General features: G+C 39.8%; 42 protein-coding genes. 9 read left to right on the top strand and 33 right to left on the bottom strand.

Annotated features, from left to right (window positions below):
- Positions 1–129: 129 nt before the first annotated feature.
- The 9 genes from GSM42_RS19435 to GSM42_RS19475 form a co-directional block, all read right to left on the bottom strand.
- Positions 130–291: a hypothetical protein gene (locus GSM42_RS19435; RefSeq protein WP_160803211.1), complete on the bottom strand. Its 162-nt coding sequence runs from the start codon at positions 289–291 to the stop codon at positions 130–132.
- A gap of 74 nt (positions 292–365) precedes the next feature.
- The gene (gene murB, locus GSM42_RS19440; RefSeq protein WP_160803212.1) at positions 366–1280 is read right to left on the bottom strand and encodes a UDP-N-acetylmuramate dehydrogenase; all 915 of its coding nucleotides are present in this window, start codon (positions 1278–1280) and stop codon (positions 366–368) included.
- 26 nt (positions 1281–1306) lie between these two features.
- Positions 1307–2425 (bottom strand): undecaprenyldiphospho-muramoylpentapeptide beta-N-acetylglucosaminyltransferase, encoded by a 1119-nt coding sequence (gene murG / locus GSM42_RS19445; RefSeq protein ID WP_160803213.1) that lies wholly within the window; start codon positions 2423–2425, stop codon positions 1307–1309.
- 13 nt (positions 2426–2438) lie between these two features.
- Positions 2439–3539 (bottom strand): stage V sporulation protein E, encoded by a 1101-nt coding sequence (spoVE, locus tag GSM42_RS19450; RefSeq protein WP_160803214.1) that lies wholly within the window; start codon positions 3537–3539, stop codon positions 2439–2441.
- A 31-nt stretch (positions 3540–3570) separates the two neighbouring features.
- Complete coding sequence (gene murD, locus GSM42_RS19455; RefSeq protein ID WP_160803215.1) at positions 3571–4926, bottom strand: UDP-N-acetylmuramoyl-L-alanine--D-glutamate ligase; 1356 nt, start codon at positions 4924–4926, stop codon at positions 3571–3573.
- Complete coding sequence (mraY, locus tag GSM42_RS19460; RefSeq protein WP_420821014.1) at positions 4923–5885, bottom strand: phospho-N-acetylmuramoyl-pentapeptide-transferase; 963 nt, start codon at positions 5883–5885, stop codon at positions 4923–4925. The genes murD and mraY overlap by 4 nt, the downstream gene beginning before the upstream one ends.
- Before the next feature lie 79 nt (positions 5886–5964).
- Positions 5965–7344 (bottom strand): UDP-N-acetylmuramoyl-tripeptide--D-alanyl-D-alanine ligase, encoded by a 1380-nt coding sequence (locus GSM42_RS19465; RefSeq protein WP_160803216.1) that lies wholly within the window; start codon positions 7342–7344, stop codon positions 5965–5967.
- The gene (locus GSM42_RS19470; protein WP_160803217.1) at positions 7334–8821 is read right to left on the bottom strand and encodes a UDP-N-acetylmuramoyl-L-alanyl-D-glutamate--2,6-diaminopimelate ligase; all 1488 of its coding nucleotides are present in this window, start codon (positions 8819–8821) and stop codon (positions 7334–7336) included. Before GSM42_RS19470 ends, GSM42_RS19465 begins: the two co-directional genes overlap by 11 nt.
- A 292-nt stretch (positions 8822–9113) precedes the next feature.
- Complete coding sequence (locus GSM42_RS19475) at positions 9114–11030, bottom strand: stage V sporulation protein D (protein WP_160803218.1); 1917 nt, start codon at positions 11028–11030, stop codon at positions 9114–9116.
- A 510-nt stretch (positions 11031–11540) separates the two neighbouring features.
- On the opposite strand from GSM42_RS19475, the gene GSM42_RS19480 reads away from it, so the two are divergent.
- Positions 11541–11846 carry a hypothetical protein gene (locus GSM42_RS19480; protein WP_160803219.1) on the top strand — a complete coding sequence of 102 codons (306 nt, stop codon included), beginning with the start codon at positions 11541–11543 and terminating at the stop codon, positions 11844–11846.
- Between the two features lie 672 nt (positions 11847–12518).
- On the opposite strand, the gene GSM42_RS19485 is transcribed toward GSM42_RS19480, so the two are convergent.
- The 4 genes from GSM42_RS19485 to GSM42_RS21240 form a co-directional block, all read right to left on the bottom strand.
- Positions 12519–12677, bottom strand: coding sequence for a type II toxin-antitoxin system antitoxin (locus GSM42_RS19485; protein ID WP_160803220.1), 159 nt, complete (start codon positions 12675–12677; stop codon positions 12519–12521).
- 14 nt (positions 12678–12691) lie between these two features.
- Complete coding sequence (locus GSM42_RS19490; protein WP_160803221.1) at positions 12692–13555, bottom strand: SPFH domain-containing protein; 864 nt, start codon at positions 13553–13555, stop codon at positions 12692–12694.
- A 250-nt stretch (positions 13556–13805) separates the two neighbouring features.
- Positions 13806–14738: a phosphotransferase gene (locus tag GSM42_RS19495; RefSeq protein ID WP_160803222.1), complete on the bottom strand. Its 933-nt coding sequence runs from the start codon at positions 14736–14738 to the stop codon at positions 13806–13808.
- A gap of 15 nt (positions 14739–14753) precedes the next feature.
- A complete protein-coding gene (locus GSM42_RS21240; RefSeq protein WP_160803223.1) occupies positions 14754–15665 on the bottom strand; it encodes a LysM peptidoglycan-binding domain-containing protein in 912 nt (303 codons plus the stop codon).
- A 225-nt stretch (positions 15666–15890) separates the two neighbouring features.
- Between GSM42_RS21240 and GSM42_RS19505 the strand changes: the two genes are divergently transcribed.
- The 5 genes from GSM42_RS19505 to gndA all read left to right on the top strand — a co-directional run bounded on the left by GSM42_RS19505 (position 15891) and on the right by gndA (position 20017).
- Positions 15891–16166, top strand: a complete 276-nt coding sequence (locus GSM42_RS19505) for a hypothetical protein (RefSeq protein ID WP_160803224.1) — start codon at positions 15891–15893, stop codon at positions 16164–16166.
- 257 nt (positions 16167–16423) lie between these two features.
- Positions 16424–16735, top strand: coding sequence for a hypothetical protein (locus GSM42_RS19510; RefSeq protein WP_160803225.1), 312 nt, complete (start codon positions 16424–16426; stop codon positions 16733–16735).
- Between the two features lie 239 nt (positions 16736–16974).
- Positions 16975–17475 (top strand): cysteine dioxygenase, encoded by a 501-nt coding sequence (locus GSM42_RS19515; RefSeq protein ID WP_160803226.1) that lies wholly within the window; start codon positions 16975–16977, stop codon positions 17473–17475.
- 165 nt (positions 17476–17640) lie between these two features.
- Complete coding sequence (locus GSM42_RS19520) at positions 17641–17919, top strand: hypothetical protein (protein ID WP_160803227.1); 279 nt, start codon at positions 17641–17643, stop codon at positions 17917–17919.
- A 682-nt stretch (positions 17920–18601) separates the two neighbouring features.
- Complete coding sequence (gndA, locus tag GSM42_RS19525; protein ID WP_160803228.1) at positions 18602–20017, top strand: NADP-dependent phosphogluconate dehydrogenase; 1416 nt, start codon at positions 18602–18604, stop codon at positions 20015–20017.
- Positions 20018–20128: 111 nt separating this feature from the next.
- Here the strand turns inward: gndA and zwf are convergent, their stop codons facing one another.
- The 3 genes from zwf to hemL form a co-directional block, all read right to left on the bottom strand.
- Positions 20129–21619, bottom strand: coding sequence for a glucose-6-phosphate dehydrogenase (gene zwf / locus GSM42_RS19530; protein WP_160803229.1), 1491 nt, complete (start codon positions 21617–21619; stop codon positions 20129–20131).
- A 124-nt stretch (positions 21620–21743) separates the two neighbouring features.
- Entirely contained in the window at positions 21744–23744 is a 2001-nt protein-coding gene (gene ptsG, locus GSM42_RS19535) for a glucose-specific PTS transporter subunit IIBC (RefSeq protein ID WP_420821015.1), read from the bottom strand.
- A 429-nt stretch (positions 23745–24173) separates the two neighbouring features.
- Positions 24174–25460 carry a glutamate-1-semialdehyde 2,1-aminomutase gene (hemL, locus tag GSM42_RS19540; protein ID WP_160803231.1) on the bottom strand — a complete coding sequence of 429 codons (1287 nt, stop codon included), beginning with the start codon at positions 25458–25460 and terminating at the stop codon, positions 24174–24176.
- A 208-nt stretch (positions 25461–25668) separates the two neighbouring features.
- On the opposite strand from hemL, the gene GSM42_RS19545 reads away from it, so the two are divergent.
- Complete coding sequence (locus tag GSM42_RS19545; RefSeq protein WP_160803232.1) at positions 25669–26799, top strand: NADH-dependent flavin oxidoreductase; 1131 nt, start codon at positions 25669–25671, stop codon at positions 26797–26799.
- Between the two features lie 483 nt (positions 26800–27282).
- On the opposite strand, the gene GSM42_RS19550 is transcribed toward GSM42_RS19545, so the two are convergent.
- From GSM42_RS19550 to GSM42_RS19590, 9 genes are all read right to left on the bottom strand, one after another.
- On the bottom strand, positions 27283–27450 hold the full coding sequence (locus GSM42_RS19550; RefSeq protein WP_160803233.1) for a hypothetical protein: 168 nt from the start codon (positions 27448–27450) through the stop codon (positions 27283–27285).
- Between the two features lie 204 nt (positions 27451–27654).
- Positions 27655–28695: a siroheme decarboxylase subunit alpha gene (gene ahbA, locus GSM42_RS19555; RefSeq protein ID WP_160803234.1), complete on the bottom strand. Its 1041-nt coding sequence runs from the start codon at positions 28693–28695 to the stop codon at positions 27655–27657.
- Between the two features lie 3 nt (positions 28696–28698).
- Positions 28699–29676, bottom strand: coding sequence for a porphobilinogen synthase (hemB, locus tag GSM42_RS19560; protein WP_160803235.1), 978 nt, complete (start codon positions 29674–29676; stop codon positions 28699–28701).
- 18 nt (positions 29677–29694) lie between these two features.
- Positions 29695–31212, bottom strand: coding sequence for a uroporphyrinogen-III C-methyltransferase (gene cobA, locus GSM42_RS19565; protein WP_420821016.1), 1518 nt, complete (start codon positions 31210–31212; stop codon positions 29695–29697).
- 10 nt (positions 31213–31222) lie between these two features.
- A complete protein-coding gene (gene hemC / locus GSM42_RS19570) occupies positions 31223–32131 on the bottom strand; it encodes a hydroxymethylbilane synthase (protein ID WP_160803237.1) in 909 nt (302 codons plus the stop codon).
- Positions 32119–32784 (bottom strand): precorrin-2 dehydrogenase/sirohydrochlorin ferrochelatase family protein, encoded by a 666-nt coding sequence (locus tag GSM42_RS19575; protein WP_160803238.1) that lies wholly within the window; start codon positions 32782–32784, stop codon positions 32119–32121. Before GSM42_RS19575 ends, hemC begins: the two co-directional genes overlap by 13 nt.
- A gap of 13 nt (positions 32785–32797) precedes the next feature.
- Positions 32798–33616 (bottom strand): cytochrome c biogenesis protein CcsA, encoded by an 819-nt coding sequence (gene ccsA, locus GSM42_RS19580; RefSeq protein WP_160803239.1) that lies wholly within the window; start codon positions 33614–33616, stop codon positions 32798–32800.
- Positions 33617–33627: 11 nt separating this feature from the next.
- Positions 33628–34953 (bottom strand): glutamyl-tRNA reductase, encoded by a 1326-nt coding sequence (hemA, locus tag GSM42_RS19585; RefSeq protein ID WP_160803240.1) that lies wholly within the window; start codon positions 34951–34953, stop codon positions 33628–33630.
- A gap of 413 nt (positions 34954–35366) precedes the next feature.
- The gene (locus GSM42_RS19590) at positions 35367–35702 is read right to left on the bottom strand and encodes a hypothetical protein (RefSeq protein ID WP_160803241.1); all 336 of its coding nucleotides are present in this window, start codon (positions 35700–35702) and stop codon (positions 35367–35369) included.
- A 221-nt stretch (positions 35703–35923) separates the two neighbouring features.
- Here GSM42_RS19590 and GSM42_RS19595 point away from each other — a divergent pair, with 221 nt between their 5' ends.
- Both GSM42_RS19595 and map read left to right on the top strand, forming a co-directional pair.
- The gene (locus GSM42_RS19595; protein ID WP_160803242.1) at positions 35924–36394 is read left to right on the top strand and encodes a hypothetical protein; all 471 of its coding nucleotides are present in this window, start codon (positions 35924–35926) and stop codon (positions 36392–36394) included.
- 7 nt (positions 36395–36401) lie between these two features.
- Positions 36402–37148 carry a type I methionyl aminopeptidase gene (gene map / locus GSM42_RS19600; protein ID WP_160803243.1) on the top strand — a complete coding sequence of 249 codons (747 nt, stop codon included), beginning with the start codon at positions 36402–36404 and terminating at the stop codon, positions 37146–37148.
- Between the two features lie 369 nt (positions 37149–37517).
- Here the strand turns inward: map and GSM42_RS19605 are convergent, their stop codons facing one another.
- The 8 genes from GSM42_RS19605 to GSM42_RS19640 form a co-directional block, all read right to left on the bottom strand.
- The gene (locus GSM42_RS19605; protein WP_160803244.1) at positions 37518–38282 is read right to left on the bottom strand and encodes an ABC transporter permease; all 765 of its coding nucleotides are present in this window, start codon (positions 38280–38282) and stop codon (positions 37518–37520) included.
- On the bottom strand, positions 38275–39204 hold the full coding sequence (locus GSM42_RS19610) for an ABC transporter ATP-binding protein (RefSeq protein WP_160803245.1): 930 nt from the start codon (positions 39202–39204) through the stop codon (positions 38275–38277). The genes GSM42_RS19605 and GSM42_RS19610 overlap by 8 nt, the downstream gene beginning before the upstream one ends.
- A 139-nt stretch (positions 39205–39343) precedes the next feature.
- Positions 39344–40426: a D-alanine--D-alanine ligase family protein gene (locus GSM42_RS19615; protein WP_160803246.1), complete on the bottom strand. Its 1083-nt coding sequence runs from the start codon at positions 40424–40426 to the stop codon at positions 39344–39346.
- Positions 40427–40460: 34 nt separating this feature from the next.
- Positions 40461–41060 carry a ribosome biogenesis GTP-binding protein YihA/YsxC gene (gene yihA, locus GSM42_RS19620; protein ID WP_160803247.1) on the bottom strand — a complete coding sequence of 200 codons (600 nt, stop codon included), beginning with the start codon at positions 41058–41060 and terminating at the stop codon, positions 40461–40463.
- Positions 41041–43383, bottom strand: a complete 2343-nt coding sequence (gene lon, locus GSM42_RS19625) for an endopeptidase La (protein ID WP_160803249.1) — start codon at positions 43381–43383, stop codon at positions 41041–41043. The genes yihA and lon overlap by 20 nt, the downstream gene beginning before the upstream one ends.
- 44 nt (positions 43384–43427) lie before the next feature.
- Positions 43428–45140, bottom strand: coding sequence for an ATP-dependent protease LonB (gene lonB / locus GSM42_RS19630; protein WP_160803250.1), 1713 nt, complete (start codon positions 45138–45140; stop codon positions 43428–43430).
- A gap of 95 nt (positions 45141–45235) precedes the next feature.
- Positions 45236–46372 (bottom strand): lipid II:glycine glycyltransferase FemX, encoded by a 1137-nt coding sequence (locus GSM42_RS19635; protein WP_160803252.1) that lies wholly within the window; start codon positions 46370–46372, stop codon positions 45236–45238.
- A 302-nt stretch (positions 46373–46674) separates the two neighbouring features.
- The gene (locus tag GSM42_RS19640) at positions 46675–46989 is read right to left on the bottom strand and encodes a chorismate mutase (protein ID WP_160803253.1); all 315 of its coding nucleotides are present in this window, start codon (positions 46987–46989) and stop codon (positions 46675–46677) included.
- Between the last annotated feature and the right edge of the window lie 117 nt (positions 46990–47106).

Below are 47106 nucleotides of genomic sequence, written 5' to 3' on the forward strand. Positions count from 1 at the left end.
GACCCCAAAATCATATTGGGGTCTTCTTTACATATATAGCAAATGGATTTGTTTATGTTTGCCCACCACACATTGCTGTGTAATGGGCTTTCTGTCTCCTATAAAAGTTTATAGGAGACAGAAAGGAGCTCAACCACCGAGCAAGAGAACCATTCCAATGATGATCGTTACAGCGCTACTGAGAGCTGTTAGTCCACCAAAAAAGCATCCGCGACCAACACGATTCGTCCTTTTGGTGAGCACAAAACTGCCAATGGAAATAAGTCCACAAATGAGGAAAGCAGAAAGCATGTTGTTCTCCCTTGGATAGATTGCACTAGCTCTATTATAGCATTGATTCAGTGGTAGTAATCGTTATTAAGAAATTAAGTATCTTCCCCAACCACTTCAACCTCAGGTACAAGTGTAACGCCGAACTTTTTTGCAATTGTTTTTCTCGCATGATCGATCAAAGCCAACACATCTCTTGCTTTTGCTTGTCCCAAATTAATAATAAAATTTCCATGAAGTGTGGAAAATTCTGCATCACCAATTCGGTATCCTTTTAGTCCAGCCGCTTCGATCAATCTTCCTGCATGATCTCCTGGCGGATTGCGAAACGTACTTCCAGCGCAAGGATATTGCAAAGGTTGTGTTTTGCGGCGCCGATCTTTAAAAGACGCGAGGGATTCAGTTATTTGTTTGGCATCTCCTTGTTCTAATTCAAAGGTTGCACCTGCAACAATCCCATTGATCTCTTCTTGGAGAATGGTCGTGCGATACCGGAAGTGCAAATCTTCGTTGCTTAATTGCAGCCACTCTCCAGTTTCGGTGAGAACTTCTGCACTCTTCAATACTCTGCTGATCTCAGAACCATGGGCACCGGCATTCATATAGACAGCTCCACCGACATTTCCGGGAATACCGCCAGCAAACTCTAAACCGGTCAAACCCGCTTTTGCTGTTCTGCTCGCCAGCAGTATGGTAGAGTAAGCTCCACCTGCTCTTACTGTAGTACCTTCTATCTCCAAATAATCAAAAGCATCTTGAAGCTGGAACACGGCTCCACGTATACCACCATCTTTGACCAAAAGATTGGAACCTCTTCCTATCACTCGCCAAGGAAGTGCCTGTTGATATACTACTTTCATCGCATTCATCAATTCTTCTTTATCAGCAGGCTCTATATAAAAATCCGCAGGACCTCCCACTTTCCAAGTGGTGTGTCGGGAAAGTGCTTCATTTTGTTTAATATGTGTTACACCATTCTTTTGAAATAGTTCTAATAGATGTCCTTCCATCGTTCCCTTTCACCATCTTTCTGCAATTATGAGGGGACATTCGCTGATGCGGCAAGTTGTTCCAGTTCTTCTACGATCAAGGTGGCAGCTTCTGGTCGGCCAAGGGATCTAGCTTGCTCACTCATTTTCTTACGTTCTTCTGGATCAAGAATGAGTGCTTCCATTTGATTCCATAAGCTTTCTCCACTGCAATCCCTCTCCAATAACAACCTTGCTGCACCCTGTTCTTCTAATACACGAGCATTCGCTTCTTGGTGATTATTTGTTACATATGGGGAAGGGATCAAAATGGATGGCAGCCCTAAAGCCGTCAATTCAGCTAGTGTTGATGCACCAGCACGTGCTACTACTAGGTCTGTTGTTGCCAGTACATCTGGCATATTATAAACAAAAGGTCTTATATCTAAATTTGGATATTCACTCCCATTTATTTTCGAGGTGATATCTTGATAATGCACTTCTCCGGTGACATAAACAAAACGAACACCAGGTAGTGAACTCAATTTAGGAAGCATAGAGAGTACTGCTTGGTTAATTGCTTTCGCGCCGCGACTACCTCCAAAAATAAGGACAACAGGAACATTTTCTGCGATTCCCAGTGATTCTCTCCCTTTCTGTCTATCGGCACGAATCACTTCTGTGGCACGTGGATTTCCAGTGTACACAACTTTTTTTGCACTCGTCAATTGTTTGGAAGTATCCTCCAAGCTCACTGCAACCACATCTGCAAAACGAGAAAGAAATTTGGTAGTTAGTCCAAGCACTGCATTTTGTTCGTGAATCATTGTAGGAATGTTTAGTTGATGAGCGGCGAAAACAGCAGGACCACTTACATATCCACCTGTACCAACCACTACATCTGGCTGAAATTTCTTTATGTATTCTTTTGATTTACTCACTGCACGAATAAATTTACGAACTGTATTTACATTTTCCCATGATAGGCTTCGCCTAAAGCCTTGAATCTCAACAGTGAAAAATTGAATTCCTTCTTCTTTTGGGACAATTTTGGATTCCAATCCATTATCAGTGCCAATATAACCGATTTCCACACCAGGATGCTTTTCTCGAACTGCGCGAGCAATTGCAAGTGCAGGATAAATATGTCCACCAGTACCTCCACCGGTAAGTAAGATGCGTTTCATAGGTGTTCCTCCCTTACTTTTTAACAAAACGTGATAGATTAAGCAAAATGCCAACAGCTGCTAACGTTAACGTCAATGATGAACCTCCATAACTTAAAAACGGAAGAGTGATTCCTGTGACTGGGAATGCTCCAGAGACAACTCCGATATTGATTCCAGCTTGGATCATGATCATGGAGGTTACCCCAGCAGCTAATAAACTGTAAAATTGATTAGGCATGGACATCGCCACTCGGTAACCACGCCATATCAGAATGGCAAACAATATAATGACACTTCCAGCCCCAACAAAACCGAGTTCTTCTGCCAAAATGGAGAAGATAAAATCTGTATGAGGTTCAGGAAGATATAGATGTTTTTGCCTGCTCATCCCGATCCCCAATCCTAGCAGCCCTCCTGGTCCAATAGCAAAAAGAGATTGTATCAGATGATACCCTGCTCCAAGTGGATCTTCCCATGGATTTAAAAATGCAACAATACGCTGGATTCGATATGGTGCAGCAAGCACTAGCCCAACAAAGCCAGCTACCCCTATCATTAAAAAACTTCCTAAATGTAGCATTTTCGAGCCAGCGATAAAAATAAGGATTAAGCCAGTCCCCATTAAAACGGTTCCAGTTCCTAAATCAGGTTGTAACATAATCAAGCCGAATGCTGAACACAGCAGCAACATACTCGGTATAAAACCTTTTTGAAAGTTTTCGATCTCAAAAGAAGATTTAGAAAACCAGCGTGCAAAAAACAATATCATCCCTAGCTTAGTGAACTCAGAAGGTTGAATACTAAAAGCGCCGATTCCAAGCCAGCTTCTCGCACCATTCCGTAAAATACCAACACCTGGGATTAAGACGACCATTAGCAAGAGAAAACAACCAATCAACATAGGTTTTGCAGCGAAATGAAATTTGTTTGGATCTATTTTTGCGATCAAAAACATACAAAAAACACCCAAAGCTGCAAACAATACTTGCCGTTTTGCAAAGTAAAAACTATCTTCAAAACGGTGATAAGCATAAGCAGCACTTGCACTATAAACCATTGCTACCCCGATGATTAGTAACAAGAAAATAGCAGCTACAATAAACTTATCAGGGTTTTTAAGACTTCTATGCATACGGCAACACCTCTTTTTGGGACTTGCATTATTACAACGTATGCACAGCTTGTTTAAAAATGCTTCCCCGTTCTTCAAAAGAGGTATATTGATCCCAACTTGCACATGCAGGAGATAATACCACTATATCTCCGTGACGGGCAACATTGCTTGCTTGATGAACAGCATCTATTACATCAGTCGCATGGATGATAGTTGTAACTCCTGCATCTTTTGCTCTATCAGCCATAATAGACGCAGTTTGTCCATAAACCACAGCTACTTTTACATGGTCGCGCAGTACTGGAACTAATTCCTGAAAATCAACGCCACGATCCAAACCCCCACCGATCCAAATCAATGGATCGGTAAAGGCCGTTAACGCCGTTATTGCTGCTTGAGCGTTGGTAGCTTTGGAATCGTTATAATAACGAACATTCTCTTTGGTTGTTACGAATTCCAACCGATGTTCTACTCCACTAAACGTCGTTAGGACACTTCGAATTGCAGTTGCGCTCCCTCCTGCAATCAAAGAAATTGCTGTAGCAGCTAGCACATTTTCGAGGTTACGATCACCCGGCAGAGCTATTTCTTTTACAGGCATAATCGATTGTTCTTGTCCATTTAAACAAGCGATCATTTGGCCATTCCGTACAAACAAACCATTTTCTACTTCATGCTCAATCGAAAACCATACAATCGTTCCATTTTGCTTACCAGCCACTGCTCTGCATATTTCATTATCGTAATTAAAAACAGCTGTGTCATTACTACCTAGATTTTGAAATAATTTCGCCTTGCTTGCTACATAATCGTCAATCGTCTGATGGTAATCCAAATGAGCTGGTACAACATTTAAGAGTGCCGCGATTTTTGGGTGGAACGTATTTGTCCCTTTTAATTGAAAACTACTAAGTTCCGTTACTAGCCATTTTTTCTCTTCTAAATCGTTTACTACATCGGATAGCGCTCGCCCGATATTACCAGCTACCAAAGCAGGTACTTCTGATTTTTTTAACATTTCTCCTACAATGGTAGTTGTTGTTGTCTTTCCGTTAGAACCAGTGATCCCAATGATTGGGATATCAATATAATATGAAGCCAGCTCTACTTCTGTAATCACAGGAATAGATTGCTTCACTGCTTTTTGCACTGCCGGATTGCTATAAGGTACTCCTGGATTTTTCACAAGCAATGTGCTTGTATCTTTGACAATTTGATCTGTGGAAGGTTGAAAATAAACGGGAATCCCTAGTTGCTCTAGCTCTTTTGCCTCTGGACAAACAGCACGTTCTTTTCTCTGCTCGAAAACTTCTACTTCAGCACCTAATGTAGCCAAAAATTTTGCTGCAGCTACTCCACTTTTCCCTAATCCAAGCACAGACACCTTATCGTGTTTTATTATCATCGAACAAACACCTCAAGATAAATTCCAACACCAGCTAAGAACAATCCAACACACCAAAATGTTGTTACAACTCGCCATTCAGACCATCCCGTTAGTTCAAAGTGGTGATGGAGAGGGCTCATCCGAAAAATACGTTTCCCCCTCGTTTTAAACGATAGAACTTGGAGCATAACAGAAAGTGCTTCTACTACAAATACTCCACCGATTAGGGGAAGCAATAGTTCCGTTTTGGTGATAACAGCTAAGGCTGCAAGACCTCCACCTAAGGCAAGGGAACCTGTATCCCCCATAAAAACCTTGGCAGGATGAGCGTTAAATACCAAAAACCCTAATAGTGCACCTACAACGGAAATCGCAAAAATAGCTACCGTATAATTGCTTTGTACCATACCGATGATGGCATATGCACCATAGGCTACTGCTGCTGTACCTGCGAGTAATCCATCGAGACCATCCGTTAAGTTTACGGCATTTGATGCACCAATCATCATGATTAAGAGTAAAGGCAAATAGAGCCAGTTTAATTGCAAAGACCAGTCTGTTCCTGGAATATCTACATTGAAAATAAATTTTGAACCGTTCTCATCGCCCAGTCGAAGGACTCGAACTTCAATTAAAACCCAGAAAAGAACGACACCGATAAACAATTGACCAAGTAATTTTTGACTGGCTGTCAATCCTAAGCTTCTTTTCATCACTACTTTTATATAATCATCTAAAAAGCCTATAATTCCATATCCAAGAGTTGCAAACAAGAGAAAGAACAAGTCAGAGTTTACAATTGGTTTTGAATTATTCAATAGAATAAAACTACTAAATGGTAATGCGGTCAGAACCACAGACATGAGAATAATCGTACCACCCATGGTTGGTGTACCAGCTTTTTTCAAGTGTGCCTCTGGTCCCTCTTCCCTTATACTTTGACCAAATTTTAATCGCTGTAGTGTTGGAATAATCATTGGACCTAGAAGTACTCCAATCCCAAATGCTACTGCGAGTGGAATGAGTATAATACGTATATCGATATTTGCCACCACTCTACGCTCCCTCTACTAATTGTTTCACAATACGATCTAATCCAGCTTTTCTAGAAGCTTTCACTAAGAGAAGAATATTTTTATTTCCTTCTTGTTTCAGATAGGAAAATGCTTCTTCATTTGATGGAAAATGCTTTAGTTGTAATTGATTAGGAGAAGCAAGTTTGGCAGCTTCATGTATCCACAATCCTTTTAAACCAACGGTTATCAATCCTGCAAGATTCTTCGAAACAGCATATTCCCCTATTTTCTGATGATAAGTTACTTCCTGTTCTCCTAACTCTTCGACTCCGGCAAGAAGTGCCCATTTTTGTAAATCAGGTTCTATTTCCTCCAGAATATCTAGAGCAGCATACACAGAAGTTGGACTTGCATTGTATGCATCATTTATAATTTTCATGCCATTACTCGCCTGATTTATTTCTAATCTCATTGAAGTCGTTGGCACATCGCGTAACCCTTTTGCAATACTCTCTTCTGATAAATCAAGTAAACGCCCAGTCTCTATCGCAAATAGAGCATTTTTCACATTATGTTTACCTAACAGAGGTAATGTATAGGAATGACCTGTTTTTCTGGATTGAAAAGACCAACCGCTTAAGCCCTTCATCTCGACCATTTCAGGTCCTTCTTCGCATTTTTCGTCCCAGCCAATTGCTGTTACATGTCCCCTAAAAGGATTTTGATAAAGCAAAGCTTCATCACCATCTATCAAAAGGGCACCATTTTTTGATAATCCATCACAAATTTCTAGTTTTGCCTCGGCGATCTTCTCTCTACTTCCTAAGTGACCAATATGGGATTCACCTATATTTGTGACCATTGCAATATCTGGTTTTGCTAGTCTTGATAGTTCCAGTATCTCACCGCTATGATTCATGCCCATTTCCAATACAACTACTTCTGTTGTTTCTGGCATTTCCAATATCGTAAGCGGAAGGCCAATGTGGTTATTAAAATTCCCAACTGTTTTATGCACTTCAAAAGAAGTAGATAAGACGCTTGCAACTAAATCTTTAGTTGTTGTTTTTCCATTACTACCTGTGATCGCAACAACTCGACAACAAGTTTCCGTTAAGTAACGCTCAGCCATTTGCTGCAAAGCATGCAGTGTATTGGGAACGATGATAACTGGGATAGAGATTTTAGGTAGTGGTCGATCCGCTTGCCATAGGGTAGCTACTGCTCCAGCTTTGACAGCCTGCTTGACAAATGAATGTCCATCAAATACTTCTCCAATAATTGGAATATACAGATTCCCTGGTGATAAAGTTCGTGTATCTATGGATACTCCAGAAACAGCGAAAGATTCATCTAGCTCACTTTCATACTGGACTGATCCAGAAACCATCTCTATTATCCAATTTATTCTACGCTTCATGCTGTTCACCCTTTATTGCCTCATAAGCGATCTTCCGATCATCAAACGGATACCGTACTCCGTTAATTTCTTGATATGTTTCATGTCCTTTTCCAGCAATCAGTACAACATCGCCTGGTTTTGCTTGTTTTAAGGCATGTTCGATAGCAGACTTCCGATCTACAATCTTTGTGTAATTGGTAGTTTCTTGACCTGAAACCCCCTCCATCATATCTGCAATAATCGCTTCTGGGTCTTCTGTTCTTGGGTTATCAGACGTGATGACAGTAAAATCACTATAAGCAGTGGCAATACCTGCCATCAAAGGTCTCTTGCCACGATCCCTGTCTCCGCCACAACCTACCACACAGATCACTTTCCCTTTGGCAAACGATTTGGCTGTTGTAAGAACATTTTGAAGACTATCCGGGGTATGTGCATAATCTACCAGTACGGTATATGCTTGGCCAGCTTGCACGGATTCAAATCGACCATCAACACCTTCTAGATTCTCCAAGCTCTTTTTAATTTGTAACAAAGGAATACCTTCTACTAACGCAACTGCAACAGCCGCTAAGGAATTATACACATTGAAAGTCCCAAATAAGGGTAAAGATATCGGTACATTTCCTTGAAAAGTCTCTAATTCAAACGATACTCCATCTACTCGGTGTTCGATGTTCTTGGCACGAACATCAGCTTCTTTTTTGATGCCATATGTAATTACTTGAGCTGCTGTAATGGTGGCAAAATAATCAGAAGCCTCGTCATCGCTATTCAGAACAGCAACTTGGTTCTCCTTCTGTTTGTTCGTGTATTGATTACCTAGCTGACTAAATAAAAGGCCTTTTGCTTCCCGATATTTTTCCATCGTTTGATGGTAATCAAGATGATCTTGTGTCAGGTTTGTAAATACAGCAATGTGATAATGAGCTCCTCTGGTTCGCCCCATATGAAGTGCATGAGAGGAAACCTCCATTACTGTATAATCAGCCCCTTCATCAACCATTAGTCGGAGACTTTTTTGTAATTCTACTACATCTGGAGTGGTATTTCGTACAGGAATCTCCTTGTCCTTGATCTTCACTCCGATTGTCCCAATGATCCCTGTCTCCCTCCCTGTGCTTTTTAGGATTTGCTCAATGAGATGGGAGGTAGTTGTTTTACCATTTGTACCTGTGATTCCAATTAGTTTTAGTTGCTGTGATGGATATTGGTAAAATCGATTCGCAAGAAATGCCATCGCTCTTCTTGTGTCTGGCACTTGAATAATAGGAATTGAAGCTTGCACTGGTGTTTCTACCAAGATTGCAGCAGCACCTTTTTCCACAGCTTTATCAACATATTCGTGCCCATCAACGGTAAAACCACGTAATGCAATGAATAAATCACCTGGTTTTACTTCTCTTGAATCCGTTTCAATACCTGTGATTTCCACATCAGTTGGATCAAGCCATTCTTTTACGTGTAACACATCTACTAGTTCACTTAATTTCATTGTTTTGGTAAACCTCCCACTTAGCTTGTATAGAAAACTCGGCAAGCCTACAAGGTGACAACAGAGGCTTCGTTACACTTATAGGAATAAGACAAAATTTATCGATCAAGTGTAACAATAGAAAAACCAGGTTTGGGGGTCCTGGCAGTCATGACACCCATTTTAACATAATTCACGCAAAAAATCCCTTGACGGAAAGTGACGGAACACCAAACGAATTTTTCAGAATTTCCCATCCAATGACAATAAGCCTCCATCAGTTGTGTAGAAACAACGACGGAAGCTTATATTTCTATTTATCTCCTAAATACATCCGAATCAATGTTCCTTTTTTCACTCGTTCGCCAGGACGAGGAATTTGGCTGACAACCACTTTTCCTTTTCCGACTGTTTCGATCGGTGTAGTGTACAAACTGTTTTTAATCTTGTCAATATCTTGCCCAATGAAATTAGGCGTGGGTACAATCGGATCGTATAGAATATTTTCCTCTGGTGGAATTTGGTTTGTTCGTTTTGGTACTTTCATGTATCTCATGCTATCTCCAATAATATTTCCTACTATGGGGGCTGCAACAACGCCTCCAAACTGAATCCCTTTTGGATTATCAACTGCAAGATACACAACTACCTTGGGATCATCTGCTGGCGCAAATCCAATGAAAGAAACAATGTGATTATTTTTTAAATACGTACCATTTGGCCCTACTTTTTGTGCAGTCCCTGTTTTCCCCCCAACACGATATCCATCCACAAATGCTTTTCGCCCTGATCCTCGTGCTACAACGCTTTCGAGTGCTGATCGCACGGCAGCAGATATATTTGGAGTGATCACTTCTCTTTTTACAGTTGGGGTAACGGTACTTACCACCTTGCCACTTTCCGAATTCACCCATTGCTTTGCTAAATGGGGAACCATTAACTTACCTCCATTTATTGCTGCTGCAACTGCCACTACCTGTTGGATTGGTGTAACTGCAACGCCTTGTCCAAAAGCGGTAGTAGCAAGCTCGACTGGTCCCATTCGGGAAGGTTTAAATAATATTCCTTTTGCTTCTCCGTTAAGATCAATTCCCGTTTTCTGCCCAAAACCAAATTGATTGATATACGAAAGTAATTTCTCTTTGCCTAATCGTTGACCCAAGGTAACAAATCCTGGGTTACAGGAATTTTCTACTACTTCTAAAAAGGTTTGAGATCCATGACCTCCTGATTTCCAGCATCGCAACCTAGCTCCTCCAACCGCGATAAATCCTGGGTCAAAAAATCCTTGGTTGAGATTCACTTTCTTTTCCTGCAAAGCAGCAGCTAATGTAATAATTTTAAAGGTTGATCCTGGCTCGTATGTTTTCCATATTGGGAGATTTCGATTGTAGATCAAGGGATCTGTCGTCTTATATTGGTCAGGTCGATAAGTTGGTCTACTGCTCATTCCCAATATCTCACCGGTTTTCGGGTCCATCGCAATGGCAATGACATTTTCCGGCTGGTATTGTGCCATCGTTTGATCCAGTTCCCGCTCAATAATTTTTTGGATATTCAAATCGATCGTCAATCTTAAGTCCAGTCCATCCTTTGGTGGGGTAAAATGATCTACTCCTCCCGGGAGTTTCTCTCCACGAGCATTTGCACTAAACGATATATAGCCTGATGTTCCTTGTAGCTGTTTATTGTATTCTAGTTCTAGCCCAGCTAGTCCTTGATTATCGATTCCGGTGAAACCCAAAATATGAGAAGCTAAACTTTGATAGGGATAATATCTTTTGCTGTCTTCTGCAACCACCACCCCTGGTAGTTGTAACCCTTGGATTTCTTCTGCTTTTGCTTCGGATATTTTTCTGCCGTATGGAGTAATTCGTACAATAAGCTGTTTTTTCTTTACAAACGGCAAAATCTTTTCTCCTGGTACACCTAAAATTTTTGCTAGTTTATAAGCCGTTCCTTCTTTATCTTTGATCTGAGCTGGGACTACCATCACAGAGGGAGAACTGATATTATAAGCAATTAATTCTCCATTACGATCCAAGATGCGTCCTCTTTTGGAGGCAAATGGAATATCTCGCCCCCACAGATTTTCTGCTTTTCCCGTCAACCAAGACCCTTGAATCAACTGTACAAATGAAAGGCGTCCAAGTAACGCGATTAACACAAACAATGCAATAGCAAATATAATGAATAGGCGTTTTTTATGCAAAACCAATAAAGATTTCACGTTTCTTCATCCTTTTCCACTATCCTTTACTTCAACTTATGTGGACAAAGGGTAAAAAAGACGAGTTTCTTTCACTAATTCTGAGATAAAACGGAACATACAGATGATAATCTCTGAAACTAAAAAACCGACAGACAGTTTAAATGACATTACAACTAAGAAAAATATTGTATACACAAAGAACGCTCTCACTTTCACATGTGTGGCCAACACAATGTAAAAATCCAACGTTAAGAAGCTTTTCAGTACAAATAAGGCTTTTCGTTTTCACGAAGACATTTTGCGATGAAAATTTCTAGGAATAATAGGTTGTTTTTCTGCTCCACTTGTTAACTCTATTTTTATTTGTCGTATTTTCTATATTCTTTATTGTCATTACTAAAGTCAAAATAGAATAGTCTAGGAAACTGTCACTTCACTTTGAAGGGAATCCAAATGCCTGATAACCTTATGATTGAGGAAAAGCCGATTCAGATCACTGTGAACGGTGAGCTCAGGGATGGTTGCCGGGTGACAATCATCCCAACTCGGGAATTCCAGCAAGTACTGGACTTGATGCCGAAGCCATCTGATTTCTACCCGGACAGAATATGGCGTTCCCAGAGGCTCAGTGACTTTGTCTATTGGCTTGAGCTGATGGTTCAATCGCAGGAGACGTTAGAAAAAGTGCCCCCAGTAGATGTCACCATGGAGGAACTCGCTCAAATTCGGAATCTCATCAATGAAAATCGGGAGTCTGACGAGAAAGAACTCACAGAGGCTGTTGAGAAGCACTTCCAAGGAGAGAAGTCCAAGAAGATTTGGAGGCTTGTTTGAAGATTTATTCTCTTCAACTTCGATGCTGAAAATCACCTCCGTTCTTTGAAGACGTCCATCTATTACTTGGACAACTACCAGAAGAGGAATGATTCCGCAAAGGTTGTCAGTTCGCAGCTCATCAGCGCCCTCGAGAAAGTCCTATAAAAGTGACAGATCCGTATGAGAAGAATCCTTTTGGATTTTCTTCCTACGGGACTATTTTTAATTTCTCTATTTTTATTCACTTCTAAACCTAATAGCTCCACAATATAAATTCGCTTAACGTAGGTTTGCTAAAGAATGTTGGTGATATTCCTTTCATACTTCTGCAGACAAATTTAGTTTTCATTTTGGGTTATCTTTCTAATGGTGTACAAAAAATTGATCCTCAAAACTGTGCTCTATAAAGATGTGACTGAATTTACGATATCTCCTTTTTGGAGTTTACAAGATATCAAAACCTATGCTGTAGATATAAAGCATTATGTTGAGGGTGAAAATATAACTGGAGAAACGATAGGTTTACATATTTGTTCATACAAAATCCTCACTTTCTTCTCAGTGAGGATTTTGTTGCATAAAGCTAGATTTTTCTGTAGAGGTTCATTACTGAAAAAACTAACAGGAATTTACCAAGCGATAATTATTCATAATCAAAGCACATCTGTTGTTTTCGCCTTGCTTTTCTTTTCAAGGAGAGTTTTTCATTCTTCCTGATTTTTTTGCCGCTTCTTTTAAGATGACCTCAATTTGAGCATTCACACTTCGCAATTCATCCTGTGCCCATTTTTCCAGTATTTCATATAGTTGTGGATCGATCCGCAGTGGGAATGCTTTTCGTTTACTCATTTTACGACACAACCTTAATAGATGCTTCCTGTATTGATAATGGGCTGTGTTCCTTTCTCAGAAACTATCGCAACCATTAGGTTATTCACCATTTGGGCTTTTTTCTCTTCGTCCAATTCGACAATCCCTTGTTCTTGAAGCTGGTCGATCGCTGATCTAACAAGCCCTACTGCACCGTCGACTATCACTTTACGAGCAGACAAAACAGCATTCGCTTGCTGTCTTTGAAGCATAGCAGAAGCAATTTCGGAAGAATAAGCCAGATGCATAATCCTTGCTTCAATAATATCGACACCAGCAACATCCATTCTCATTTGTAAATCCTGCATAAGAACCTCAGCGATTTCATCACTATTTTGTCTCAGAGTGAAGGTATTTTCGTCTCCATTTTCGTATGAATCATAGGAATATCTGCTGGCAATATGACGAATGCCCGTTTCACTTTGGATTTGAATAAATTTATTATAATCTTCTACATCAAACAAAGCTTTTGCTGAATCGTTTACTTTATAAACTACTACAGCAGCAATTTCAATTGGATTTCCTTCTAAATCATTTACCTTTAATCGTTCGCTTGTAAAGTTGGTGACACGCAATGATACACTTCTTTTAAAGGTGAAAGGAATCGTTGCCCACAATCCTTGATCACGAATGACACCTATATACGTACCAAAAAACGTTAAGACTTTTGCTTGGTTTGGCTGAACGATCGTTAAACTTGTAGCAATAATCAGTCCTAAAATAATTACAACGAGTCCACCAAATCCTCCCGCAGATGATTCCGCATTGCTGATTATGAATATTCCACCAACCACACCTATTAGGGATAAAACCAGCGCTAAATAACCATTCATTTTAAAAATTGATTTTTCTTTCATTTGGATACCCCCCATGATATAAAAGTGATATCACTTTTATATCATTATAAGTCGTTTTTTAGATAAAGTAAATACCTTCAAACACAGAAAGAACACTACAATACGTGTTTTTTTCTTTTTAGGGACTATTTTGATTAACAAATATAAAAAGAACCATCTGGAATGAGTGCTCTTATAGAACATATTAAAATGACTTCTTACCAAACTAATCACTTCTCTCCACAAAAAAACGAGGTTTCCCTCGTATGTATTATCTATTTCGTTTTTGCCTTGATCTCGGCTTTTTCTTAGAAGGCCATAGTTTTTTCACTAGTTTTTGGCATTCTTGAATATGGCTAAACTCTCTTGGTATATCCACTACCTCCTCCTTTCTTTCCGCTGCGCGAACCAATCTTTCCGGATAAGATAAGAAGATAGCTAATAAACGCTTCTCTTTAGGCAATAATTTATTTTCTTGTTCATATGCAGCCAGTATTTCCGCTGGAGACTCTTCTGGGTTTCGATGAATTAAGGTTGCAAGATCTTTGATTGGTGTATCTAATTCTGCATGATCAAAATCAATCCAATACAATCCATCTTCACTCGTTAACACATTTGACGAATGAATACGTTGATGGCAGATCGTATAACGAGGTGCTACTCCTTTTTCTGTATTTACAAAACGATCTAATCCTCTTATCGCAAAGGAAAAACTATTCTTTGGAAGATTAGCTGATTTTTGAGAGATTTTAGTCTCGTTTTCTTCTAGGGAAGACTGCCAGTCCAATACCTTCGCTTCTCTTTCTTTCCAAGAGTTTTTTGTATCTAAATTCATCACCTGATGCAGTTTTGGATATTTTGCTGCTACAGGTTCTGCTAAACGATGAAAACATCCCAATGAAGCTGCTAATTCGGTTGCGGAAATGTGTTCATCTGCTAACTCCTTCCATGGAGTTGCATACCAATTACTACCATATGCAGAAACAATAGTTTCTCCGTCTTCCGTTGGAACCCATGGTAGCAGATGTTGATATCCAGCTGCCCGTACTTGTTCCAGCATTTGATGAAGCACATACAGTTTTTCTCTTGGAACACGACTCTCTTTTAGTGCATATTTTTGATCTTGCTCAACTACTTCCCAAACACCACCACGATGCTGAACAGAAGTAGGATTCCACCCATATGCATGAATCACTTCCCACATAGAAAGTCCTCCCTCCTAGTTCCGGTTCACAGGAATTTTTACGATTTGACCTTCTACTAAGCGATCCGTTGCAAATTGATTGGTTTTGAGAATCGCATCGCAGGATGTTTCATATTTTGCAGCAAGGGTGTCGATCGAGTCTTCTTTTTGAACAATCACCATTTTCATGGAAACAAGCGAATCTTCCTTTGTGCCAACAAGCCACTTACTCCAATGACTACCCCGAACCTCTTCCTCTATATTGGTCGGTTCCTCTACTATCTCTTCTTGATGTCCTTCTTCTTCTATTACAAGTAATGGTTCAGCTGTCCTTTCTATTTGTTCTTCACTTTGTTCCTTTGTAGTACGTCTCGTTTCACGATGTATCTCACGTTCGACAGGTGGCTCTTCGGCTTTGGGTTGTTCTTCTTCCTTTTTCTCTACTTTTTGTGCTTCTGGCTGTGCAGGTCTTGCAGCAAATGATGGAGATTCCCCCACTTCTTCTACCTCTTCTTGAGGTTGTTCTTCATCGGATATGTTCGTGATGAGCTCTTCTTCCTCTTGCTCTGGAAGTATCCCGTCAATCATCAATACTGCTTCGATTTGCAACTCAAATGGAGACAACAATTGATAATCAAATGATTCTACCTCCGCAGAAACATATGCGAGTTCTGCTCGATTGCGAGGCAATGTAATCTCCACTGGAATCACATATGCAATCTCTTCCCCATCTAACTCATCTGGATCATATTCCGATATGTCTGCATCTTCGTCTAAATCACCCTCATATGTACCATTTAACCGAAGGTAACCATGAATCTTGAGGTGTTGCCCCTCATCTTTGATTTCTACATCAGGATAAAGATCCAATTCCAATAACGAACTGATCCCTGCCTGCTGTGGATGCAAGCGAATTTTCTCCGAAATATTAAACCGAAGTTGTTCCACGAATATACTCCCTCCTTCTATCTTTAACAGCCCTTAAGCTGAAATATATGTACGAGGAGGAGGAGTTATCACTCTATAAGGACAAATATCATAAACCTAAAAATAATTTTTAATTCAAATTATGATCTACTAGAACGAATTATATATTATTGACTATTATTGTATTTTTCTGATATTATCCCCTTGAGATGGAGATCCTATCTTCTTAGAACGAATTGAGGAAAGATGTCCAACACCTTCGAGCAGCTTCTCAACAAGCTTTCTCGCCGTAATATTCACTTCAGTGACGTTCCCAATGCCGATGCCCAGATCACTATCGCAAAGGGATTTGCCCAGATGGGCAATGACGAGAAGGCGAAGTCTCACTTTGCCAAGGCTGTCAAGGCATATGAGAAGGTACATGGCACGGGCAAGGTTCAGAAGGCACTCGATAAGATCTCGGATAAGTCAAACACAAAGAACGACAACCTCCAGGATCTGATTCGGGACGTCTCTAACTAAGTAAGATATCTCCAACGTAGTAGCCCATCACCTGAAATAGCGTGATGGGCTGCACTGATTTTAAGCACTTTTTGACAACTTCATCAAAAATACCCTTTTCACATATACAAAAAATCTCCTATGCAAAACCTATCCATTATCGTCTACTAACAAATACTCCTCCATAAAAACAAGTAAATGATAGAAATCATTCTTATTTTCTGATAGTATGATAAAGAAGATGGAAATACCATCTCAAAAGAGAAATGAGACAAAAAATGGCGTCTACGATTGCTGCCAAACTCGCTGCGGCCACGAGCATTATTCATGCAGGCGGATCTGCAACTGGCAAGTATCAGATGGATGTGGATAGCCCTCGTGAAACCATTGACATGTTCGATACGGTGCACGAGCTGGCCGCAGCAGGAAAAGACCAACAGGCAGTGGCACTGGCAAAGAAGGCACTTCGTAAGCACCCGGATTTCTCTAAGTTCAAGTCTGGTCTTGATGAGATCAAGAGGACGCATATTGGCAAGTATACTAACTTTACAAAGGAAAACTTCGAGTTTGCTTACTCGCTGCTGAAGTAAGGAATATTTGTTAGCGAGTATCTTGTAGCTCACCGCTCCTATATAGAGTGGTGGGCTGCTTAGTTTTCCATTCTAAAAAAGTAATTGCTTAAACCCTAACTAAATAATTTGAGTGCTACATAATCGCCTTTTGATTATTATCTTTGGGGGTAATATAATCAAAATTATTGGTATGATTTTCTTCATTCAGCATACATATCTTATTATTATTTCGTTCTTACGAAAGTCGGAGGGATAAGATGGATGTAACTGAGTTTTTACCTCAAATTATAAGCGACATAAAAAATCCCACTATTCCACAAGTGGAACAGCTAATACGAAACATTCCTTGTGACTTTCAAGAAATCGCTCCTCATATCTCGTTACCCACTCCCCCTTTGACATATGGAAGAAACGTTATTTTTCAGTCGAAGCTATTTGAAGTCATCGTCTTAAATCTCCCACCGCTCATCGAAACTCCTATACATGATCATGGCGCTTCTTTTTGCTGTGTAAAAATCATAAAAGGCACGTTACATAATCGAATTTTCGCTACTTCCCAAAATCGCGAAATGACTTTGCTGAGGGAAGAAATTTACTCCACTGATGACTACTTTACCGTCACAACAGATCTAATTCATTCCATGTACAATCCGAACGAAGAAGCGGTTATCACTTTTCATATATACTCCCCACCGATCAGAAATAACCGATACTATCCTGCAGAACATTCTTCCCATATTGGATCTAGGCTATCATGAATTGTTTTGAATACATTAATTCGCATGAATTATTTGTTTTATAGCGTTTTAGATTAGATATACATTTAAATTAAAGATATTAATCTTCACTTTGACCACTATTATTTTCTGATAATATTGAACTTGAATGGATATACCATTCCCTGAAATAGGAATGAGAAATAAATGGCTAAGAGCGATGCCTTCTTCAATCTGATCGGTGACATCCAGGATGCTGGAGTCGACTTCAACACCGATAATACCGCAGCAGGTCATCTGAAGGCTGCAATTGCCTACGCTAACAACGACAATATGAAGCAGGCGTGGGATACTCTGGAGAAGGCCTTTAAGGCCTATGGTAAGAATGCTATCAAGATGGCCCTTGATAAGGTCGAAAAGAAGAGGGACAAGAAGGACCGAAAGAATAATAATGCCTTCGACAAGGCCCGGAATTTTGTAAGCTGATTCTCTACATAAGGAATCGGTATCACAGCCCGCTTTTTGCACACCCGTGTATGAGTTGGGCTGTATTACGTTTTTCGTCTTAAAAAATCTCCCATCTTCAGCATAACTATCATCTATTGTCATTCACAACAAAAAAACAAGTTCACGTCACTTGTTTCCAACTTAAAAATATCGCTTTTCTATTGCTAGGTGGGTGCACACTTTTTATACAGTGCACACCCAGATCTAGACTTCAACTTAGCGTGAAGCCCGATTTACTTCCAATTCACTCCTGCAGGAATCAATGGAGTCCAAACAATTTCACCAGGACGCCTCTTCATCTCTTCTATACACCGAGTACCCTTCTTCGAAACGGTAAGGAACTGCGCTCCGTTGAACGAGCAGTTCTTTCCAGGCTTAAAGTATCCATCCTCGATGGTAACTTCGAGCTCGTAAGTACCTTCCTGGCAACGGATGCTGCCAACATAGCTTTGATCTGCCACTTTCTTCTCCGTTCTTTTGTATGAAATATGGCAATTAAATTATCTCATAATTCCTTTAATTATTACAAGCCCTTCTCCTATAACCATGTTGGCGCATAAAAAACACACTTTATTAAAAAAATAGTGGAGACGTTCATTTTCATCTAAAATATGTTATTTTTATGGAGTAGTAATAAAACGCAAAAGAAGAGGACAAAGAGATGACAAAACAACAGATTGGCGTTATTGGTTTAGGCGTAATGGGAAGAAACTTGGCTTTAAATATGGAGAGCCGAGGATATTCAATCGCAGTCTTTGATAACTTCACCAACTTGATTGATCCATTTCTCTCCAAAGATGCTTCAGGGAAAAATATTGTTGGTACATATAACATAGAAGAATTAGTTCAAAGTTTAGAGACACCAAGAAAAATATTGATGATGATTAAAGCTGGAGCACCTACTGATGCTACCATCGAACAAATCAAACCTTACTTAGATAAAGGGGACATCCTGATCGACGGTGGGAATACATACTTCCATGACACCATTCGTCGCAACAAAGAATTAGACGAGAGTGGGATTCATTTCATTGGTACAGGAGTATCGGGTGGAGAAGAAGGGGCGCTTCATGGTCCATCGATTATGCCAGGCGGACAAAAAGAAGCTTACGACCTTGTTGAACCTATTTTGACTGCGATCTCTGCAAAAGTAAACGGAGATCCATGCTGTACGTATATTGGTCCTGACGGTGCAGGGCACTATGTAAAGATGGTTCACAACGGCATCGAATACGGTGATATGCAGCTGATCTCTGAGGCTTATTTTCTTATGAAACATGTACTAGGTCTGGAAGCGACTGAATTGCACCAAGTATTTGCAGAGTGGAACAAAGGAGAACTAGATAGTTACCTGATCGAGATAACTGCAGATATCTTTACAAAAACCGATGAGAAAACTGGGAAGCCCCTAGTAGATGTTATCTTAGATAAAGCAGGGCAAAAAGGGACAGGAAAATGGACAAGCCAAGACGCACTGGAATTAGGAGTTCCTCTCTCGATCATCACAGAATCCGTCTTTGCACGCATCATCTCTTCAATGAAAGAAGAACGAATCAAAGCGAGCAAAGTTTTACAAGGTCCAGAAATCAAACCATATACAGGTGACAAAGAAGCTTTAATCGAAGCGATTCGCAAAGCATTGTATCTGAGTAAAATTTGCTCTTATGCCCAAGGTTTTAGCCAATTACGCACAGCAGCAGAAGAATACAACTGGGACTTGCCGTATGGAAATATCGCCATGATTTTCCGTGGTGGATGTATTATTCGTGCGCAATTCTTACAAAAAATTAGTGATGCTTATGATCGCGAACCTGAATTGACAAATTTGCTGTTAGATCCTTATTTTAAAAATATCGCAGAAGAATACCAATCAGCTCTTCGTCATGTCATTGCGATCGCGATTGAAAATGGTATCCCAATGCCTTCCTTTTATAGTGCACTTGCCTATTACGACAGCTACCGATCAGAGACATTGCCAGCTAATCTCTTGCAAGCGCAACGTGATTACTTTGGTGCACATACATATCAACGAATTGATGAAGAAGGAACTTTCCATACCGATTGGATGAAAAAATAAAAATAACACAAAGAGGTTGTTGGAAAATCCCAACAACCTCTTTTTTCTCATTCGCTATGCGGTTACCTGTTTAAACAAGTAAAGTTGGCGCAACCAAAAGTAAACATCCTATTAAGAATTTGATGGTCTATTTGCTACAGACCACCAAAAGAAGCCATCTCTTGCAAGAAGTTCATCTGAAGCAGCGGGACCCATAGAACCTGATTCGTAGTTTGGAAAATGTACTTCTTTGTTTTTGTTCCATGCTTTGGAGATCGTATCGACAAACTTCCAAGAAATAGATACTTCGTCCCAGTGGGTATAGTGGGTAGCGTCACCTAATAGACAGTCGTATAAAAGCCTCTCATATGCTTCGGGAGTATTCATTTTATCATCACAGTTACTACAATAATGCAGCTGAATAGGAAGTGAATCTTCCTTCCCTGTTCTTTGTTGTGCGTTCAGATGCAGTGTCATTCCTTCATCTGGCTGGATGTGAATAACCAAAAGGTTAGGATGCGGATGATTTTTATCTCGATATAGATTCATTGGCAGGTCTTTAAACTGGATAACAATTTTCGTGGACTTTTCTTTCATTCTTTTACCAGTACGAATATAAATTGGCACTCCAGCCCAACGATAATTATCAATCATCAATTTTGCTGCAACAAATGTATCTGTTGTGGAGTTTGGATCGACATTACTTTCTTCGCGGTAACCGATCACATCACGATCTTCTATATAACCATTCCCATATTGTCCACGAACAAAATAATCGTCGACTTCCTCTTCTGTAAATGGACGTAGTGCACGCAATACTTTTACTTTTTCGCTTTGAATTTCATCTCTTGTCAAATTGATGGGAGGCTCCATCGCTAGTAGTGCTACCATCTGTAACATATGGTTTTGCACCATATCTAACAAGGCTCCAGAAGACTCATAATATCTTCCTCGATCCTCCACACCTAGCGTTTCACTTGAGGTGATTTGGATATTGGAAATATATTGGTTGTTCCATAATTCTTCAAAGATAGCATTGGCAAAACGAATAACAGTGATATTTTGAACCATTTCTTTCCCTAAATAATGATCAATACGATACACTTGATCCTCTGTAAAAACTCGTCCAATTTGATCGTTTAATTCTTTCGCTGATACATAATCATGTCCAAATGGTTTTTCAATCACGACACGGCTCCAACCTTCTGTCGAGGTTAATCCACTCGATTTTAGATTTTCACATATCGTACCGAAAAACTCTGGAGCCATCGCTAAATAAAACATTCGATTTCCTTCTGTTTGATACTCTCCATCTAGCTTATGTAATAATGTTTGGAGTTTATCAAAAGACTCTTTATCCGTAACATCAGCCGCTTGGAAATAGAAGTGGGAGGCAAAATCGTTTATATCTTTTCTTCCTTTTACAATTTTATCAGTAGAGCGAATGACACTTTGTCGGAAATCGTCATTGGACATATCGCCTCTGGCCACTCCTACTACCGCAAAATCATCAGAAAGTTTATTGGCTTTATACAATTTGTAGAGAGAAGGAAACAATTTACGCTTAGCTAAATCACCTGTAGCACCAAAGATCACCACAATTGCTTTTGGTTGGGTTGACATAAAATACACCTCATTTTGATTAAGAAAGAATAAGTCGTTTTTTCGTGTTTGCCACAAGTAATACTAACAAAAGAAATAGGAAGAGGAAAACCTAAACAACAGGTCTTCCTTCCCCTATTCTACCTTAATCGATCTTTACTATTTGATTTTCTTCTAATTTTACCATTCCTTGCTTTAAGACGGTTACTTTTTCACCTTCTTTTAGATTGGTAAAAATAATTGGGGTAACAATCGACGGAGCATTCTTTTTCAAGAAATCCAAATCCACATCAAGCAGATGCTGACCTTTCTTCACTTGATCGCCCCCTGTCACATAAGCAGTAAAACCTTCTCCTTTTAATTCAACGGTATCAATACCAATATGAATCAAAATCTCATGTCCACTGGTGGATGTTAAACCAATCGCATGCTTTGTTGGAAATAACGTTTCAATTTTCCCATCGCATGGGGCAACGATCTTACCACTAGAAGGGAGGATAGCAAATCCGTCACCCATCATTTTTTGCGAAAATACCTGATCAGGCACTTCAGACAATGGTACGATCTTACCTTCTATTGGAGCTACGAATTCACCCATATTTTCGTCTGCTGGTACGGAAGGTGTATCCCCAATTGCTTCTGGTTTGATCGGATTAGTAGGAATCCGACCTTCCATCACATCTTGGATTTGCCCTTTTAGTGTATCCGATTCGGGTCCAAATATCGCTTGAATATTGTTACCAACTTCCAACACACCCGCAGCACCAAGTTGTTTTAACCTCTCTTTGTCCACACTATTTGCATCGTTGACCGATACACGCAAACGTGTTATACAAGCATCCAAATGGGAAATATTTTCGCTGCCGCCAAGCGCCGAAAGTATTTGTACTGGCAACTCATCTTTCCCACCATCTTTGGCTGTAGTTGTGCTCTTTTCTTCACTCGTATCATCCCGTCCAGGAGTTTTGAGGTTGAACTTGCGAATTGCAAACCGGAAACCAAAGTAATAGATTACTGCAAATACGAGACCGATCGGAATTACAAGCCACCATGCAGTACGATTTTGAAGTACTCCGAACAAAAGATAATCGATGACACCACCCGAGAAGGTCATCCCAATTTTCACATTGAGTAATTGCATTACCATAAAAGAAAAACCAGCAAATACTGCATGAATAGCAAACAATAGAGGTGCTACAAACAAGAAGGTAAACTCAATGGGTTCGGTAATCCCAGTGAGAAAAGACGTCAGAGCAGCAGAACCCATGAGACCTGCTACATATTTCTTGTGTTTGGGTAGCGCTTCATGATACATCGCAAGTGCTGCCGCAGGCAGACCAAACATCATGAATGGAAACTTACCAGCCATAAATGTACCCGATGTAAGTTCTACCCCATCTTTGAGCTGAGCAAAAAAGATTTTTTGGTCCCCGCGTACAATCTCACCGGCTTTGTTTACATATTCCCCAAATTCGTACCAGAATGGAGAGTAGAATATGTGATGCAAACCAAATGGAATTAAAGAACGCTCAATAATACCAAAGATAAAAGCAGACAAGGTAAGGTTCGCATTTACCATACTAGTAGAAAATGTATTTAAACCATGTTGAATAGGCGGCCAAATAAAGACGAGCAAAACACCTAAAATAATAGCGAAAAATCCAGTGATAATCGGAACAAATCGCTTACCGGCAAAAAATCCTAGATAAGATGGTAACTCAATTTTGTAATAGCGATTAAACAAAATCGCAGCTAATGCTCCCACGATAATCCCACCGAATACTCCAGTCTGTAAGGTAGGAATTCCTAAAATACTCGCATAGGCAGGGTTATCAGCTATTTTCGCTGGGTCCAACTGTTTCGTAGCGATTAAGATTGTGCTCATCGTTTTATTCATAATGAGATAACCGACGATAGCAGCAAGTGCAGCAACACCATCACCAGCTAAGCCTACCGCAACACCAACTGCAAAGAGCAGTGATAAGTTACCAAATATAATATCCCCAGCTGAAGATAACACATTGGAAATCAATTGTATCCAAGTTGCGTTTAAGGCAGGAATACGTTCAATTAAAGTAGGATTTTGCAAGGCAGTACCAATACCGAGCAAGATACCAGCTGCTGGCAAAATAGCAACAGGTAACATCAATGCTCTCCCCACTTTTTGAAGTGCTCCAAAAAGCTTTTTAAACACAAACATACACCCTTTCTGTCGTAGAAATACAAAGAAAAATAAATGCAAAAAAACCAGTCCACAAGTAAGAATTTGTATGTAAAATCGCCTTAAGCATACTCAGATACTCTTTAGCGTTCTCCACAACAATATTTTCTACTCATGCCTGATCGAATCAGTCACACGTATAAATAATATAATTTTCACATATGCGCAAAAAAGTATGCGCTTACATACATCCCCCTGTCTGTTAATCTCAATTTCAAAGCACAATTAGTATTAAACTATAATACGTTTCATAAATCAATATAAAAATATGCAAAAACAAAATGAAAATATCGTGAAAATAGCCAAAACCGGCTGTCTCCATATTAGAAACAGCCGGTTTCGTACCCTTTTTTCTTATATATTTTTTAATGCTTTGCGATTTGCTTCCAATGTACGATCAATATCTTCATCTCTATGAGCAAGAGAGAGAAACATACCTTCAAATTGGGATGGAGGCAGTAATACTCCTTCTGCTAGCATATTGCGATAGTACTTAGCAAATAAATCGGTATCTGCTGTTTTTGCTTCCTCATAACTTACTACATTTTCATTGGTAAAGAATAGACACACCATAGAACCAACCCGGTTTATATGGTGAGGCACTCCTGCTTCCTCAGCATTTGCTCGTAAACCTTGTTCCATCTTCTCTCCCATACGCTCCAAATGCATATAAGAGTCAGGAGACAATTCACGCAAGGTAGCAATTCCTCCTGCCATCGCAAGTGGATTTCCTGATAGTGTTCCAGCTTGATAAACAGTACCGGCTGGCGCAATCATTTGCATGATTTCTCGTTTACCACCGTATGCACCTACTGGTAATCCGCCACCGATCACTTTACCCATTGTTGTCAAATCAGGTGTAATCCCATATCTCCCTTGCGCAGAATGATAATCAACACGAAATCCGGTCATTACTTCATCAAAAATAAGTAAAATGCCATATTGTTCGGTAAGCTGGCGAAGCCCTTCTAAAAATCCAGGCTGCGGAGGAACAACACCCATATTACCTGCAACTGGCTCTACAATGATTGCAGCGATATCATCCCCTACTTGCTCACAAACAAGGCTAACACTTTCTAAATCGTTATAAGCAACAGTCAATGTGTGCTGAGCTGTGTGTTCCAAAACTCCAGGGCTATCTGGAAGACCCAGTGTCGCAACTCCTGACCCTGCTTTAATTAATAAGCTATCCGAGTGCCCATGATAACTGCCTTCAAATTTTAGAATTTTTTTCCTGCCTGTATACGCCCGTGCTAAACGCAAAGCACTCATAGTTGCTTCTGTACCAGAGTTAACCATCCGAACGACTTCAACAGAAGGCACACGTTCTTTCACTAACTCTGCCATCTCGGTTTCTAGAACAGTAGGTACACCAAAGCTTGTACCTTTAAGCACTGCTTCTTGTAATGCTGCAACTACATTTGGATGCGAATGTCCTAATATAAGAGGTCCCCATGAACAAATATAGTCTATATATGTATTTCCATCGATATCAGTTAAGGTAGCACCTATTCCACTCTCGGCAAAAATAGGATGATCCATCACAGAACGAAAAGCTCGAACAGGTGAATTTACCCCACCTGGAATAAGTGGTAATACTTTCTCAAACTGCCCTTTTGACTGCTCATATTGTCTAGCCAAAATCTACACATCCTCTCAACATCCATTGCATGATGAGTTTATTGTAACATGATGTGTTTGGAAAATGAAAAGCAGAAGTGATCCAAACTCTCCTATTCTCTATAAATCATATACCAAATGGAATATAATTATATATAAATATGTATTTTTATTTATGATTCAGATGGATTATCATGAGAGTAACACATCAAGAAGAGATCTGCTCTACATGAAAAACCAATTTAAAAAATTATTTGAACCAGTTACATTAAATAAACACGTTACATTGAAAAACAGAATAATGATGGCACCCATGACCCATATGGGTTCGAATGATGATGGCTCCATTTCTGAACAGGAAATAAAATACTATGCACGAAGAGCAAATGGAGTTGGTGCAATCATCACTGCGGGCACTTATGTAATGAAAAATGGCGGCTTACCAAAAGGACCAGCTGTCGATCAGGATGAGATGATTCCAGGCTTACAAAAACTAGCCTCTGCGATACAGAGAAAAGGCGCAAAAGCCATCTTGCAGATTTTTCATGGTGGCCGACAATCTTCTGCTATGGAAAGCGGAGAAGTTGTCAGTGCAAGTAATGTACCAGAAGAAAGGCAAGGTGCTCCTGTACCTCGAGAATTAACGCAAACGGAAATAACAGAAATCATCTCAGCATTTGGACAAGCAGCTAGGAGAGCAATTGAAGCAGGATTTGACGGGGTCGAAATTCACGGTGCAAATGGCGGATTAATCCAACAGTTTTTTTCTCCTCATGCAAATAAGCGAACAGACAACTGGGGTGGAACAATCGAAAACAGGATGAAATTTGGCTTGGCAATACTAGATGGAGTGAATCAAGTGGTAAAAAAACATGCAAAAAGTCCCTTCCTAGTGGGATATCGGATCTCACCTGAAGAAGTAACAACACCTGGAATCACAATGGCTGACACATTATCTTTCATTGATGTGTTAGCTACCAAACAGCTAGACTATCTTCATATCTCATTAAATCATTTTTGGACTCCACCACGAAAGGGTGTCAATGATTCACGATCAAGACTAGCAATCATCCAAGAGCGTATCGGTGATAAAATACCTATTATCGGAGTAGGTGGCATTTATACCCCCGAAGATGCATTACGAGCATTAGAGACTGGAGTTCCTTTATTAGCGATTGGACGTGAACTATTGCTTGACCCTGATTGGGTTACTAAAGTGAAGATGGGAAAGGAAGAGGAAATAAAAACAACCCTATCTCCATTCGATCAAGAGAAACTCCTTATTCCAGATGGACAGTGGAACCTTATCACTAATTTTGGATGGGTAAAGATGGACAAAGGAGCGAGCCAAATTCTATAAAGTTTCATTTCTTGGTATAGTAAATAGAAACAAAAATAAACAAAAGAAATCCGCCATCGGTATCAGTAAAAAATGAAACCGTGCGGATTTCCTGCTCATCTAGCATCTATCTTTTTACCATCATTGTCATTGGCCGGATTAATAATTTCATTTTCATGAATTCATTAATCCGACCACCTTCTCGGGGGAAACTCAGTCGAGAAGAGTCCGATCACCCTGCTTGGGATAGCAGGCACGGCAGTCCTTGTTACCACAGCGTGTGTCCTGCTCCTTGCCCGCGACAGGCTGAATCTTCGGGTTACTTCGCTTACCGCATGCGAGAACCGCACCCTTGATCCTCTTGCTGTCCATGGTAACTCCAATCTGGTATACAAATGGCATTATTTTATCGAACACTATTATTTTATTAGAAATATTAGATTATTTCTACTCATTTTAGCTGCCCCCTATATAGATTTTCTACATAGAGGGCAGAGTCACAGCTCAGATGTACTGGAGTGCCTGTAGGATTCGCTCTCGACGCATCTGGTCAGCGCCATTCAGTTTATCTGGATCGAGTTTAAGGACAGCCATACGGTATTCCTGCAAACTCTTCTTTTTGATGGCACTTTCCTGTACTATATCTGCATTATGTGGGACTTGTACTATCAACTTAGCCTCGACACTTTCCGGGATCCCAAAGTATCGAGTCAATTCTGAAATGTAGTTATAAAGCTCCAGAGTATCCACTGCAACTCCCTTCAAAGAGATGTGTTAACTATCTCTATTTTACAATATTTATAATTAATCTGAAAAGTATAGTTGAAAATGATAGAGCCCACTTTATCTAGAATAGTAAAGTGGGCTCTATCATTATTAAACATAAAAGCCTTCTTCGATTACTTTCCCTTCCCATACTTCCATTTCTGGTGTAAAGTAGGAAACCCTTGTCTTTTTATACTCTTTGGTGGAGTATAAAGTTGCTCGTTCTTTGATGCCTGTTTCATCTTCAATCGCCTGTAAAATTTCTTCACATTCTTCATAGGTACGACCATGAACCATAGTGAAGATCGTGTAAGGCCAATCGGGATAAGTAGGACGTAGGTAACAATGGCTAACTGCTTTAAATGCTGCCATCTCATAACCTACTTCATCGGTTTTATCTTCCGGCACTGCCCAAACCCCCATACCGTTAAAGCGGAAGCCGGCTTTGCGATGGTTTAAAACTGCGGAAAAACGACGCATTTGTTTTTTTTCTATCATTTGTTTTCCTGCTGATAGCAACTCTTCTGTAGCAACACCTAAATCTTCAGCCCATCCATCAAATGGACGAGAAACTATTGGTAAGTCTTTTTGTAGTTGACGAATGACTGCAATATCAAAATCAGTAATTTCCTTTACCGCATTTTGACGATCTGCTTCGGTATATTGCGGTTTCGCTTTTGCTTTGGTTGCATCTTCTTTGCCGGTCATGTCCAGCTGCACACCAATTTTATATAACTTCAATGTAGGCATGAGACGAATCACGTCAACACCTGCTAACTTCCCAAGTAAATCTACGGTTTTCTCTAAACCTAATTTACTATTTGGTGGTACAGCAATGGTAAACCAAAGGTTGAAGTCATGATTTCGTTTGTAATTATGAGTTACACCTGGATGTTGGTTGATCACTTGTGCTGCTTGATCAAGTCGATCTTCTGGAATCTTTGCTGCTACTAAGCTAGATTTGTATCCTAGAGTACGAGTATCAAAAATAGCGGATAACTGGCGGATAGAATCCCCTTTTAACTTCTTTGTCCGCTCCAGTACCTCGTTTTCTTCAATCCCTAATTTTTCGGCAATCACTTGAAATGGTTGTGGAACGAGCTCAAGTCCTGCTTGGAGTATATTTAATAATTCTTGGTCGATATGATCCATATTCTAGATACTCCCTTCTTTTAGCCATTTGGCAACATCTTTAGCATGATAAGTAAGAATAAGTTCTGCACCAGCTCGTTTAAAACCGATAAGTGTCTCTAGCACTACTTTTTTTTCATCGATCCAACCATTTATTGCAGCAGCTTTTACCATCGCATACTCTCCACTTACGTTGTACGCAACAACAGGTAGATTGAATTCTTGGTAGACTCGATGAATGATATCTAAGTATGCAAGTCCTGGTTTTACCATCAACATATCTGCGCCTTCTGCAATATCTGACGCAGCTTCGCGTAGCGCTTCTCTTGCATTCGCTGGGTCCATTTGATAGGTGCGACGATCACCAAATTGTGGTGTGCTATGTACTGCATCACGGAAAGGACCATAATAACCCGAAGCATATTTTACAGCATAGGAAAGGATGGGAACATCAACAAACCCCGCTTCATCTAAACCTTGGCGAATCGCAGCAACGAATCCATCCATCATATTGGATGGTGCAATCATATCTGCACCAGCTTTCGCTTGCGAAACAGCAGTAGCTGCTAAACGCTTTAGAGACTCATCGTTTACAATCTCTCCATCTTCCACTACTCCACAATGTCCATGTGAAGTAAACTGACAAAGACATGTATCTGCCATCACATATAGTTCTGGGAAACTTTCTTTCACTTGGCTAATCGCTTTTTGCACAATACCATGTGCATCATCTGCAGATGTACCGCATTCATCTTTTTCATGTGGGACACCAAAAATCATAATAGATAAAATACCTAATGATACTAATTCTTCTACTTCTTCATTCAAACGATCCAAGGAAAAATGATAGACACCTGGCATCGAAGAGATTTCGTCTTTTTTATTCTCCCCTTCTACCACAAAAATCGGATAAATAAAATCTTCAACACGCACATAATTTTCTTTTACCATGTTTCGAATGGCTTGATTACGACGAAGACGACGATGTCGATGAAAATGCATAGGAAGTCCTCCCCAAAATTATAAAGTCTGTACTGCTTTCACGAGTCCGTCAATTGTATATTCTTCCGCTACTACATCGACCTTTAGACCAAGGCTTTTTGCTGTTTTGGCAGTAATGGGCCCAATACATGCTATTTGTGTTTTTTGTAACAATGTCTCAATATCCGTTGTAGCCAGACGAATGGAATGGATAAAATTACGCACAGTAGAAGAACTGGTAAATGTAAGTACATCGATTTGCTGTTGCATGAACATGTTTACAATCTCCTGTGCATTGGTGGCATCAATTTTTGTATCGTATGCATCCACCTCGGTCACAGTACAGCCCATTGCCCGAAGTTCGACTGCCAATACTTCACGGGCAATATCTGCTCTTGGAAGCAATATTTTTTCCGTTTCTTTTACGAGTGGACGAAGATGCTCTACTAGTGCTTCTGCTTTATACTCGTCTGGTAATGCCTCTACTAACAATCCTTTTTCTTCTAATGCAGCAGCGGTTTTTGGCCCGATCGCTGCTATACGGGCATTTGCCATCTGGCGAATATCTATTTTTTGTTTCCGAATGCGATCAAAGAAAAACTTCACTCCATTAACACTCGTAAAAATAACCCAGTTATACTCCCCGATATGATGTAGTGCTTCATTAAATACATCTCCATGTTTTGGCTCTACCAAACGAATCACAGGAAATTCAATCGCTTCTCCACCGAGATGATCGATCATCTGAGTCAACTCACTGCTCTGGCTTCTCGCTCGTGTAACTAAAATACGTTTACCAAACAGGGGCTTGCGTTCAAACCATGATAATTTTTCTCTCAATTTCACTACTTCACCCACAATAATGATAGCAGGAGAACCAAAACGGGCATCGTTTACCTTTGCTACAATATCGGATAATGTACCTACAAGTGTCTCTTGCTCTATTCTTGTTCCCCAACGAATAAGGGCAATTGGAGTTGTGGCGTCACGACCGTATTTCGTGAGTTGTTTCACAATAAAAGATAAATTGGAAACTCCCATGAGAAAAATAATCGTCTCTGTTGCCGTAGCAAGCTTTTCCCAGTTGATCGAGGACTCTGTTTTTTCAGGGCGTTCATGCCCCGTAACAATTGCAAAAGAAGAATTAAAATTCCGATGTGTTACAGGTATACCTGCATATGCTGGTACTGCAATTGCTGAGGTAATGCCGGGCACTACTTCAAACGGGATACCTGCATCTACTAAGCGCTCTGCTTCTTCACCACCACGACCAAAAATAAAAGGATCTCCACCCTTTAACCGAGTAACAACATTTCCTGCTTTTGCTTTTTCTACTAACAATTCATTGATCTCATCTTGTGTTAACGTATGACGATCAGGTAGTTTCCCAACATAAATTCTTTCTGCATCAGGACGTGCATTTTGTAATAATTGCGGACTAGCAAGCCGATCATAAACGATGACATCTGCTCTTTCAATAGCTTGTTTCCCTTTTACAGTGATCAAATTCGGGTCCCCTGGACCTGCACCGACCAGATAAACCATGGCACTCATTATTAGCACTCCTCTATACCATTGCCAAAATCTCTTTTGCACCTTGTTCCATTAGTTTTTGGGCAAGATTTTTTCCCACTTTTATTGGATCTGCTCCGATCTCTATTCCTTTTATGACTGGTTTCCCTGTTGGAGAAGCCACCAATCCTGTCAAATGTACTGTATTATTCTCCCAAGTGGCATAACCTGCTACTGGAAGATGACAACTGCCTTCAATTGCTTGCAAAAAAGCACGCTCTGCACTTACGGCATTTCCAGTGGCTGTATCATGTATTCCATCTAGTAGTTCTATAATCTCATGATCATCTGATCGGCACTCTATCGCAAGCGCACCTTGTCCAACCGCTGGTAGCATAGTAGAGACAGAAAAATACTCACTTATTTCTTCTAATAAAGTTAATCGTTTCAATCCAGAAACAGCTAAAATAATAGCATCAAATTTTCCATCGCGAAGTTTCGCTATTCTCGTACCGACATTTCCTCGAATAGATTCTACCACTAAATCTGGACGAATAGCCAATACTTGTGCTTGTCTTCGCAAACTACTTGTACCAACAACCGAACCAGAAGGTAATTCTTCCAATGCCAGACCGTCCCGAGATAATAAACAATCTCGAACATCCTCACGTATAGGAACACAACCAATCTTCAATCCAGTTGGCAGATCTGCTGGCATATCTTTTAAGCTATGTACTGCTAGGTCTATTTGCTTATCAAGGAGTGCTTGTTCGATCTCTTTTACAAACAATCCTTTCCCTCCTACTTTGGAGAGCGTAACATCTAACACCTTATCCCCTTTTGTAACAATTCTCTCCAATTCAATGGAAAGCTCAGGGTATACGTTTAATAACTGAGAACGAACCCAGTTGGATTGTGTGATCGCCAGATGACTTTTTCTTGTTCCAATAACTAATTCCCGCATTTTGCTCCTCCTTTCACTTTAATTTGATCTTCTAACCAAGTGAACATCTCTTGTCTCGCTAAATTTGGGCGTAATCGACAAACTTCTATCCACTTATCGCTTACGATATCTTTCATCAGTTGGTATCTCATTTTTGGGTCATCTATTTCCCATTGGATTCTGGAACGGAGTTCTTGGCTTAACTCTAAGAGCAACTCATACTCATCACCGTATCGAGATTCCAGATCATGTCGAATCTGTTTTGCGAGTGAAGGGCTAGCCCCCTCCGTCGACACAGAAATGGTCAATTTTCCTCGTTTAAATACAGATGGCACAGTAAAGTTACATAGCGATGGTTGATCAACAACATTGACCCATTGCTTTCTTTTCTGGGCATCTTCATAAATTTGCAGATTAACTAAAGCTTGATTGGTAGCAGCGATAATTAAAAAACATTCTGCTCCATCTTCCGTCTGATAATTTCGTAACTGCAAGCGAATTCTTTTTTGTTTCGCATAGCGGCGAATTTCGTCTGTAATAGCAGGACTGACCACTGTTATATGTGCTCCGGTAGGTAACAGTGATTTAATTTTACGCTCTGCTACTTTTCCTCCACCCACTACTAAGATGTTTCGTTCATTCAGATCAACCATCATTGGGTAAGAATGTGCCATAAGTACCCCTCTTTTAAGAAATCCAGTGATGAAAAGAAAAATGAACCTTGGATAAAAAATAATTAGTGATAATAAAGAACATGGAAAACACAACCCACCATGCAATTTTTTGTGTTGCTATCCATCTTGTCCAAGCCATTCCAAAAAGAACCGCATAAATAAGAAATAGGAATAAGGATCCGATCACTTTTACATCTGTCCAATGAAGGCTTCCATAAACCTGATATGCCCATACGCTACCTAAAATTAAGGAAACCAATAAGAGTAAAGCTCCGATCCCAATTAACCAAATCATAAATTGTTCCAAGTTTTCAAGACTTGGCAATCTACGCATGATCAAATTCCACTTTTTTTTCTTGAGCATTGACCTACTTATCAGGTATAAGATAGCACAGATACCTGCCAATGAAAAAGTTGCATATGCGGACACTGCGAGTGTTATGTGTACAAATACCAATTCTGTAATTACATCTGCTGGTGCTGTTAAAGCTACTTCTTTGGAAACAAATAGATGGACAGTCAAAACGGTAATACCAATCAAACTTGTACAAAAAACAAAAAGATCCAAATGAAAAACAAGCGAAATACATAAGGTAATACTGATTAAGGCCCATGTATACACCAGCAATGGTTCAATCTGTCCGGATATATGCCCTTTATCCATAAATCGCATGACGATATCCAATGTCAGGGTGAGCCATACGACAATAAGCAAGGAGCTAGATAAGATCCTTGCTTGTGTGTTTGGACGGAGCAACGCTGCATAAGAAAATAATAAGCTTAACACATATGCATAAAGGACAAAATCAAAAACCCAGCGCTCTGTAAACATAGATCCGTCCCCTAATTCATAAGTGGCTGACCCATAGGTCGCACTTTTCCTTGAACTTCGTCTGTCTGCTCATTATCTAGTTCCAGTGCAAATAAGTGCTTGAACAACTGAAGTGCAACTTCTTTTTCTTCTGTACTAGCCAATTCTTTCATTCGCATTATTGGATCATGCATCATTTGATTTACAATACTCTTGGTTTGTTTGTTGATCACTCGTCTTTGTTGCTCTGTGAGATCAGGTAACTTACGCTCTATTTTCATCATGGCATCTGCTTGAATTTGTAGAGCTTTGGTTCTCAGAGCAGAGATAACAGGAACAACTCCAAGTGTATCAAGCCATTCTTGAAACAAAGTTTGTTCTTCCGCTATCCAAGCACCAACACGTTCTGCTTCTTGCTGACGTAACCCTATATTAGCAGCAACGATTTCTTCCAAGTCATCCATATTGTACAGAAACGCATTGTCCAACTCATTTACAGAAGGGTCGATGTCCCGTGGTACTGCAATATCAATAAAAAACAATGGTTTTTTACGCTCTGATACTACAGTTTGTATCATTTCATGCGTAATCACATAATTTTTTGCTCCTGTAGAACTTACTACTACATCTGCTGCAAGTAGGGCTTGGGGCAAAGATCCCCATGGATAAGCTGTTCCATGAAAAACTTTAGCCAACTCCTCCGCTTTAGAAAAAGTCCGGTTCACCACTAGCACGTCTTTTACACCAACTGATTGAAAGTGTTTTGCTGTTAATTCACTCATCTTACCTGCACCTACCAATAACACGGTTTTCTTCGCAAATGAGGTAAAGAGTTTTTTTCCTAATTCTACGGCTGCGTAACTGACAGAAACTGCATTTTGACCAATCTCTGTTTCGGTGTGCGCTTTTTTTCCGAGAGAAATAGCTTGTTTAAATAAATGATTAAAGAGTGTCCCAGTAGTACCTGCTTGCAAAGCCATTTGAAAAGCATGTTTTACTTGTCCTAAGATCTGCGTTTCGCCTATAACCAAAGACTCCAAACCACATACCACACGGAACAAATGCTCCACTGCGTCTTTGTTAGTCTTCACATAGAGATGAGGGACAAATTCCTCTCGGGAAACACGAAACCAGCTCTCGAGAAAAGCTTTGGCATAATATTCCCCAGTATGAAGCTGGTCTGCAACAATATACAACTCAGTCCTATTACAAGTGCTAACAATCACGCACTCCAACATACTCTTCATATCACGAAGGGAACGCAATGGTATCGCAATCCGATCGGGATCGAAAGAGAACTTCTCTCTGAGTTCAACTGGTGCAGTTTGATGACTGAGACCAACAACAAGGGTATGCATCTTTTCTCACCTCAATTTCTATATAGAAATAACATAAAAACCGCACATAAAACCATTCACCATTATAGCACATCCTTTGTATTTCTCCAGATGCATCTGTGAACACCTCATGAAGCATCTATCTATAGCTCAAGTATTTCCCATACTCTCTTCCAATTCATCAAATTAGATTTATTTTCATTTTATACTTATTATAATTTATTTTTATCAAAGTTGGCTAGCCATCTTTTATATGTTCTAGTAATCAGTTTTTATAGACATTGCTGAAAAAACCAAACAAATAGAATTTGTTTGGTTTTTTGGTTTCCTTATCTATATGAACTCATATTTTGTCAGGCCGATCTCGCATCCTATGAAACATGGAAGGGAGATCGGTCTGTCCGAACTGTGGATGATCAAACAGATACCGCAGGTCAGTCCAGCATACTGAAGATCCACTCCATGAAGATCGGTCCGTAGAGCACCGAGCAGACCAGAGAGGACAGGAAGCCGATGATGAAGAACTCCACCTTACCGGAGTATTCCCACCAGTGTCCCAGGTTGTAGCGGAAATGTACCGTCACACGACAGATCCACCGGATCTCCGTCACCCACAGAAGGAGGAGGAGAACACCGGGAATTGCGAGAATGGGAGCACTGAGGTTGGTGAACAGAACGAGATACCAGAACAGGCACGTCAGCAGGAAGGTGAGTCCCCAGCAGAAGAACGTGTTCCGGTCATCCTTCTTCGCGGCAGCGGTCTGGACCATGATCCACTCCATAAAACTTGGTTCGGACAGTTATATCATTAGTATACATTGTTTTTTGTGATAGACAAATTACTTTAAAGCAATTCAACTTGTTTCAATTGTAATCTCGTTCTTGGCTACAGCAAACAGTATGGGAATTCAAAAACAACAACAGAGCACTTTTCATGATATGATAAATGAGACAAATTTCTTAATTGTTTCAATCGAGGAGCGACTTATTTATGCAAAATCGAGTCATTGGTTTTTTTCTAGTCATCATGGGTGCCATCCTTCTGATCGTAGAGGCAGACTGGGCAAATTTACATTCATTCCTTAGTTGGTCTTTTATCTTATTTGTAGTGGGTATATTTCTCATTTTCTTTTCTTTTTTACAAAAACAAAGCCATCTCACTTTGCTTGGCGGTATTTTTGCAACAATTGGAATATCCGTCTGGGGTTTTCAATATGTAGAACAATGGCCCAGACACTGGAGTATTATTGTAATAATGATCGGGGTAACATTGATGTTACAATATATCCTGAATCAGAATAACATAACCTTAGTAATCGGGATTGTATTATTGCTCAGTGGAGTTTTTGCATGGCCTGGTTTAAAAGAAATTACGTATTTAGCCCCCATTGCTACATTTACAAATGTGTATTGGCCTATTTTTATTGTTGGATTGGGAGCGATCTTTATTATAAAAAAATAGGAGGAGTATGATGGGGATCAAGTCTTTAGCAGAAATAAATAAAATGAAAGAAGCAGGACAACTGTTAGCTTCCTGCCACCGGGAAATCGCCAAACGAATAACCCCAGGAGTTACAACATGGGAAATCGATCAATTTGTAGAAGAGTATTTAGACAAACATGGTGCTACTCCTGAACAAAAAGGATACTTAGGCTATCCCTATGCTACCTGTGCTTCGATCAATCAAGAAGTATGTCATGGATTTCCCAGAAAAACAGAACTAAAAAATGGGGATATTGTTACCATAGATATGGTTGTTAATTTGAATGGATGGTTAGCAGATTCTGCTTGGAGCTATGCAGTTGGAGAAGTAAGTGCAGAAGCAAACAGACTGCTGCATCTAACCAAAGAGTCTCTATATAAAGGAATAGAGCACGCACAGGTCGGCAATCGGATTGGAGATGTTTCACATGCCATTCAATCCTTTGCAGAATCAAAAGGGCTATCTGTAGTCCGTCCTTTTATCGGTCATGGCATAGGCAAACGCATGCACGAACCACCTGAAGTCCCTCACTACGGATCTCCGCATACCGGTCCCCTGATTACCGAAGGGATGGTTTTTACGATTGAACCTATGCTCAATCTTGGTAAACACCATGTACGTGTATTAGGAGATGGATGGACAGCCGTAACAGGTGATGGAAGCTTATCCGCACAATACGAACATACAATAGCCATTACCAAAGATGGTCCCCTCATATTAACAGAACAATAAAATAGAACCCTCAGTAAAGAGTAGCCAACTATTATTGGGGGTTCTATTATTTATCTAAAAACTTTTATTGTTAGTTCTCTTTGGCGAATCTTGCCTATTTAGACAAGACTCGCCTTTTTGTCCATCATTTATGACTGTCGAGCCTTGTACTCTTCGACAGTCACAAACGCATGAGGTTGACCATGATCGATTCGACAACGACCACGTACGCCGATTGCCAGTGCTCCCATCGATTACGAGAGCATTACACTCAAAGTACTTCTGCTCCATCACTCTCCTGAAGTTGTGAGACTTATGGAGATATTTAATGATAACTTATATTTTCTAATATTCAACACATCTAATTGATTATTTTGGTCTCTATAACCATCAACTTGCCACATCTCGATTGGAAAACGTGACCCAAGTCGCAACCACAAACAAAATAAAATATACTCCTAAAACACATAATGCAAATGCCAATGTATTGAGAGCGGAAACAGCTCCATCATGGGAGGCATATTTGGTTAAATTCAATTGCGTAAAAAATAAAAACTTGGACCATGGTTTCGTTTGCAGGAAAAAAGCAATAACTGTATTGGTCAGATAAAGAAACATCGATACTCCCAATGCCAATGAGCGATTGTAGGATATAACAGCAATCATATACGCAAGGGTGATCATAAATAAAGACTCCAAAAAGGAAAGACCAGCAGCTTTTGCTAAAATCATTACTCCCTCGCTAGAAAGGGATGCATCTGTATACAACAAAAATCCGAACATAAGGGTGAGTACATAATAGAGTATCGATAAAACCAATGCATAAAGGACAACCAATGTATACTTTGCCCATAATATTTTGGTTCGTGTTACAGGACGAATCAAAAGCAATTTCACCGTACCTGAAGAAAATTCAGCAGCCATAATACCTGCAGCCCAAATAATCGAAAGTGTTGTAATGACAACCATGGGAGTGTCCGCACTACTTAAAAAATAAGAAAAGGGATCTGCCACGAATTGATCCGTTTCGTCTACTGGAGCCATTGCAACATTGAAAAAGATAATAACAAAATAAAATCCGAGCATAACCCAATTACTTACTTGACTAAACATTTTCATGTTTTCATTTTGGATGAGACGTATAAACTTAATCAACCGATTTACCTCCTGTTATCTCCAAAAACTCATCTTCCAATGATTTCACTCTTGTCTCAACTGCAAAAATGGAAACATCTTCTGCTACTAAGTTTTTCACTAATTTTGGGACATTGTCTCGCTCTATCTCAATTTCAAAACTCGTCTGATTGGAATATAGTAGGACAATTTTTTGTAATTGCAGGATGGATATCGCTTTCTCCACTGGATTTACTTGAAACTGAACGATCTGTTTCTTTGCTTCTGCTGTCACTTCTTCTTTTTGAATCTGTTTTTCGCCTATCAGTTTTCCAGATTGAATAATTAATGTGCGATCACACATCAATTCAATTTCCGATAATAAGTGACTAGAAACCAAGACACAAACGTCTTCTTTATCAGCCACCATTCGCAAGTAATCACGAAACTCGCGGATTCCAGCAGGGTCCAGTCCATTGGTAGGTTCATCCAAAATAAGCAAACTCGGTCTATGTAATAGAGCTTGTGCTAATCCAAGTCTCTGTCTCATTCCTAGCGAATATGTACTCACTTTTTGTTCGATTCTATTTTGCAAACCAACTAACTCGATTACTTCATCGATCCGTTCTTCGGTAACGCCATCCACCATACGTGCATAATGCAACAAATTTTTATAACCAGACATATATTTGTACAATTCCGGATTTTCTACAATAGCACCAACATGGCTGATCGCTTTTTCAAAGTCTTGTTGCACATCTATTCCTTGAATCAAAATTTCACCAGCAGTAGGAGCCATCAAACCAACGATCATACGGATCGTAGTGGTTTTACCTGCTCCATTTGGTCCTAAAAATCCCACCACTTCTCCGGGAAAAAGTTCAAAAGACAGCTGATCGATAATCGTTTTGTTTCCAATTACCTTTGTTATATGATCCAATTGCACTACAGGCTGCTTTGACATTCAGAAACTCCTCTGTATTTATTATTCACCTATTTATTTTACATTTCTATTATGATCAGAACTCATTTTAATTGGCAAGTCTTACAAACAAAAAAGGCTCCTTCATAGGAAACCTTTCTTGTTTTTATATAAGCATCACTTATCTTGTAGTACGTAAAGCTTCTTTCAAAGAAAAGCGTTGTATCCCTAATTGGATTAATTCCGAAATAAGATCTGTATACTCCAAACCAGAATGCTCCCACATCTTTGGATACATGCTATAAGCAGTAAACCCAGGCATCGTATTGATCTCATTAATTAAAATTTGCCCATCATCTTCTCTCACAAAAAAATCAACTCTGGAAAGACCGCTTCCATTGATTGCTTGGTATGCTGTAACAGCCATTTCACGAATCTGCTCTAACGTAGTTTCTGGTAATTGTGCTGGTATTTGCAATTTAGAGGTTCCACTTATGTATTTTGCTTCGTAGTCATAATACTCATTGGAAGAGATTATTTCGCCGGGAAGAGATGCTCTTGGATGTTCATTTCCCAGTACAGCAACTTCAATCTCGCGCCCGGGAACAAATTCTTCAATTACGATTTTGCGGTCATAAGCTCTTGCAGTAGCGATCGCTTCTTCTAAAGCTTCTTTACTGTCTGCCTTGGAAATACCGACGCTGGAACCCAGATTTGCTGGTTTCACAAAACATGGATAACCTAGTTGATGCTCCACTTTTTGAATAATTTCCTCTGTAGATTCAGCAAATAAGAACACCAAATACTTTGCTTGAGGAAGTCCTGCATCTTGGAAGAGAACTTTGCTGATTGCTTTATCCATGCCTACAGCGGATGCCAGTACACCTGCTCCCACATAAGGAAGATGAAGCATTTCCAACATACCTTGAATCGTTCCATCTTCTCCATAAGTCCCATGCAATACTGGAAAAACAACATCTACATATTCATAAAACGAAGCTGGCAATACATTGCCACGATAGCTTTCCACTTCAGGGACCAAATGTTTCAATTGATCCAAAAAAGGAACATCTAGATGTTTTTGGAGATAGGAAAAAGCTTCTTCTCCCAGCAACCATTCTCCTGATGGACTGATACCAACTGGAAGTGGTGTATACTTGCTTTGATCTATCGCTTTGAGAACAGAAGAAGCAGATAAAAGACTCACATCATGTTCTCCTGATTTACCACCAAAAATAATAGCAACTACCTTTTGTTTGCTCATGATTCCCCCAGCTTTCTCCTGCTAATATTTAAGATTATTCTTCTACAGATTGACCTATTCGCTGTTGAATTTCTGCCAATAGTTCTTCCTTACCCATTTTTGTCTCTGCTGAGAACAGGATTAAAGCATCCGATGAATCCATTTGCAAAACTTCTTTTACTACTTTTAAATGCTTATGCCATTTGCTTTTAGGCAACTTATCAGCCTTCGTAGCTGCAACAATGACAGGTATTTGATAATGCTTTAAAAATTGATACATATTTTGATCATCTTTGGATGGGGGATGACGCAAATCTACTATTTGAACCACACTTACTAAGTTCTCCCGTTTGGTGAAGTAGGTTTCCATCATTTTTCCCCAAGACTCTCGAATCTTTTTGGATACTTTAGCAAATCCATATCCTGGAACATCAGCAAAAACCACTGATTCATTTACGAGAAAAAAATTAATGGTTTGTGTCTTTCCAGGCTTGGAGCTTATTCGCGCTATATTTTTCCGGTTTACCAGACAATTGATTAAAGAGGATTTCCCAACATTGGAACGGCCAGAGAGTGCGATCTCCGGCCGATTTTCCGTTGGATATTGATCTGGTAATACGGCACTAGTCATAAATTCAACCTGTGTGATTTTCATCGGTTTCCCTCGTCAGTGCAATCTTTAACACTTCATCTAAATGAGATACAGGTGTAAATGTAAGATCTTCTTTTACACTTGCTGGGATATCCACAAGATCTTTCTCATTTTCTTGTGGGAAAATAATATGTTCGATGCCTGCGCGATGTGCTGCCATCGATTTTTCTTTCAGCCCGCCAATTGGCAGGACTCGTCCTCGCAGGGTAATTTCGCCCGTCATCGCAACTTTATTGAACACTGGTGTGTTGGTTAAAGCGGAGACGAGAGCAGTTGCCATGGTTATCCCAGCAGATGGTCCATCTTTTGGAATAGCACCTTCTGGTACATGGATATGAATATCGTTTTGTTCATGGAAATTTTCTGGGATGTCCAGTTCCTTTGTGCGTGAACGAATATAACTAAACGCTGCTTGAGCAGACTCTTTCATCACATCGCCAAGCTGACCTGTCAATGTGAGCTTTCCCTTACCAGGAAGTAAAGTTACTTCAATAGCTAGAGTGTCTCCACCAACTTCTGTCCACGCCAGCCCTGTTGCTAACCCTACTTGATCTTTGGATTCTTTGCGTCCAAAGCGGTATCTTTGGGGACCTAACATGTCGTTTAATTTCTCTTCTGTAACTACAATCTGATCCGTTTTTCCTGCAACGATATCTTTCGCTGCTTTTCGGCATAACGTTCCAATTACTCGTTCTAAGCTACGAACCCCTGCTTCTCGGGTGTAGTAACGAATTATCCCTAGTACCGCTTCTGGTTCAATGGATAGCATCTCTTCTGTCAAGCCGTGATCTTCGATTTGTTTTGGAATAAGGTACGTTTTGGCAATCTGTTCTTTTTCCAATTCTGTATAACCAGAGAGATTGATAACTTCCATCCGATCCAGCAGTGGTCTTGGAATACTGTACATGGTATTCGCTGTCGTGATAAACATAACTTTAGATAAATCATATGGTATTTCAATATAGTGATCGCTATAAGTAGAATTCTGGTTTGGATCAAGCACTTCTAATAATGCAGAAGCTGGATCTCCACGGAAATCACTGGACATCTTATCAATCTCATCTAATAAAAATACAGGATTCGCTGAACCTGCTGTTTTCATCCCTTGAATAATACGACCTGGCAAAGAACCGATATACGTACGGCGATGTCCGCGGATCTCTGCTTCATCATGTACTCCACCGAGAGATATTCGGACAAATTTTCGATTTAAAGAACGAGCAATTGATTTTGCTAAAGAAGTCTTCCCTACTCCAGGCGGCCCTACTAGACAGAGAATCGGTCCTTTTAGCTTTTTCACCATTTGTTGCACAGCTAAGTATTCCAAAATTCTCTCTTTTGGTTTCTCCAAGCCAAAGTGATCTTCATCTAAGATCTTTTCTGCAACATTAATATCCAATTGATCTTCTGTTTCATAACCCCAAGGTAAATCCAGTAACCAATCGATATAGTTGCGAATGACACCACCTTCAGCAGAGGTTGTAGGAGTTTTTTCCAAACGGTCAATTTCTTTCTCCACTTTCTCTTTGACTGTGTCATCAGCCTTTAACTTGGATAATTTTTCTCGAAGCTCTTCGACTTCACCTGAACGACCTTCTTTGTCTCCTAACTCTTTTTGGATAGCTTTCATTTGCTCACGCAAGTAATATTCTTTTTGCGCCTGCTCCATCTGTTTTTTCACTTGAGCATGTATTTTACGCTCTAATTGTAAAATCTCCTTCTCATTGTGAAGAAGGCTTAATAATTTCTCCAAACGTTCTTTCACGGTTGGTAATTCTAAAATAGCTTGCTTGTCTGTCAATTTCAACGGAAGATGAGAGGCAATCGTATCTGCCAATCTGCTTGGCTCTTCAATATCTTCAACCGTTTGGTACGTATCCGCAGAAAGTTTCTTTGAATAACGCAAATACTGGTCAAAATGATCAAGTACAGATCTCATTAATGCTTCCATATCTTGGTCTATTGCCACTTCTTCGTGTAACTCTGAAACGCTTGCTTCATGATAAGACTCGTTATCGGTTAAGGAGAGGATATTTGCTCGATGCAATCCCTCTACTAATACGCGTACTGTTCCATTAGGCAATTTTAACATCTGTCTTACTTTTGCAATTGTCCCGACAGCAAACAAATCTTTTTGAGCAGGCTCTTCTATCTGGGCATCTTGCTGGGTTACCAGCAAGATGTGATTCTCCTCAACCATCGCTTGGTCCAGCGCATTAATTGATTTTTCTCTACCTACATCTAGGTGGAGGACCATACTGGGAAAAACCAAAAGTCCACGTAATGGGAGAAGTGGATAGGTTTTTTCTTGTTCATGTTGAGCCATGTCTGCACCTCCATGCTGTCAGCTTAGTCTTGAAAAATTTTATCCTATTCGTTTTTGTTTGTCCAATCGTATGAAGATTTCATAGAAGGGACAATACCATCTGCTGCCCATGTATTTCCAAGTCTAGCATGATCTGCTGTCTCTTCCTTCTGATCAAACGCTAAACTGATCACTTGTTCTAAACGTTTTACCGGTATCACTTCAATGTCATCTAATTCTTTAAAGAGAGATTGCATATTTTCATACGGAATAAATACACGCTTCGCACCAGCTTGACGCGCTGCATCAACTTTAGCAATAACGCCACCCACCGGTTTCACATTTCCATGAATACTAAGTTCACCTGTCATCGCTAATGCATTATCTACTGGGATGCCTTTGACTGCGGAGTAGATCGCAGTAGCAATGGTAATCCCTGCGGAAGGACCATCAAGTGGGATTCCTCCAGGAAAGTTCACATGTAAATGATACGATTCTGGGTTGATATCTGTTTTCCGTAATACCGTAATCACATTTTCAATCGAACCACGAGCCATACTTTTTCTACGTAGCGTTCTTCGGTTACCGCCTAGTTCTTCCTCATCCACTACTCCTGTAATTTGCAAAGATCCATTACCGTTTGTAGCTATCGTGGCAGTAACCTCTACTTCCAAAATCATTCCTGTGTGATGTCCAAATACCCCTAACCCAGTAGCAAGTCCGATATGAGCAGAAGCAGGCATCTTTAAATCTGGGCGTGGGCTTAACTGACTAACATGCACAACCCACTCAAGATCAGATGTTTCTACTTTTTTTCGACCATCTGTCATCGCAAGGCCGACAGCTGTTTGTACCATATTCACTGCATCACGACCGCTGCTTGCATAACGTTCTAAAACTCGTATTGCCTCAGGTTCAAAAGCAAAAGAAATTCGCTCTAAAGCTTGTTCAGCAACTTTTCGAATTTCACTAGCCAAAAGAGGACGAAAATAAATTTCCATACATCGGGAACGTATTGCTGCTGGTATTTCGTCTGGTGTACGTGTCGTTGCACCAATCAAACGAAAGTCTGCTGGTAGTCCATTTTGAAAAATGTCATGAATGTGAAAAGGCGTATTCTTATCTTCACGGCTATAATAAGCACTCTCTAAAAACACCTTACGATCCTCTAATACTTTTAAAAGCTTATTCATCTGGATTGAATGCAGTTCGCCAATTTCATCAATAAATAATATTCCACCATGTGCTTTGGTAACTGCTCCCGGCTTTGGCTGCGGAATCCCTGCCATCCCCATTGCTCCTGCACCTTGATAAATAGGGTCGTGTACAGATCCAATCAATGGATCTGCAATCCCACGTTCATCAAATCGAGCTGTGGTTGCATCTAGTTCCACAAACTTAGATGTCTCATTAAAAGGAGAATGATCGTTTTTTTTCGCTTCTTCCAAAATAACACGTGCTGCTGCTGTTTTCCCTACACCAGGTGGACCATAAATAAGCACATGTTGCGGATTTGGACCACATAGAGCTGCTTTTAAAGCTCGAAGCCCTTCTTCTTGTCCAACAATATCTGATAAACGAACTGGCCGCGTTTTCTCCGCAAGTGGTTCTGTCAAAGAGATATTACGCATTTTCGTCAGCTTTTCAACTTCTTTTTTTGATTCCTTATCGACTGCACTTTTATTGGATTGCTGTGTTTTTAATAAATTAAAAAAGTACAAACCGATTACAATTGAGAAAAATACTTGCAAAACCATTACAATGGTAGTCCAATTCATATAGGACATCCTTTCCCCTAAACTCCATCTACTTTCCTAGTATCACCGAAAAGGGAAAGAATATTTCCTATACACACATGATTGTTTACGAAGATCTACCGTTTTTTCATATACATATCAAATGCCCAGTGCAACATAGGAATAACAGGATAATCCCATTCTCCAATCAGCTCGCAAACATCTCCGGCAAATCCCACTTTGAATTTGAGCAGTTCAAAATGATGGTTTTTTTCATCTAATGAGATACTTACTCCTCGGAAATCGAATGTTTGATCGCCATTGGCATGTGCGTCTTGGATCATTTTCCAACGAAGTAAATAACTCGCTGCGTGATCAGTCTTTCTCAGCTGCGCACTGTACAAATCCCAAACTTGTCCATTCACTCGCGTTGCAAGCGCTGCACTGACCAATTGATTATTTTGGCGAGCATAATATATTTTAATTCTCGTCGGATCCTCTTTGGATAATTTTTCAACCATTTTTTGAAAATATACGATATCTCTTGATTCCTTTTGTTCTTGCTTCGCCTCTTGTGCCAGAAGAGCATGAAATTCATGAATATCCTGCAAACTTCCGACACTTACTTCTACACCTTCCCATTCAGCTTGGTTAATTTTCTTTTGCCAAATGGGGTGGAAAGATGCAAATATTTGATCTAATCCTTTGTTTGCCATGTCTAAACGATAAATGTAGCTGGGTTGAACAGTATCAAAACTATCATCCGCTATCTTTTGACGCCAGCCCATCTCATTTAATTCTTGCTGGATAAATTCTACTTCTCGATAAACTTGATTAGGAGGCAGATCTGTGATTTTTTTATTTTTTAATCCATGTGTTTGAAATTGAAGCATACCGTTGGTGATCCCATCACTAGACCATTTCTTTTTTATCAGTGGTGGGTCAATTTTAACACTAAAAACATTACGTTGCTTGAGATGATGGAATAAAACATGAAACCAATCTTTTAAGGTGTATTCTGTCGAGAACCAATCAATTAATGGACCTCGTGGTATGTATGCTAAAAACTTATTTAAACCCGGTACTTTTCGATATAAAACATTCGTGCCACCAACCATTGTTCCATCACTGTTCATCCAGCCCAAAAATTCACTTGACCACTTCCACTCAGCCTTTAGATCAGACCATGAAGGATACTGAAAAAAATTACGTAATGGGTGATTTTCTACGAAATTTGTATAACTGTTTCGGTCTACCACCACTAATTTTAACAACTATTTTCACGCCTTTCTCTGATGCATTTAATTCTATGTTTTATTTAGATACCAATAAAAAACAGTTCACCCGGTATTAGGTAGAACTGCTATTTGTACTTGTCTGTAAATAGCTATTTCATTTTAGCACATCATACACAAATTGGACACAAAAAAAAGAAATGCATCCTGTATATATCCTACACAATTACCCAAATAACAACGGATATTATTTCATTATTAGAAAAAAATAACTAAAAATAAAATATTTTTCTCCCATAACAAAACCAAATTCACCAAATTATAATAAGAATTATCAGAATTTACCATTCGTTATTTTTCATTTCCCCCAAGGAGACAAACTCTTCAAATTCTTTCCTTTCCTCCTCAATAAAACGAGCAATCATTTTGCGATATAACTCCTCTACAATCGATGATTGCATTCCATTTTTATCTGCAATTTTCTTCACTTTTGCTATGACTTGTTCCACTCTTGCTGGAGCAGCGACATCTTGTTGATTCGTTTTATGATATGCTGCCTGTTTGACTAGTTTATAACGTTTTGCAATGAGCTTTATGACTTGCTCATCAATTTCATCAATCTGATTTCTAATCTGTACCAATTCGTCGGTTGCCATCCTATCTTCTTCCCCATTCGTTTCTAATAACTTTAAAGTCTAATATTTCTTCATCAAAAAGTCAAAAAAATGGGATACTTTCTTTCTTAAAAAAAGTGATCCTCAACAAGAGGATCA

It is taken from the genome of Shimazuella alba, assembly GCF_009831235.1.
Taxonomy (GTDB): domain Bacteria; phylum Bacillota; class Bacilli; order Thermoactinomycetales; family Thermoactinomycetaceae; genus Shimazuella; species Shimazuella alba.

Excerpts from the sequence above, each read along its gene's own strand:
- murG (WP_160803213.1), bottom strand. The coding sequence starts at position 2,425 with ATGAAACGCATCTTACTTACCGGTGGAGGTACTGGTGGACATATTTAT.
- mraY (WP_420821014.1), bottom strand. The coding sequence starts at position 5,885 with ATGATTATTCCAACACTACAGCGATTAAAATTTGGTCAAAGTATAAGG.
- GSM42_RS19465 (WP_160803216.1), bottom strand. The coding sequence starts at position 7,344 with ATGAAGCGTAGAATAAATTGGATAATAGAGATGGTTTCTGGATCAGTC.
- GSM42_RS19520 (WP_160803227.1), top strand. The coding sequence starts at position 17,641 with ATGGCTAAGAGCGATGCCTTCTTCAATCTGATCGGTGACATCCAGGAT.
- GSM42_RS19470 (WP_160803217.1), bottom strand. The coding sequence starts at position 8,821 with ATGAAATTAAGTGAACTAGTAGATGTGTTACACGTAAAAGAATGGCTT.
- GSM42_RS19595 (WP_160803242.1), top strand. The coding sequence starts at position 35,924 with ATGCAAAATCGAGTCATTGGTTTTTTTCTAGTCATCATGGGTGCCATC.
- ahbA (WP_160803234.1), bottom strand. The coding sequence starts at position 28,695 with ATGGATCATATCGACCAAGAATTATTAAATATACTCCAAGCAGGACTT.
- ccsA (WP_160803239.1), bottom strand. The coding sequence starts at position 33,616 with ATGTTTACAGAGCGCTGGGTTTTTGATTTTGTCCTTTATGCATATGTG.
- GSM42_RS19590 (WP_160803241.1), bottom strand. The coding sequence starts at position 35,702 with ATGGTCCAGACCGCTGCCGCGAAGAAGGATGACCGGAACACGTTCTTC.
- ptsG (WP_420821015.1), bottom strand. The coding sequence starts at position 23,744 with ATGTTACCTGTTGCTATTTTGCCAGCAGCTGGTATCTTGCTCGGTATT.
- hemC (WP_160803237.1), bottom strand. The coding sequence starts at position 32,131 with ATGCGGGAATTAGTTATTGGAACAAGAAAAAGTCATCTGGCGATCACA.
- GSM42_RS19515 (WP_160803226.1), top strand. The coding sequence starts at position 16,975 with ATGGATGTAACTGAGTTTTTACCTCAAATTATAAGCGACATAAAAAAT.
- GSM42_RS19435 (WP_160803211.1), bottom strand. The coding sequence starts at position 291 with ATGCTTTCTGCTTTCCTCATTTGTGGACTTATTTCCATTGGCAGTTTT.
- GSM42_RS19485 (WP_160803220.1), bottom strand. The coding sequence starts at position 12,677 with ATGAGTAAACGAAAAGCATTCCCACTGCGGATCGATCCACAACTATAT.
- GSM42_RS19610 (WP_160803245.1), bottom strand. The coding sequence starts at position 39,204 with ATGTCAAAGCAGCCTGTAGTGCAATTGGATCATATAACAAAGGTAATT.
- GSM42_RS19510 (WP_160803225.1), top strand. The coding sequence starts at position 16,424 with ATGGCGTCTACGATTGCTGCCAAACTCGCTGCGGCCACGAGCATTATT.
- GSM42_RS19495 (WP_160803222.1), bottom strand. The coding sequence starts at position 14,738 with ATGTGGGAAGTGATTCATGCATATGGGTGGAATCCTACTTCTGTTCAG.
- hemB (WP_160803235.1), bottom strand. The coding sequence starts at position 29,676 with ATGCATTTTCATCGACATCGTCGTCTTCGTCGTAATCAAGCCATTCGA.
- GSM42_RS19490 (WP_160803221.1), bottom strand. The coding sequence starts at position 13,555 with ATGAAAGAAAAATCAATTTTTAAAATGAATGGTTATTTAGCGCTGGTT.
- hemA (WP_160803240.1), bottom strand. The coding sequence starts at position 34,953 with ATGCATACCCTTGTTGTTGGTCTCAGTCATCAAACTGCACCAGTTGAA.
- map (WP_160803243.1), top strand. The coding sequence starts at position 36,402 with ATGATGGGGATCAAGTCTTTAGCAGAAATAAATAAAATGAAAGAAGCA.
- GSM42_RS19505 (WP_160803224.1), top strand. The coding sequence starts at position 15,891 with ATGTCCAACACCTTCGAGCAGCTTCTCAACAAGCTTTCTCGCCGTAAT.
- murB (WP_160803212.1), bottom strand. The coding sequence starts at position 1,280 with ATGGAAGGACATCTATTAGAACTATTTCAAAAGAATGGTGTAACACAT.
- lonB (WP_160803250.1), bottom strand. The coding sequence starts at position 45,140 with ATGAATTGGACTACCATTGTAATGGTTTTGCAAGTATTTTTCTCAATT.
- yihA (WP_160803247.1), bottom strand. The coding sequence starts at position 41,060 with ATGAAAATCACACAGGTTGAATTTATGACTAGTGCCGTATTACCAGAT.
- gndA (WP_160803228.1), top strand. The coding sequence starts at position 18,602 with ATGACAAAACAACAGATTGGCGTTATTGGTTTAGGCGTAATGGGAAGA.
- lon (WP_160803249.1), bottom strand. The coding sequence starts at position 43,383 with ATGGCTCAACATGAACAAGAAAAAACCTATCCACTTCTCCCATTACGT.
- GSM42_RS19545 (WP_160803232.1), top strand. The coding sequence starts at position 25,669 with ATGAAAAACCAATTTAAAAAATTATTTGAACCAGTTACATTAAATAAA.
- spoVE (WP_160803214.1), bottom strand. The coding sequence starts at position 3,539 with ATGCATAGAAGTCTTAAAAACCCTGATAAGTTTATTGTAGCTGCTATT.
- murD (WP_160803215.1), bottom strand. The coding sequence starts at position 4,926 with ATGATAATAAAACACGATAAGGTGTCTGTGCTTGGATTAGGGAAAAGT.
- GSM42_RS19615 (WP_160803246.1), bottom strand. The coding sequence starts at position 40,426 with ATGAGCAAACAAAAGGTAGTTGCTATTATTTTTGGTGGTAAATCAGGA.
- zwf (WP_160803229.1), bottom strand. The coding sequence starts at position 21,619 with ATGTCAACCCAACCAAAAGCAATTGTGGTGATCTTTGGTGCTACAGGT.
- GSM42_RS19575 (WP_160803238.1), bottom strand. The coding sequence starts at position 32,784 with ATGGCACATTCTTACCCAATGATGGTTGATCTGAATGAACGAAACATC.
- GSM42_RS19640 (WP_160803253.1), bottom strand. The coding sequence starts at position 46,989 with ATGGCAACCGACGAATTGGTACAGATTAGAAATCAGATTGATGAAATT.